The organism is Brotaphodocola sp. (genome assembly GCF_050873065.1).
Lineage (GTDB): Bacteria > Bacillota > Clostridia > Lachnospirales > Lachnospiraceae > Brotaphodocola.
The window spans coordinates 1-56,297 of the sequence record NZ_JBNMIC010000015.1; the positions used below are offsets into that span (position 1 = coordinate 1).

A 56,297-nucleotide genomic window follows, 5' to 3' on the forward strand; every position below is an offset into this window, starting at 1 on the left:
ATCAGAATAACTCCTTTCTTGGATGTAGGTTTATAGTTTTTAGTCAACTCTATTATACCATATCCGGTGAGGAGTTATTTGTTTATAGGTAACAAAAAATGCCGTATTTATGCGGCTTGTGGCGTTTCGCAAACGCCTATAATGTATGATATTGTGAGGAGCGAGAGAATAAGGATATCATTTAGAGTGTGGAAAGCGTGGAGGAGAAGAGACGTGGAGTATGTCGGAGTAAAGAAAAAACAGGGAAGCATCGTGGAAGTGCTCAAGGATGCAATTCTTTCCGGTGACATTCCGAATGGGACTGAGATGACGCAGAATGAACTGGCGCAGAGCCTTGGTGTGTCGCGGATGCCGGTGAGGGAGGCTTTGATTTTGCTCGAGTATCAGGGGTTGATTGACCGCCTGCCGAACAATCATGTGAAAGTGAGTCAGCTGACGGATGACTTTTTTCACCATGTGTTTCGCCATGCGGCAATGCTGGAGACAGAGGCGCTGAAAGGATGGCAGGATTTGGAAGCGCTTCCAGACCAGGAGATGGAATTTCACCGTGAAATCTGGAAAAATCATCGTTACAGTTTCTCGAAGAAAGCGCTGGAGACGCTGATTGAGATTTACACGGCATTTGTTGTAAACAGCGGAAACTGCGTGGGGAGTGCAAGAAAACTCGCTGCTGTAAAGATGCTGTGGAAATCCGGAGAGCAGGAAGAAGGGGAGAAGGCACTTTTCGAGTATTTTGGAATGCTTGCGGATGCAATGGTTGCTATGAGAAGAGAGAGAGGGGATGGAACATGTTAGGATTAAAACCGATTCAGCTTCTTCCGGCGAGGGAGAGAGTGGCTTCTGCACTGAGAAAGGCGATTATTTCAAAACAGATTTCGGAGGGAGAGGTGCTCGCACTCGAGACGACGGCACAGGAACTCGGTGTCTCTGTGACTCCGGTGAGGGAGGCATTTCAGATTCTGTCGAGAGACGGACTCATTGATTTAAAGCAGAATAAGGGGGCTGTTGTGCTTGGGATCAATGAGACGACGATCCGGGAGCATTATCAGGTCCGCGCGGCGCTTGAGAGTGAGGCCTGTGCGCTCTGCTGCGAAAATGATGTGGATCTCGATGCGGTGCGAAACTGTGTGGAGTCCGCGCAGGAAGCGCTCGATCAGAATGATGCGGGAAGTTACTCGAATTATAACCAGTCGTTCCACTATGAGATCTGGAAGGCAGCGGGCAATGAAAAGATGAAAAAAATGCTCTCTGAGCTCTGGAATGGTCTGTCGATGGGCGTCAAGTCGACGGCTGAGGAGTATGCGACAAAATCCTTGAAGGAACACAAGGAGATTCTGGAAGCTCTCGAGAAGAGAGATGCCGATCTGGCGAGAAAACGGATGCATCGCCACATTATCCGAAGCATGGAGGATGTGCTGACGCGTTATCGCTGAGAAATTTTTTTGGATATAGTGCATAAAAATAAAACGTAAAAAATAAACACAATGCTGAAAACATCAATAACCTATTGACAAATTTGGCATTGTGTTTTATTATGAGCATACGAAATGGATACATTATTAAATATAAATAATCAAAGATCACAAAAAGCAGCAAAAACTATCCAGCAGAGCAGCCGGTCAGTCAGGCAAATGAGAACGGCATATCAAAGCCGTTTTGGAGGAAGACGGCAGGGGGAAGACTGATCCGGTGGGAGATCGGAGAGGATGTATTTGATGGGTATCCACGAAAATCGGCGCCGAAATAGCAAAAAGAAACCCAAACATGAAACTGTGCGAGGGGAAAAGCAGGAGGAGTTTATGAGTCCATCAACCATTACTATTTTGTTTCTGCTGTTCGCGATCGTCATGTTCGTGACAGAAAAGATCCCGCTTGGTGTGACCTCGATGATCGTCTGTATCGGTCTTGTCGTCACAAAAGTTTTGGATGTAAAGACAGCTTTTGCAGGATTTATTGACAGCAACGTGATTTTGTTCGTCGCCATGTTTATCGTCGGCGGAGCATTTTTTGAGACCGGAATGGCAAATGAAATCGGCGGAATCGTGACGAAGTTTGCAAAGACCGAGAGAATGCTGATCATTGCGATCATGGTGATTGTGGGTGTGATGAGCGGAGTGCTTTCCAACACCGGTACCGCAGCTGTTCTGATTCCGGTTGTAATCGGAATTGCGGCAAAGTCCGGATATTCCCGTTCCAGACTGCTGATGCCGTTGGTATTTGCGGCAGCGATGGGGGGAAATCTTTCTCTGATCGGTGCGCCGGGCAACCTGATTGCCCAGAGTGCGCTTCAGGAGCAGCTTGGAATGTCGTTTGGATTTTTTGAGTATGCAATTGTCGGCGTTCCGATTCTGGTCTGTGGAATTATTTTCTATGCAACGATCGGATATCGCCTGCTTCCGAACCGTCAGCCGAAGGATGATGGCGCTTTTGATCAGACTCAGGATTTCAGCAACGTTCCGCAGTGGAAGAAAGTTCTCTCCCTCGTGATTCTTGTGCTGACTCTGGCAGCGATGGTTCTTGAGGACAAGATTGGCATCAAGCTGTGCATCTCCGGATGTATCGGTGCGCTGGCTCTGATTCTGACCGGTGTAATCTCAGAGAAGAATGCGCTCAAGTCTATTGACTTAAAGACGATTTTTCTCTTTGGCGGTACCCTTTCCCTGGCATCTGCGCTTTCAAAGACAGGGGCAGGAGAGCAGATCGCAGATCTTGTGATCAATGGCCTTGGCGAGAATCCGTCTCCGTATGTGCTGACATTTGTCGTATTCATGTTGTGCTGCGTGCTGACAAACTTCATGTCCAACACGGCGACGACGGCTCTGATGGTTCCGATTTGTCTGTCGGTTGCCCAGGGAATGGGAGCAGACCCGAGAGCCGTTCTGATGGCATGTGTCATCGGTGGTTCCTGTGCATATGCAACCCCGATCGGAATGCCGGCAAATACGATGGTAATCGGTGCCGGCGGATACACGTTCATGGATTATGTAAAGTCCGGACTTCCGATGATTGTGATCGCGACGATTGTCAGCATGATCATTCTTCCGATTGCATTCCCGTTTTTCCCGTAAAAGGAAAATGGTTTGGAGTGGGATTGCGAAATAAGTAGAACAAAACGTATTTTGTGTACAAAAATATGTGAAAAAATTACAAAAAACTACTTGACAAACGAAACAAAACGATTTATTATGAAACTACGAAATGGATACATTATTAAATATCAAAAACAACAAATCAAAGTAACAAGTCAACAAAGCAGTATGGCAACACCGTAGAGTAACAAGTTTAAACAACACAAAATTACAAAAAATCAAAAAAACATTCACATGAAGAAACAGGAGGTTATGAGATGAGCAAGAAAGAACAGGTTGAGCAGCTTACCACGTATATGGCACATTTCGTGGACCATATCGGCAAGAAGCTGCCGGATGACATCATCGCAAAGCTCGATGAGCTGGCAGAGAAAGAGGACAGCCCGCTGTCAAAGGTTATTTACGCAACGATGAAGAAGAACCAGGATCTTGCGGTTAAGCTGAATCGCCCGAGCTGTCAGGATACCGGAGTTCTTCAGTTCTGGGTAAAGTGCGGTACCCAGTTCCCGCTGATCGGTGAGCTTGAGGGTCTTCTGAAAGAGGCAGTTGTGAAGGCAACGTTCGAGGCTCCGCTGAGACATAACAGCGTTGAGACTTTCGATGAGTACAACACCGGCAAGAACGTAGGAAAAGGAACTCCGACCGTATTCTGGGACATCGTTCCGGACAGCGACAAGTGCGAGATCTACGCATACATGGCAGGCGGCGGCTGCACCCTTCCGGGTAAGGCAATGGTTCTGATGCCGGGTGCAGGATATGAGGGTGTTACCCAGTTCGTTATGGATGTCATGACTTCTTACGGTCTGAATGCCTGCCCGCCGCTTCTGGTTGGCGTGGGTGTTGCAACTTCCGTTGAGACCGCAGCACTGCTCTCCAAGAAGGCGCTGATGCGTCCGTTAGGAAGCCACAATGAGAACGAGCGTGCGGCTTACATGGAGAAGCTGCTCGAGGACGGAATCAACTCCATCGGCCTTGGACCGCAGGGAATGGGCGGAAAGTACTCCGTAATGGGTGTACATATTGAGAATACCGCACGTCATCCTTCTACGATCGGTGTTGCAGTAAACGTTGGATGCTGGTCTCACCGTCGCGGACACATTATTTTCGATAAGGATCTGAACTATACCATTACTACACATTCGGGGGTAACATTATAATGATCGAGATTAGAGATGGAAAGAAAATTCTGGTAACACCGGTAAGTGATGAAGATTTAAAGGATATCCATATTGGAGATATCGTATATCTGACAGGAAGCATGACAACCTGCCGTGACGTAGCACATCGTCGTCTTGTTGAGGAGCATCGTCCGCTTCCGGTAGATGTTCGCAACAATGCAATTTTCCACGCTGGCCCGATCATCCGTCCGCTGGAGAATGACAAGTTCGAGATGGTTTCCGTAGGTCCGACCACTTCCATGCGTATGGAGAAGTTCGAGAAGGAGTTCGTAGAGCAGACCGGTGTAAAGGTGATCATCGGTAAGGGCGGTATGGGTCCGAACACCGAGTACGCCTGCAAGAACTTCAAGGCAATCCACTGTGTATTCCCGGCCGGAAATGCAGTAGTAGCTGCCACCGAGGTTGAGGAGATTGTTCGTGCAGAGTGGCGTGATCTGGGTATGCCGGAGACGCTGTGGAATTGCCGGGTTAAGGAATTCGGTCCGCTGATCGTCTCCATCGATGCAGATGGCCGCAATATGTTCGAGGAGAACAAGGTGATCTTCAACGAGCGCAAGGACAAAGCTGTAGCAGAGATCTGCAAGCATGTCGGATTTATCAAATAAGATGGATTGATCAACCAACCAAACGCACTGCCTGATGAGTGTTAAAAAAATCAACTGAAAACAAACGGAATCGGAACGTGATGAAAGCGAAATCTTCGATTCTGGAATAAAAAGGATTTCTGGCAAGTCTGCCTCCTTCCAATTTCTGCCAAAACTGGGAGGGGACACGCCGGAGGTCCTTTTTTATGTGCCTTATGAAAAAATGCTCCGCAGGGAGATTGATTTTGGCTTGTTCGGGATTGACAGGAGAGAGGAAAACGCGTATAATCTGTTCTAAATAAAATAGTTCTAAAAAGAACTATTTAAAAGAGAAAAATAGAACCGGAAGGAAAGAGATCGAGAGGAGCAGGGCATAGGACAGAATGAGTGTGAATGTGAACAGTTATGGAAATTACTGTATGGTGATGCGCGCAACGTTCAAACTTCAGGAACTTTATCAGGAACCCGTCCGCAGACAGTATGGTCTGTCGAAAGTGGAGATTGTGATTGTCAATTTCCTGTACAACAACCCGGAGCGGGATACGGCGAGTGAGATCGCGCGCATGAGGATGCTTCAGCGCGGAAATGTCTCTCAGGGGGTGGAGGCACTGATTCAAAAGGGGTTTCTTAAGCGGACGGAGGATTCGAGGGACAGAAGGCGCATACACCTGTCGCTGACGGAGAAGGCAGAGCCGCTTGTCGCAGCGGTGGAGCGTCAGCAGGAGAAGATGCTGGCGCAGATTTTTTCCGGGTTTGATGAGGAGGAAAGGAGACGGTATCACGATATGAACCGGAGAATCGAGGAAAATCTCATGGAGGGACTCGGAGTGGGTCTGAGAGAATCTGTGCAGAAGAGTCAGGAGAATGGCGGGCAGAGAGGAGTGCAGAGAGATGCAGAATGATAAAAGTTTTCTTGGAAAAGAGCCGGTCGGAAGACTGCTCTTTCAGCTGGCGATTCCGACGGTGGCGGCCCAGATCATCAATATGCTCTACAATGTGGTCGACCGGATTTATATCGGCCATATTCCGGGGAGCGGGGCGCTTGCCCTGACCGGAGTCGGCGTGTGCATGCCGGTCATTCTGGTTGTGTCCGCATTTGCGTCGATGGTCGGTTCGGGCGGAGCACCGAGGGCAACGATCGCGATGGGAAAAAATGAGGAAGATCAGGCAGAGAAGATTCTCGGAAACTGTGTGACGCTCCAGCTGATCATCTCTGTGATTCTGACGGCGGCTTTGCTGTTGTTTGGACGGCGGATTCTGCTGGCATTCGGAGCGAGTGAGAATACGATTGAGTATGCCTGTGCCTACTTGAATATCTACGCGATCGGAACGATCTTCGTCCAGCTGACGCTCGGCATGAATACGTTTATCACGGCACAGGGTTTTGCAAAGACCGGCATGTTCTCCGTGCTGATCGGTGCAGTCGCGAACATTGTGCTGGATCCGGTTTTTATTTTTGGCTTTGGAATGGGCGTGCGCGGAGCTGCGCTTGCGACGGTAATCTCCCAGGCGATGTCGTGTACCTGGGTGATGTCCTTCCTTCTTGGAAAGAAGACTTATCTCAAGATTCGGAAAGAAAATATGAGGCTGAGAAGAAAGATTGTGGTGCCGACGCTGACGCTTGGACTTGCGGCTTTTATCATGCAGTCGAGTGAAAGTGTGATCGCTGTCTGCTTCAATTCTTCGCTGCTTCGATACGGCGGGGACCTTGCGGTTGGTGCAATGACGATTCTGACGAGTGTGATGCAGTTTGCGATGCTTCCGCTTCAGGGTCTCGGTCAGGGTGCCCAGCCGATCATCAGCTACAATTACGGGGCGCACAATGCAGAGCGCGTGAAGAAAACGTTTGGTCTTCTCGTAAAAGTGAATCTCTGCTACTCCGTTCTGCTCTGGCTCTTTGTCCAGCTGTTTCCGGGAGTCTTTGCATCCATGTTTACCGCAGATGCGCAGCTGCTGGCTTTCACAAAAACGGCACTGCGCATCTATATGGCGGTCATGTTTGTATTTGGAATTCAGGTTGCCTGCCAGCTCACGTTCAGTGCGCTCGGAAATGCGAAAGCATCAATCATGGTGGCAGTCATGCGAAAATTTATCCTGTTAATTCCGCTGATCTATCTGCTTCCGCATCTGTTTGCGAAGAATCCGCTTATGGCGGTTTATCTCGCAGAGCCGGTCGCAGATATGCTCTCTGTGATGTTTGCGTCAACGCTCTTCATCTTCCAGTTTAAGAAAGCAATCCGGGAGATGGAAGGCGGAGAAAGCGTGGGAAAACGCTAATTTCCGGCAGTTACCACAGTGGCTGAGGTAGCAGATCCGCTGCCGGAACCGGGTGCGTTCTGGGTGACGGTTCCCGGAGTCGGGGATACCGCAGCGTTTGTCTGCACACCCGGACCGCCGGTCTGGGAAGAAGTGCCGACCGTAGGAGTCGCGGAGACGGTTGAAGCCTGGGAACCGGACGGTCCGACGGAGCCATTGCCGGTTCCGGCCTGGCCGATGTAATTCTTAAATGCGAGTTCCACGCAGACATTGCCGGAGATTCCGTTTACGGAGGCAGTCTCCGTCGGCTGCCAGATCGTGCGGCCGGCAAACTGGTTGTTGGTTGAACCGTAGCGTGCAAGCCAGATGTCATAAGGAATCTGGGAGGTATCCATCTCGGTGCTCAGCTTGTTAAAGTCGCTGTACACAATCGGGGTGTAGCCGTTTGCTGCGATCACCTGACAGAACGCATTGATGACATCCGTCAGTTCCTGCACAGAGAGGGTGAGGATGTAGGGAGACTCAATGTCGACGGCGATCGGGAAGTTTACGGTGTAATTTTTGGCGGTGTCGACGGCGAACTGAGCTGCCTTTCTTGCCTCCTCGACTGTCTTGGTCTGGAGATAGATGTAGGGGGCAGTCTTGATGCCCTGGGCGCTTGCCTGGCGCATATTCTGGTCGAAAGTCTCATCCATTGTGACCTGTCCCTCGTAGCCGTAGGAAACCATGCGGACGAAAGCGAAGGAGATGTCGTCGCTCGCAACCTTTGCCCAGTCGATGTTTCCCTGCCACTTGGAAACGCTGATTCCGCGCATCAGGACGCCGTCAATCGGGTTCCCCGATGCATCGACATACTGACCGTTGATCTTGTGCCATGCCTGATCTGCGGTGAAGGTTGTGGCAGAGGATCCCGTCGACGGACTGACGTTTGACGGGGATGCGACGGAAGCGCCGCTGCCGGCGACAATGGTTGCCGCATAAGAAGAGAAGACAGGCTGTGCGCACAGACAGAAGCTAAGGCAGACAGCTGCTAATTTTTTTATGTACATGTGAGTTACCACCTTTCGTAAGATGGTAATAGTATACACCTTTTTTACCGGAGCGGCTTTTACAATTCCATTACGTCTATTACAATTTTATGACATCTGTTCCACTCTTAAAGCGAATCTCAGAACGTCTCGCAAGTCTCAAAAATCACGATCCGCTCTCTCGAATGATTCCCCTCAAACAGGTCCCGGCAGTCAATCTCATCATAAAATTCCAGTTCCGTCACCGTCATCAGGTAGGCGAGATACTCGTCCTGCGGGTAGTAGAAAAAGAGCTTGATATTTCTTGGATTCTCGTAGTAGGAGTCGAGGACCCGCGCGAGAACGCGCTTTAAGATTTCGACGGAAAACGGATTGAAAAAGAAAATCCGGTCAATCCCGGCGCTGACCGGATACTGCTCGGCATTTGCGAGCATGAATTCTGTCCGGGCACCAGAGATCGCGCTTTCCCTGTTTTTTTGTGCCTCCGCATAGATCCGCTCATCGCATTCGATGCCGATTGCCCGGCATCTGGTCTGGTAGGCGAGAAAGAAGTCAACCCGCCCTTTGCCGCACCCGTAGTCGAGAAGAACGTGGTTTTTGCGGATTTCTCCGCTGTTTGCGAGCCGTTCGAGGACGGAGTAGGGAGTAGGTTCATAGGGATAGCAGTACTGGTCTGCGTTTGAGTCATCCCGCCCGGAAGTGCGGATTTTTAAAAGTTTGTCCCATTTGTTTTCCTGATCTTGTGTCTGAGCCATAAATAAAAAATCCTCATATTTCTGTAAATTTTTTTAATGTCGATCTGATTCGTGTCTGTTTTATCATAAGGGAAATCTTCCCGATTTTCAAATCTTATCCAGCACAAAGCTGTATAAATTCGCCGGAAAATGCCCATCCTTACATTCAGAGTTGCTGTTTGGATTCGGGATTCACACTCCCTATCAAATCTGCGGAGGTAAAGAATATGCCTGTCTATAAGGTGGAAATTTGCGGCGTGAATACATCAAAGCTCCCTTTGCTCACGAATGAGGAGAAGGATGCTCTTTTTGTGCGGATCGGAAAAGGAGATAAGGGCGCCAGAGAGCAGTATATCAAAGGAAATCTTCGTCTGGTGCTGAGTGTCATCCAGCGTTTTGCCGGCAGTCAGGAGAATATTGACGATCTGTTCCAGATCGGCTGCATTGGATTAATCAAGGCGATTGACAATTTTGATCTCTCCCAGAATGTAAAATTTTCGACGTATGCGGTACCGATGATTCTCGGGGAAGTGCGCCGCTATCTGAGGGACAACAATTCAATCCGTGTCAGCCGTTCTTTGCGGGACATTGCCTATAAGGCGATCTATGCCAGAGAGAATCTGACGCGCAGTCTCTCAAGGGAGCCTTCCGTCTCGGAGATTGCAGAGGAGATCGGACTGAGCAAGGAGGAGGTCACCTATGCGCTTGATGCGATTCAGAGTCCGGTCAGTCTCTATGAACCGATTTACACGGACGGCGGGGATCCGCTTTATGTGATGGATCAGATCAGTGACAAGAAACATTTGGAGGAAAACTGGGTCGAGGATATTTCGCTTCGCGAGGCGATGAAACATCTGCCGGGGCGCGAGCGCCACATCATCGACATGCGGTTTTTTGAGGGAAAGACACAGACAGAGGTTGCGGAGGAAATTCACATCAGTCAGGCGCAGGTGTCGAGGCTGGAAAAGAGTGCACTGAAGACGATGAAAAATTATCTCAGCTGATCAGCTGAATGGAAATTTGGCAGAAAAGTGCATAAATCGTTTACAAATGATTTTTCCTGCGTTATACTAAATGAAAATGAACAATTTCATACATTAAAGTGCTAGAGCAAGTGAACTTGAAATGGGATGAGAAAGGCAGGAAAAGAGTATGTTAAAACAGGTATCTGTTTTTGGAGAGAATTCAAAAGGAACCTTACAGAAAATCACCAGCATTCTGGCGGAGGCTGAAATTAATATCTGGGGATCTGTCACGAATGACAGTGCGGAGTTTGGAATCATCCGCATGGTTGTCTCTGAGCCGGAGAAGGCAGAGGAGAAACTTTCTGAGGCCGGTTATATGTGCCGCTTGAGCAATGTGCTCGGCGTTGAGGTCGCAGATGAGGTTGGAAACTTAAATCGTCTTCTGCTTGCGCTCTCTGAGAGCAACATCAGCATCAACTACATGTACCTCTCGTTCAACAGAGATTCCGGAAAACCGGTTATGGTCTTCAACACGGACGGAATCTGGGAAGTTCAGGAATGCCTGAAATCTAAGGGATATAAGCTGATTTAAGAATCAAAAATTCACTTTAAAATAAATAAGAAGCTCTCATATCTGTGTCAATAGATAACCGGAAGTCACAGAGATGAGAGCTTTTATTTTTTGTATGAATGTGTCGTAAAACCCCCAGATTCAGCTATGGGGAGTGTCAAATAAAATGGATCAGCAGCATATAGCAGATCGTCCCGCCCGCAATCGAGAGAAGCATCTGGCGTTTCCACAGGTGAATGAGAGTGGTCGCGAGGATTGCGAGAAATTCCGGCGCTCCGTGTGTTCCGTGAAGAAGATCTACATTTTTCAGGCAGTAGATGACGAGCATCCCGAATACCGCTGAGGGAAGATATTTTCCGATATACTGGATAAATGCGGGAGTCTCCCTCTTCTCAGAGAAGATGAAAAAGGGGAGAAAGCGGGTGGTCATCGTTGCGAGAACGCATAAGCCGATTGTGATGATTTGCTGTGGAATGGTCATGGGACAAGCCTCCTGTTCGATTTATTGTGATGGTCTGGTCTGTTTTCTTCCGTGGCTTTCTCCATGCGCTCAAGCGGTCTGCGGAATGCGGCGAGCAGGGCGATGATGAGGATCATCGTCGGAATCATGAAGGCATTCGGACCGAAGCCAGACAGGCAGAGTGCGGAGACGCCAAGACCGATGAGAGCGGAGATATGATTTTTTTCTTTCAGCCACTGCTCCAAGAAGATGACAACGAACATGGAAGTCATAACGAAATTGATTCCTGCGGTATCAAACGTGAGCAGGGAACCGATCAGTCCGCCGAGAGTGGCACCAAAAACCCAGTAAATCTGATTCAGGAGGGTGACGAAAAAGTAAAACCATCCGCGGTCGACTCCCTCCGGAATCTCTGCGCTGCAGTTGATGGAAAAGGATTCATCGCACATTCCAAAAATCAGATAAAATTTTTTCCATCCGAGCCCCTTGTATTTTTCGAGCATGGAGAGACCGTAAAAGAGGTGCCTTGCCTGAATCAGAAGTGCCATGATGAAGACCTGAACGGGGGCGAATGGACTTAAAAGCATCTCCACGGCGACAAATTCCAGGGAACCTCCATAGATCAGCATGCTCATCATCAGGGGATAGAGAAAAGAAAAACCGGACGCGTTCATATAGATTCCGTATGCCATTCCGAGAAAACAGAAACCGGTAAAAATCGGAATCGTGTGGGGGAACGCTGCCCTCAAAGCCTGTCGTTTCATAAAGATGAGTACTCCTTTGTTTTGTATGATTTTGTGTGGAAACTTTCAGAGACTTATTATACTACCAGTGAAATTTATTTGTAAACTGGAATAAAAACGGAAATAAAATCCATTACTGTCCAAGCAACGCGTGAACAGTAACGGTTACAAAATAGTGCCCTCTGTACATTCTCAATGGGATGATTTAAGATGAGAAGAGAGAACAGAAAAAAGAGGGAGGGAAAAATGCGATGAATCAGAGTGAGCGACGGCAGTATCTGATCAGAGAACTTTTGAAGGAGGATGGTTCCTATCGGGGAATCCGGGTGCCAGATGATGCAGGTGGACAGAGAGAACTTCTTCGCGGTCTGATGAATGTCCGGCTGCCGAAGAGCTGTGAGAAAGAATTTTTGCGCATTCAGGATGAATATCTTCAGGAGGAAGCGAGACAAAAGGGGATTGTGGAACTTGAGGAGATGGAAGAGCTTGAGCCGGGGATTCGTCTGTGGAAGGGCGACATCACCCGCATTCACTGTGATGCGATCGTAAATGCGGCAAACAGCGGAATGACGGGCTGCTATGTCCCGAATCATGCGTGCATTGATAACTGTATCCACACGTTTGCGGGAATTCAGCTCCGCCTTGCCTGTGAGGAACTTATGCAAAAGCAGGGACATGAAGAGCCGACGGGGCAGGCAAAGATTACTCCGGCTTACAACCTGCCGTGCCGGTATGTGATTCACACAGTTGGCCCGATTGTGCAGGCGGAAGTGACGGAGCGGGACAGAAAACTTCTCGCGGGATGTTACCGCTCTTGTCTTGAGATGGCAGAGAAATACCATCTTGAGAGCCTTGCCTTCTGCTGCATTTCCACGGGAGTTTTCCGCTTTCCGAATGCGCAGGCCGCCGGTATTGCCGTCGACACGGTAAGAACGTTCCTTAGAGGGAAGCATTCTGGATTAAAGACCATCATTTTCAATGTGTTTAAGGACAGAGACGAGGAGATTTACAGAGAACTTTTGCACCGCGGGTGAATGGCAACGGCAAAATCCGTTGCTGTTTGCGCAAGGTGAGAGCAGTAACAATTCATGGTTTTTGTGGCTGGCAGAATTGACAGAATCCTTGGAAAAGCGTATAATTATTCATATATTTATATTGGGCAAAGCAATCGAAAGGTTGTGACGCAAAGCTATAGGGCCTGTGAAATGGTAGCCAGTTGCACAAAAATCAGAGAATGCAGGGGACACTATAGATTTTTCTATGGTGTTTTTTTGATTCATGGTTCGTAAAATTTGTAAAATGCTGTAAAGAATTGCGTTCTATGAAGCATGAATGAAAAAATATAAGGATAGATTTTTGTTTTCACAGGTCCAAACGATATTAGGGAAAAGGGAGTATGTGAAAGTGGGCAGAGACTATCCAAGACAATCCCGTTTTGAAAAATTATATGGAATTGCTCTGAGCAGACAGATGAAGACGGAGATTCTCCTGATGCTGATGTCGATCGAGCTGATTTTGGCGTTTTCCTATCTGGGATATATCATCATTCCGCCAATATCGCTCACAACGATGCACATTCTTGTGATTGTTGCGGCAATGATCCTTGGAACGGCGGAGGGGGTTGCGATGGCGCTGATCTTTGCGCTGACATCGATGTGGCAGGCGACAGTCACGGGAGTTCAGTATGGCGATCTCATCTTCTCGCCATTTCGCAGCGGGGATCCTGTGCGCTCCATGGTTCTGACGACGGCAAGACCGCTGTTTGCACTGATTACCGGATGGATGTTTTCGCTCTACTTTCGAAGAGAGAGGAGGCATCTCTACTTTGGGATTGCGCTGATCACGGTCGTTGCAACCTGGCTTCACGGCAGTGTCGCGATGTTATTCATAGCATGGCTTTTTCCGGACAGCGGGGTGACGGCGAGACAGATTCTGATCAACTGGCTTTCTGTTGAAAAAATGATTTTGTATATAAGCACAACACTGATTGTCTGCCTGATTCATTATCAGTTGTCCCATGAGGCATGGCGGGAGAAGCTGGAAGTTTTGAGCCGGACCACGGAAGTCGTAAAGACAAAGCTCCATATGAGATATTATTACGGGGCAATGATCGGCGGGATCCTGGTCTGCGGAATGCTTCTGTCTCATCTGATGTCGCGGATGAAGATTGTGCTGGGGCAGAGAGCTTATTTTGCGACGTTTAGCTGGAATTCGCAGGAGACTCAGGTTATTCTCCAGTTTTTCTGTGCCTTTCTCGGTGTGCTGACTCTGATTTACATAACGGTGCGCTGGATCGGGGAGTACCGCGCTTTGCAGGGAATCCGCGTTCAGAAAGAGACGGACATGGAGGAACTGCTGAAGGCGGAGAAAGAGCTGAACCAGCGCCTGTATGAGCAGAATACGATTCTGGAACATCAGAAAACACTCTTAAAAGAGGCGGTGGAGAGGGCAGAGCGGGCAAATGAGGAGAGCCGGAAATCAGCTGAGGAGGCGAGGGCCGCAAATGCGGCAAAGACGAACTTCCTGTCGAGAATGACGCATGATATCCGGACTCCGTTAAATGGAATCATTGGTCTTCTGCGGATTGCAGAGCGCCATCCGGATGATACCGCGCTGCTCCGGACAAACCGCGAGAAGATGATGATCTCGGCAAATCATCTGCTCTCCCTGATCAACGATATGCTCCAGATGAGCAAACTTGAGGATGGAGATGTCATTCTCGCACATGAGGTGATCAATCTCAGGAAACTTTCATCGGATATTTTGGCGATCATCAGCCAGAGAGCGGCTGAGGAGGGAATCACGATTCGCTTAGACCACCCGGATGAAAGCATCCGGGTGCCATATGTCTACGGAAGTTCGCTTCACATCCGCCAGCTTTTCCTGAACATTTACGGAAACTGCATCAAATACAACCGCGTTGGGGGAAGTGTGTCGACTTCGATTGAGTGTCTGGGAGTCCTGAGAAATACCGTGACGTATCGATGGGTGATTTCCGACACGGGAATCGGCATGAGCGAGAACTTTCTCAAGCATATTTTTGAACCATTCTCTCAGGAACGTGCGGATGCAAGGAGTGTGTACAATGGAACGGGTCTTGGGATGTCGATTGTGAAGGCGCTCGTCGACAAGATGGACGGCACGATTGCGGTCAAGAGTAAAGTCGGAGAGGGAACTGTATTTACAATCACCCTTCCGTTTGAACTCGCACAGGAGGGCGAGAGCGTTGGAAGAGACGAGAAGGTGGAGGAGGAACCTGCCGAGACGGAGGCAAGTATCCGGGGGCTTCATCTTCTGCTGGCGGAAGACAATGCGCTCAATGCAGAGATTGCAGAGGCACTTCTCGGGGATGCCGGGGCGACGATCAAGATCGTGCAGAATGGAAAGCAGGCGATCGAGGAATTTGCCGAGCAGCCGAAGGGAACGTATGATGCAATCTTGATGGATATTATGATGCCTGTGGTTGATGGAATCTCTGCGACGAGGGAGATCCGGAAGATGGCACGTGAGGATGCAAAACAGATTCCGATCATTGCGATGACGGCGAATGCATTTGAGGAAGATGCGAAAAAGTGCATGGAGGCGGATATGAATGCCCATCTCTCCAAGCCGCTTCAGATGGACAAGGTCATTGCGACAATCGCCAAATATTGCGGAAGAGAAGTATCTGCGTAACAGAATACAATAAAAAAGAAGTGAAGGCATGCCCGTTTTGCATGTTGTCTGAGCGGACTTGGGACGTTTGGACAGGTGCAAGGCGGGCATGTTTTGTATGGTGAGGAGGAAAAGAAAGATATGGATCGAACAGAACTTTTTTCGCTTGTGGAACGAAAGTATCACACGGTACCGGATTATCCGTGGAAGGACACCAATGCCGTTCTTCGCCACTCAGACACGAAGAAGTGGTATGGAGTTGTCCTGCGCGTGGAGAGAGCGAAGATTGGCCTTCCCGGAGAGGGAATCGCAGAGCTTTTGAATATCAAGTGCGATCCAGTTTTGATCGGATCCCTGATCACGCAGGATGGTTTTTTCCCGGCGTATCACATGAACAAAGAAAACTGGATCAGCGTTCTTTTGAGCGGGGAATCCGAGGAAGCCTTTGACCGGCAGATGGAAAATCTTCTGGATCTGAGCTATTCCCTGACGGAGAATAAGAAGAAAAAAACCCGCTTTTAAAATTTGCAAAGAAGTGTATAATGGAATCAGCGCTGAAGTTTCCGGACATAATTTCCGAACCGAATTTCCGTACAGAACAGCCGGACGGAATGGAAAGGATAAAATAGGATTTTATGAAAAGAACGTATTTGATTGACAGTGAAAATATCAATGATGTATGGGTGGAAATCCTGGATGCCCTGGGAATCGGGGACTGTATCATGGTATTTTTCACAGATAAGAGCGCACACATGGGATACGACCGAATTGTTCGTCTGATGGAGCTGGAGAAGGGAACTGTGAAATGGATTCGCTGCTTTGGCGGACAGAATGCACTGGATTTCCAGCTTGTCACAGAGCTTGGACACCAGATCTGTCAGGATCAGGAACGCGAATATGTGATTGTTTCCAATGATACCGGATATGACGCAGCGGTTCGCTACTGGCAGCAGAGAGGGTGCAGCGTCAGCCGGATCAAGGGAATTGAGTGCACGAAACTTGCCGCCAGGGCAAAGAAACAGCGCCAGGAAGAAGCGCGTCAGGAGCAGTTTAAGGACCAGTGTGATGAGCAGTGTCAGAACGAGCAGTATCCGAAAGAACTGGATAGGGAAAAATCTTGTCAGATCGATCAGGAAGACAGCTGTCTGAGAAGTGCAGCTGATACGGATTCCGTTGATGCGGATGCAGCCGCAGCGGTGGCGGACACTTCAAAGCAGGAGAGTGACCAGTCATCCGATGATTTCGTTCATACAGAACAGGAAGAGCAAGCAGAGCAGATGAAAGCGCGAAAACCAGCTCAGAAAAAGCGCAAAAAGACCAAGTCGTCCGCAGTTCTTGCGAAAACACTTTTTGACAAAGTGGCGACGCCTGAGCGAAAAGCACAGATGGAGTCCCTGACAGACACGGCAAAGACGGCGCTCGGAGCAGTGCTTGAGACGGCGACAGAGATGATTGCAGAGCAGATCGCAGAGAAAAAAGCAGAGCCCAAGCGGCAGGAGAATCAGACGCGTGAGACTCGGACACCGGATCCTCAGACACCGGAGACTCAGGAAGAGGAGTATCCGGAACTTGAGGATGAGAGAGATCTGAATTACGACCCTGAAAATCCGGATGAGGAAGACGATTCTGAAACTGCAAAATCCCCGAAGGCTGAAGACAGAGATGTCGAAGACACAGACTCTGAAAAGAAAACTTCTGAGGAGAAGACTCCTGAGAAGAAAACTTCTGAAAAGAGAAGCTCTGAATCCGGACATGAAAATTCCGGGAACGGGGAAATCGAAGCTGAGAAGAAGTCTGAGACGATAAAAGAACAGTTATCCGCTGCGAAGCTGAGCGAGGAAGAGGAAGCCGAGAGAATGATTGCATACACACCGTGCCAGAGATCGATTCTGAGGATTTTCCGCGCGAGTGGAAGTGCCGATCCACATCAGGATCTCGAATTTTTCATGGAACTTTGCAGCACGGTGAAACTCTCTGATATGTCAATGGTTCACAATGTGCTGGAGTATCAGTTTGGCCAGGCAGTTGGCAACAGTCTGTATCGCTATCTCAAGGAGAATCCGAAATGCCGCGAGGAACTTTCTGCCGGTTACAACAGCCGGAAAAAGCAGAGGGAGAGAGCGTATCTGGACCTGATTTTAAAGAGAAATCAGATTGAATTTCAGGAGGACATGACGGAGACAGTCTGGAAGATTCTGACAGCACTTCCCCGCAAAAATCTGAGTGGAATTCACACTGCTCTGGTGAAAAAGTTCGGTCAGGAAGCGGGAAGCAGCTGCTATGCGGTGCTCCGCAACCATGTGAAAATCATTCGCGATCTGTAAGAGATAAGACAGGGCAGGAAGCGAGAGACGAAAGACGGAAGGATCAAAGACCAGAAATTAGGAATCAAAAATCGAAAATCGAAGATCAGGAATCGAAAGAAAACGAAAACAGTGAAATGGGAAATATAAGAGCCCTAAAGCCCTAAAACCGGAAAACTGGAAATGAGGAAATGTCATGGAGATGCAGCAGGCGAGACTGATGGATGCAATGATCGCTTATGATCATGGGGATGTGAAACGAATTCAGCACTTTGTGAAAGTGCATGATTTTGCAGCGGCAATCGGAAGGCTCGAAAAGCTTGACGAGGAGACGCAGTTTATTCTGGAGAGTGCGGCGATTCTGCATGATATTGGCATTCATGTCAGTGAACAGAAATATGGTTCAAGCAACGGGAAATATCAGGAACTGGAGGGTCCGGCAGAGGCCGAGAAACTCATGCGGGAAGTGGACGGTTACACGGAGCGTCAGATTGACCGGATCAAGTATCTGATCGGTCATCACCACACTTACCATGAGATTGACGGGATGGACTACCAGATTCTGATTGAAGCAGATTTCCTTGTGAATCTTTATGAAGACGGGGAATCAAAGGAGACGGCAGAGGCGGTACGCAGTCGGATTTTCCGCACAAAAGCGGGAATTCGTTTTCTGTCGCAGATGTTCGGAATTTGATGGGATTTTGGTTCGGATGAAAAAGAAAAGATGTCCGCTTTAGCGCAAGACGGGTGGCTGGCATGGTGAATGGAAATTCACATGCCGGCTGCCTGTTTTTTTGCTTTTTTAAACCACAGGTTCAATGACAACATGTCCGTTTTGCAGTATAATAAAAGAACAATGAACGAAGAAAGTAAGGGTGGATTGTCCGAGAAAAAAATGATAAAATAGAGTCGTGTTTATTTGTGGGTGGGAAGAGAAAAACGGAGGAAAAGGTATGAAACCGATTTACATGTCGATTCAGCAGGCAGAGACAGGAAACCGGATTAAGGCTCTTCTGGAAAAGAATGGCTATACGGTAAAGGACATCCAGGGTGCCATGGGATTTGAGAATCCGCAGGCGATTTATAAATGGCTGTCCGGAAAAACACTGCCGAGTCTTGACAATCTCTTGATTTTGAGCCGAGTACTGCACACCACTATGGAAGATATCCTCGTCATTGACGGGGGTATTTCTTTTTGCTCTGCAAATGGATATCATGCATATCATGGAGGTGTCTATGAGATGCCTATTGGTTTATTGGCTTCTAAGAGTGCATCAATCAGGCGTTCGTTAATTTATTTCGGATATCTTCAGACATAACATCGGGAAGAGAGGAGACTGGCATGAGAGTAGAAAAGAAAAAGTATGTCGCGCTGGACAAGAGAAGCAAGCGTGAGCAGAGAGAATACTATTCGAGTATGAGATGCGGGTGGAACGGTTTGAATCCGGCGACGAGAACGATGCCGAATGGCAAGGCATACAGACGAAACAAGGCAAAACAGGAAGAGAAAAGACTCAGCAGGGAATTCCGGGAAGGAGGTCTGCTGAGTCATTTTTTGTATGATAGGAAATTGCGTCCTATCATACAAAAAATGCTCCGCAAGGATGCGCACTCGGCGCAGGGGAAGATGGTTGCCAAAGCAACCGCGCCTCGGCGCGAGAATGTGCCAAGGCACATTCTTTTTTATAAGACAGTGATGGGGAAAGTATGTTTTTCAACACACCCCAATATTCAGTATAAAACCCAACACACCAGCGCCATAAGCCTCATATCTGAGGTTTAGCTGTTCAGCGCGGTGAGAATTTCCTGACAGATCTCCTTTGCACTTTTTCCGTCTGTCGCAACGGTGATGTCGGCGACAGATTCATAGCGGCTGCGCCGTTTTTCCATCAGACTGCGGATATATTCCACATTCATGTTGTTGTTTAAAATCGGCCGGTCCGTGTTGTCTTTCACACGCTCATAGACAGTTTCAGGAGTTGCGGTCAGAAGCACGATGCGTCCACACTGTTTCATGATCTGCGTATTTTCCTCACGCATGACAGCGCCGCCACCGCAGGAGACGATCATCGGTGAGCAGCCGGAGAGATTTTTGAGAAGAGTGGTCTCAAGGTCGCGAAAATAAGCTTCTCCATGTGTCGCAAAGATATCCGGGATCGACATTCCCTCTTCTCTTGCGATGGTCTCATCCATCTCCATCTGGTCTGCCGGAAGCATTTTTTTGAGCTGGGCGGCGACAGTGCTCTTTCCAGCCCCCATAAATCCGATGAGAAAGATATGGGAATTTAAGGAGAATGTCTGAACCTGATTTTCATTTGAATGGTTTGTGTATTCCATAATTGAGATAAGTCCTTTCAATCTGTATTTATGAAAAATTATAGCAGGCGTCAGGGCGAATGACAATAAGCGTTTCTGTCTGCGTGATGCGTGAACGGTGACAAGGAATGGTTAAGATACAGGTTCAGATACAGAGGAAAACTCGAAAAATCCGCGAAGAGAAAAGAGTAGCAATATAAATAACAATATGTTATAATAAGTAGTATTGAAAACCAGATATTGGGGTAAAAATGTTTCGGAAGGAGAATTTTGAGACTATGAGTTATAAAGTGACAGGAGACAGCTGCCTGGATTTGACAAAGGAGATGAAGCAGGATCCGCACTTTCAGATGGTTCCGCTGACACTTCAGGTGGATGATCATATGGTGATAGATGACGAGACGTTCGATCAGAAAGCGTTTATTAAGATGGTGAAGGAGAGTCCGAACTGCCCGAAGACGGCATGTCCGTCGCCGGAAGCATTTAAGAATTCTTATGAGGGAGATGCGCAGGATGTCTATGCGATTCTTCTGTCCAGTCATCTGAGCGGATGTTACAACAGTGCAGCGGTCGGAAAAGACATGTATGAGGAAGAGCATGGGGCAGACCACAAGAATATTCTCGTGCTGGATTCTGAGTCCGCATCTGCGGGAGAGTTAAATCTGGCGCTTTATGTCCGTGATATGTATGAGCAGGGAATGAAGTTTCCGGAGATTTCAAAGAGACTTGTGGAGCTTCGCGACCGCCAGAAGACGTATTTCGTGATTGACTCCTTAGAGCCGCTGCGAAAGAATGGCCGCCTGACAGGGCTTCAGGCATTTTTTGCGACAGCGCTGAACATCAAGCCGGTGATGGGTGCCGACCATGGAACGATCATCAAGCTTGAGCAGGCAAGAGGCATCAACAAGGCATTGTCGAGAATGTGTGAGATCGCTGTGCGCGAGGCAGAGAATCCGTCCGAGCGCCGTGCAGTGATTGCCCACTGTAACTGCCCGGATCGCGCGGAGTATGTAAAAAATGAGCTGATGAAGCGTGCAGAATTTAAAGAGATTGTGGTCACGGAGACAGCCGGAGTGGCGACCGTCTATGCCGGAGATGGCGGCATCGTACTTGCCGTGGTATAACTCAGAGTGGATGTCCGGAGTGGCTGTGCACGTCAGTGTGGGCGTGCACAACCCTGATAAATATTTCGTTCTTTAAAGCGTCTGGTGAGCGTGTTGAGCACCAGGCGCTTATTTGCGCTCCAGAGAGGGGCGACGAGGAGACTCTTAGGGCCATCGCCGGTGAGCCGGTGAATCACAATCTCGGGCGGAAGGATGCTGACGCAGTCGATGACGAGATCGAGGTATTCTTCCATGGAAAAAACGGAAAAAGGGTGATTCTCGTAATAGGTGCACAGATCGGTACCGCGCAGGATATGAAGAAGCTGAAGTTTGATGCCCTGAATATCCCGGGAGCCGAGCCAGGAGACCGTTTTTAGCATATCCTCCCGGCTTTCTCCGGGAAGTCCGAGGATCACATGGACAATCGTCTCAAGATTGTGGGCACGAAGCCGCTCAAGTGCGTCCTCAAAGCAGGACAGCGGGTAGCCGCGCCGGATAAAGCGGGCGCTCTCCTCATGGATCGTCTGAAGCCCGAGTTCGATCCATACGGGCTTGATCTGGTTTAATTCCTCGCAGAGATCGAGAACCTCGTCGGAAAGACAGTCGGGACGGGTTCCGATTGCGAGTGCCCGGACGGACGGGTGGGCAATTGCCGAGGAGAAGAGAGTGCGCAGGTAGGGGACAGGCGCGTAGGTGTTGGTGTAGGACTGAAAATAGGCGAGATAACTTTCGGGAGATTTGCCCATCTTGTGGCGGATGCGCAAGCCTGCCTCCTCAATCTGCATCTGCACAGCCAGGGAGAGATCCGGGGAAGCCGTGCCATTTGCAGACAGAGCAGACAGATTCTGCTTTGCGGCGAAGTCGCCGGATCCGCCTTCACTGCAGAAGATGCATCCGCGCCTTCCGAGCGTGCCGTCGCGGTTCGGGCAGGTCATGCCGCCGTCGAGGGCAACTTTATATACTTTTGTTCCAAAGCGTTTCTTTAATTCCCAGTCGAGGGAGTGATATGGTTTTCCGTTCCAGTCCATAGTGCCTCATTTCTTTGCGAAAATTTATGTTTCTTTTTCTTTTGTGGATTCTTGATTCTTCTGGTAAGTGTCCTGTTTTGGGTTAAATGCGTGCGCAAGTTATTTTACACGAATGGGGGTTATCGTTGGGTGTTATTATAATGCAGAAAAAATTTTTCTTCAAGATGCCGGGGAAATGTGTGAATTGCAGCATGGCAACACAAAAATGTAACAATTTCAAAGAATATCATATTGTTACCACTCTGAAAAATGTGATATACTCTTAGCGTCTTCCAGAATAAGTCTGCCTCATTTTTGATGTCTTTGGGCTGTTCTTTATGCTCTTTGGAAAATGTGGCAGAAAACAAGGGACCAGATCAGAAAACGGGGATTTTAAATGCAGGACTTGCATGGAAATTGGAGGAGAAGGATATGAGATCAGAAGAAACACTGCAGTTACTCGAGACCGAGGGAGCAAAACGTCTGATGAGACAGCTTTATGGGGAGAAAGCAGCAGAGAACACCGACCGATATCGCCATGTTGCGCGGAAATTTCAGGATACATACGGAGATCAGGACCTGATGCTGTTCAGCTCTCCGGGCAGAACCGAGATCAGCGGCAACCACACGGACCACAACCATGGAAAAGTGCTTGCGGGAAGTATCAACCTTGACTGTGTGGCAGCGGCAGCAGTGAATCATTCCTCGAAAGTGAATATCATCAGCGAGACGTTCAATCAGAACTTTACGATTGATTTAAACGATCTTGAGCCGAGCCCGAAAAAGGCAGGAACAGTTGATCTGATCAAGGGACTGCTTAAGGGATTTGAGGAGAGCGGATACAAGATCGGCGGTTTTGATGCCTACATCACGAGCAATGTCATCAGTTCCGCAGGTGTGAGCTCATCTGCATCTTTCGAGATGCTGTTATGTTCCATGATCAATCGTTTCTTCAATGAGGGACGCATGGACACGGTTGCATACGCACACATCGGAAAATATGCAGAAAATGTATACTGGGATAAGGCTTCCGGACTGCTTGACCAGATGGCATGCGCAGTTGGCGGCCTGATCACGATCGATTTCTTAAATCCGAATGAGCCGAAGGTCGAAAAGATTGATTTTGACTTTGCATCCCGCAATCACAGCCTGATTATCGTTCAGACCGGACGCGGACATGCCGATCTGAGTGCGGATTATTCGGCGGTTCCGGCAGAGATGAAGAAAGTTGCCGAGTATTTTGGAAAAGAGGTTTGCGCACAGATTACGGAGGAGCAGCTGATTGAGCATTTAAAGGGAGTACGCGAGTATGCGGGAGACCGCTCTGTCCTCAGAGCCCTTCATTTCTTTGAGGAGAACAAGCGTGTCGAGGCGGAAGTCAAGGCACTGAAAGAGGGACGCTTTGACGATTTCCTGAAGAACGTGACGGCTTCCGGAAATTCTTCCTGGAAATGGCTTCAGAACTGCTATACCAACACCAACTATCAGGAGCAGGGAATTTCGATTGCTCTCGCCCTGACAGAATTGTTTATAGAGGAGAAAAAGCGGGGAGCCTGCCGAATTCACGGCGGCGGATTCGCGGGAGTCATTATGGCAATGCTGCCGAATGATCTTGTGGACGAGTATGTGGCTTTCATTGAAAAAGCACTCGGTGAGGGAAGTGCATACCGGATGACAATCCGTCCTTACGGGGCAATCTGCGTCAATGACGAGATTTGATGAAACTGAAAAAATATTTACACCTTTTATGTTACGTGGTTCTGATTCTGGTCTGTGCAGGAGTGGTCTGGCTGTTAGGGGAACTTGGCGGCAGTCACTCCGGGACAGGAAAGGAGACAGAACACTCTGCACAGGAGCCTGGGGAGTCGGAAGAGGGCACCGGTGCGGGGGAGACTTCACAGCCGGAGGCGGGAGAATCTTCCGATGAGTCAGACGTCTCCGGGACAGAAAATCAGGAAAATGGGGAAGCCGGGCAGGAGGAATCCTACGAAGCCTGGCTTTCTGATGTTTTGAAACGCAACCCGCACAAGGGCAGAAAAAATAACGGTGGGAAAAAACATTCTTCATCAGGAAAAGGCGGGGAGGAGAGCGAAGAGCAGGAGGAATATGTTCCGCCGACGATCATGGTTGTCTCGGATCTTCACTATATGAGCCAGACGACGCATGATGACGGAAAAGCTTTCTGGAGCATGGTTGCAAACGATGACGGAAAGACGGACCAGTACAGCGACTTTCTGATGGATGCGCTTGAGGACACCGTCCTTGAGAAGATGCCGTCGGCCCTTGTTCTGACCGGTGACATCACGCTGAACGGAGAGCGGGAGAATCACGAGAAGCTTGCAGAGCGCCTTCGGGCGATTCAGGATGCGGGCGTTCCCGTCGTCGTGATTCCAGGCAACCATGACATCAGCAACAAGAATGCCGCGACGTATTTCGGGGAGGAGAAAGAAGAGGCAGAATATCTGCACTCGGGAGAAGAATTCTATGAGATCTATCATGAATTCGGTTTTGACCAGTCTCCAAACCGCGATGAAAATTCGCTGAGCTATGTGTATCCGGTTGATGCCGGACATTGGCTTTTAATGCTGGATTCCTGCCAGTATGAAAACGGAAATAAGGTGGGAGGGCGGATCCGGCCGGAGACGTTAACCTGGCTTGGGGTTCACCTTCGCGTCGCGCAGGAACACGGAATCGAGGTGCTTCCGATGGCGCATCACAACCTGCTTTCAGAAAGCCGGATGTACACGTCCGAATGTACGCTTGAGAATACTTATGATACCGTAAATCTGCTGGAATCCTATCAGGTTCCGCTCTATATCAGTGGCCACCTCCATGTAGAGCGAATCAAGAAACACAAGTCTGAGCCGGGAAAGACGGAATCGGACTATGGCATTTCGGAGATTGTGATGCCGCCGTTCTCGATCCCGGCCTGCCAGTACGGAGTCCTCTCGTGGGACACGGAGGGCGGCATGCATTTTCAGACGGAAAAGCTCGACGTCGAGGCGTATGCGAGAAAGGTCGGCAGCACGGATGAGCATCTTTTGCATTTTTCAACCTGGGCGCCGGAGTTTGTGAAGGAGATTATCAAGAATCAGGTGGCAAAGAGCATTACGCTTGTGCCGGATGATCTGAAAGAGGAGATGGCATCACTCTATGCAGAACTCTACTATGATTACTGCTGTGGAAACAAGATGAGCTGGGAACCGGTCCGTACGACGGCGGGATATAAGCTGTGGCAGAGAGTCCTTCCGGATGGCGTGTACACAAAGCGAATCGCCCAGATGATTGAGGATGTGCGGGAGGATCTGCACACCTGGGATTCCACGAAATATCAATAGAAATCCTGTACCCCGCCCAATCAGAAGAATGTTTGCTATTTTCATGCAAATGCGATATATTGTGCACGGAACCGCTGTGAAGCGATACGTGCACGTTGCGGGCGCAGGCAAAAAGGCAGTTCCATTATCAGACAGAAAAAATAAGAGCAGCAAAGGCGCTGCAAAAATTCACAGACAGAATGTATGAAAATCGTTTTGTATGTGTTTTTTTGTGCCTTTCAAGGAGAGATTATGGCAACACAGGATATTCAAAACATCAAAAACCCAGTTTTAAAAAAGTGTGCGGAATATGGAATGATCACGGTCAGCATCTGGATCATGGTGATCGGAATCTATTTTTTCAAATTTCCGAACAACTTCGCGTTTGGCGGAGTGACCGGTTTTTCCTCGATTGTGGGAAAGGTCACGCCGATCAGCGCGAGTGACTTTACGTTTGCGGCAAACACCGCGCTTCTGATTCTGGGATTTCTCTTTCTCGGAACGGATGTCGGGATCAAGACGGTCTATTCGAGCATGCTGATGTCGTTCAGCCTCTCGGCACTTGAGCGGATCTGTCCGCTCAGTGCACCGCTTACCGATCAGCCGATGCTGGAGCTTGTCTTTGCGATCTTTCTTCCGGCAGTCGGATCCGCGATTTTGTTCAACATCGGAGCATCGAGCGGAGGAACAGACATCATCGCGATGATCCTGAAAGCGCATTCGAGCTTAAATATCGGCACAGCACTATTGTGCGTCGATGTGGCTTCCGTCCTGATGTCATTTTTTGTGTTCGGACCGACGACGGGACTTTACTCCTCCCTCGGTCTGATGGCGAAATCGCTGGTCATCGATGAAGTGATTGAGAACATCAACCTCTGCAAATGTTTTACGATCATCTGTGATGATCCCGAGCCGATCTGCCATTACATCATCCACGATCTGAACCGGAGTGCGACGACGTACAAGGCGCAGGGAGCATTCACGCATCACAACAAGACCGTGATTCTGACGACGGTCAAGCGCGCACAGGCCGTGTGGCTGCGCAACTACATCCGCAAGCAAGAGCCGGATGCATTTATTCTGATCTCGAATTCGAGCGAGATCATCGGAAAGGGATTTCTTCAGAGCTGATCATTCTGTAATGATACAATGATACAGTTGTTTTCTTCCTGCATATAGTGAAGGTATCAGGATTGGACTTTATCTGACCGGGAGGAAACTATGGATCAGTTTCAGGAAGAATATAGAAGACAGGAAGAATTGCACAGAAGAAGGGTGAAAGTGGTTCGGCAGATGCTGCTCGTTCTGCTTCTCGCCCTGTGGGAACTCTGCACGAGACTGAAAATCATTGATGGATTTATTTTCAGCTCTCCGTCCAGAGTTCTTTTTTGTCTCGCGAAGATGGTGCGGGACGGAAGTATCTGGGAGCATCTGGGAATCACGATTTTTGAGACGATAGTGAGTTTTTTGCTCGTGACGGGAATCGGGATTTTTGTGGCGGTGATTCTTTGGTCAAGCCGGACGGCGGCGGAGATACTCGAGCCGTATCTTGTCATGCTCAACAGCCTGCCAAAATCAGCTCTGGCGCCGATGCTGATTGTATGGCTTGGGAGTCATGTCCGCACGATTATCGTGGCGGCTGTCTCCGTCGCCGTGTTTGGGTCGATCATGACGCTCCACGCGGGATTTGAGGAGACGGACCCGGATAAGATCCGTCTGGTCCACTCACTTGGCGGAGGGAAAAAGGAGGTGCTCACGAAGGTCCTGCTTCCGGGAGCAGTTCCTCTGATTGTCAGCAACATGAAAGTCAATGTGGGTCTCTGCCTCGTCGGAGTGATTATCGGGGAGTTTCTTGCGGCAAAGAGAGGCCTCGGTTATCTGATTATTTACAGCAGCCAGACATTTCAGCTTGACATTCTGATGATGAGCATTCTGATTCTCTGCGTGGTCTGTGCCCTGCTCTACACAGGAATCTCCCTCTTAAAACATCTCGCAGAGTTCGACAGGAATTCCAAAAAAGAAAAATTGTTATAAAGAAATCGCCGGAGCGTATAAAAAACTTTGTAGGTTCTTGTAGATATTTGTCGAATGCCGCGCCGAAAAGAATTTGCATTGAGACAAAGGCAGAGGCTATAATACATTTTATTACAGGAAATGATTACAGGAAAAGGAAGAGGAGGAATGAAAAATGACAGATTTTCGCGTGGTAATTGCAGAAGATAATCCGCAGATGATGGCCCTGATTCAGCAGATGCTGGAGGATGAAAAAGGATTTTGTGTTGTGGGAAAAGCGGACAACGGAGAAGACGCATGTGAGACAATTCGAAAGACCGACCCTGACCTGGTGTTGCTGGATGTAATCATGCCAAAACTTGACGGAATTTCCGTGATGGAAAAAATTCGCAAAGAGCGGGCAGGCAAGCAGCTCCCGGCCTTTATCATGGTGACGGCCGCCGGAAGTGAGCGCGTTGCGCAGGAGGCTTTTCAGCTCGGAGCAAGTTACTATATCATGAAGCCATTTGAGAAGAGTATTTTGATGGATAAAATCAAGCGTGTCTGCCGGAGCGTGTCGGCGGAATCCCAGCAGGAACCAAAGCGGGTTGTCCCGTACTCAGATCCGGGAGAGTATATCAAGCAGAATCTGGAGAACGATGTGACACAGCTTCTCCACGAGATCGGAATTCCGGCGCATATCAAGGGATACCAGTACCTGCGCGATGCGATCTCAATCTCAGTCGAGGAGAAAGATATGCTCGTGTCAGTGACGAAAGTTCTGTATCCGACAATTGCAAAGCGCCACAACACAACCTCGAGCCGTGTCGAGCGCGCAATCCGCCATGCGATTGAGGTTGCATGGAGCCGGGGAAGACTCGATACGCTGCACAAATTGTTCGGATATACGGTGAGCACGGGAAAAGGAAAACCGACAAACTCCGAATTTATCGCACTGGTCTCCGACAAGATTCGTCTGGACTACAAACGACTGGCATAAATCTGGAAAGAAAAGCAACTTATTTGTGTTTTTTGAAGATTTTACTTTCTAAATTGCCGCAAATATTGTATACTTGAAGATACGAGATCACGGTTCCCGGACGGGGATTTCTGGGAGGAAAGGAAAGCCAGAAAGTTATGCTTCCGGGGACGGTGACGAGATGAGAATCCGCGCGGGGAGCGGGTGACGGTAGAGGAGGGGATTCGATGAAAAACATTTTATTTGTGGCATCGGAAGCAGTTCCATTTATTAAGACAGGAGGACTGGCAGACGTTGTCGGCTCACTGCCAAAATGTTTTGACAAACAGTATTACGATGTGCGTGTGATGATTCCGAAGTACATGTGCATTCCGGAAAAATGGCGCAACAACATGACCTATGTAAACCATTTCTACATGGATTATCTCGGTCAGAGCCGCTATGTCGGAATTCTGCAGTATGTGTATGATGGAATCACTTATTATTTTATTGACAATGAATCTTATTTCAGCGGTCCGAAACCTTATGGAGACTGGCTTTACGATGATGAGAAGTTCTGCTTCTTCTGCAATGCGGCACTCTCTGCACTGCCGGTGATCGGATTCAAGCCGGATGTTGTCCACTGCCACGACTGGCAGACCGGTCTGATTCCTGTTTACTTAAAGGACCGTTTCCGCGGCGGAGAATTCTTCCAGAATATCAAGTCCGTGATCACAATCCACAACCTGAAGTTCCAGGGTGTCTGGGATGTGAAGACGATTCAGCGTTTCTCAATGCTTCCGGATTATTACTTCACGCCGGATAAGCTTGAGGCATACAAGGATGGAAACCTCTTAAAGGGCGGAATTGTGTTTGCAGATGCGATCACGACCGTGAGCCCGACGTATGCGGAGGAGATCAAGATGCCGTTCTACGGCGAGGGCCTTGACGGCCTGATGCGTGCCCGCGCGAATGATCTGCGCGGAATCTTAAACGGCATTGACTACGATGAGTTCAATCCGGAGACAGATAACCTGATTGCCCAGAGCTACAATGCAAAGAATTTCCGTAAGGAGAAGGTAAAGAACAAGCGTGCCCTTCAGGAGCAGTTAGGACTTCCGGTTGATGAGAAGAAATTTACCGTCGGAATCGTTTCCCGTCTGACAGACCAGAAGGGTCTTGACCTGATTCAGTGCGTGATGGATGAGCTGTGCAGCGATGATATGCAGCTGATCGTTCTCGGAACCGGAGATGAGCAGTACGAGAACATGTTCCGTCACTATGACTGGAAGTACCACGATCGCGTTTCTGCGCAGATCTATTACTCCAATGAGCTGTCTCACAAGATCTACGCGGGCTGTGATGCATTCCTGATGCCGTCCCTGTTTGAGCCGTGCGGACTCAGCCAGCTGATGGCACTGCGCTATGGTACCGTTCCGATTGTGCGTGAGACCGGCGGACTCAAGGATACCGTAGAGCCGTACAACGAGTATGAGAGCAGAGGAACCGGTTTCTCCTTCTCGAACTACAATGCACATGAGATGCTCGACACAGTTCGCTATGCGAAACATATCTACTACGACAAAAAGCGGGAGTGGAACAAGATCATTGACCGGGCGATGGCAGCAGACTTCTCCTGGCATGCTTCGGCAATGAAATATCAGGAGCTCTACGACTGGCTGATTGGATATTAAAAAATCAGATATTGAGAGATAAGGTGAGTTGTTTGATCAGAGAACAGAACCGGCTGACCGCCAAGGAGCGGCTTCAGCTGAGGGAATGGCTGGAAGATACCAGCTGGGCCGCACTCGGGCGGTATGCGGGGGATGAGGAGTATTTGAGCTGTGTGATGGACATTCTGGAACATCCGGTGTTTCAGTCGATGGAACGTTACATTCAGCACGGACAGACAACGTGCCGGGATCACTGCATCCGGGTATCGTATCTGACTTACCGCATCTGCAGACGGATGGGATGGAACAGCAGGGAGGCGGCGAGAGCCGCTCTTCTCCATGATCTGTTTCTCTATGACTGGCATACTCATGGAAAGCTGACGGGAGAGCGTTTTCACGGCTTCACCCATCCGAGAACGGCAATGAACAATGCAGAGAAATATTTCCATGTGACGGAGGATCAGAAAAATATGATCCTTCGCCATATGTGGCCGCTGACTCCAATTCCGCCTGCGACAAAGGAGGGCATGGCGCTGTGTCTTGCAGACAAGGCGTGCAGTCTTGCGGAGGTCGGAGCCGGAGTCAGAGAGGCGCAGTGGTTTGGTAAGCTGTCCCATACTCTGCGATGAGCGGATACCGGGACGGAGATGACAGATTCCACAGAACCACAGGATAAAAATGGAATGAAAGCGAACAATAGCGAAGTCCGGATGGGAGTAAGAGAGACATGACATTCTGGGAAAGTTTATGCAGCAATGAGGTGCTGGTCAGTGCGCTGACCGGCTGGGTGGTCGCGCAGGTCCTGAAAACGATCATTGACTTTTCGATCAATAAGAGTTTTACGCCAGAGCGGTTGGTGGGATCGGGCGGAATGCCGAGTTCCCATTCTGCGACTGTGTGCGGGCTGACGACTTCCGCGGGATTGTGCTACGGAGTGAGCTCGTTTGAGTTTGCGATCTCCTTTGTGCTGGCAGCGGTTGTGATGTACGATGCGATCGGAGTGCGCCAGGAGACCGGAAAACAGGCAAAACTTCTGAATCTGATTATGGAGCAGGATTTCTTCAAGCTCGACAATGAGCATATCCAGAAACGGCTCAAAGAGTTTGTGGGACACACCCCGCTTCAGGTTGCGGCGGGAGCCGTGCTTGGTATTCTGCTTGCGCTCTGGATCCATTCCTTGTATTGATCCCTGAATTCCTGAATTTATGTAAGTTTGTGAGTATGGAGTCTGAAAGTCGAACGGGAACCCGATACAGACATAAAGAAATAAAAAAGAAAGAGAATAATAAAAGAAAGAGAGGGCGCTTGCCCGGCAGGATATAGGAATATGATTTTGCCGGACAGGCAGCCCTCTCTTTATGCTTATGCGTTCTGCTTTGCGCTGTTGTTCTTCTCGTAGAGAATCAGAAGTCCCTTTAAGAGCAGGGCGTCATCGTAGACAATCTTGTGACGGCAGAGCGGGACAACGAAGCGGGAGAGGCCGCCGGTTGCCACGATAGACGGGGTGGTTCCAAGCTCTTCTTCCATGCGGTCGAGAATTCCGTCGATCATGCCGGCATTGCCGTACATGATTCCACTTCTCATGCAGTCGATCGTGTTTTTGCCGATGACACTCTTTGGAATGTCGAGGCTGATTGACGGGAGCTGTGCGGTCTTGCTGCTCAAAGAGTCGAGGGAGACGCGAAGACCCGGGAGAATCACACCGCCGATGTAATTTCCAGAGTGATCGACAACGGAGAGGGTTGTCGCGGTTCCCATGTCAATGACAATGATCGGGCACGGATAGTCGTGGATTGCAGCAACCGCATCAACGATCATATCGCTGCCGACGGTTTTCGGGTTGTCCATCAGAATGTTCATTCCGGTCTTGATGCCTGCGCCGACGAGCATCGGGTGATAACCGAGGATTTTCTTGACGGCGGAGGAGATCACGGCATTGAGCGGCGGAACAACAGAGGAGAGGATCGCTCCCTCGATCTGTGCCGGTTCAATGTGGTGGATTTCCAAAATATTTTTGATGTTGATGGCATACTCCGTGCCGGTCTTATCGTGGCTCGTGGTCACGCGCTCCACAAAGTATGTCTGTTTGTCATCGATACAGCCGATGACAATGTTTGTATTACCCATATCGATTGCTAATATCATACAAAACTCCTTTAAAATAAATTTGATGTATTTTCTTTTTCAGTCCAGAAAATTCTTATCTGTGTATATGAATACCTTAGCATATAATGGAACGAAACTCAAATGGAATCCCTTTTAATGCAAAGAAAATTGTGATATACTGAGTTGAAAAAGACTCATTTGACACAGAGATAGCAGGGAGGATAGAAATGCTACAGGGAAAGACCGTGGTAATTGGCGTGACGGGCGGAATCGCTGCCTATAAGATCGCAAGTCTTGTCAGCATGCTGAAGAAACAGCACGCAGATGTGCGCGTGATCATGACGAAAAATGCGACGAATTTTATTACACCGGTGACATTTGAATCGTTGACCGGAACAAAATGTCTGGTCGACACGTTTGACCGGAATTTTGAGTTTCAGGTGGAGCACGTTTCGCTTGCAAAGCAGGCGGATGTCTTTATGATTGCTCCGGCGACGGCAAATGTGATTGCAAAGGTGGCGCATGGTCTTGCGGATGATATGCTGACGACGACCTTCCTTGCCTGCAAAAAGCCGAAATACATCGTTCCGGCGATGAACACGCAGATGTACGAGAATCCGATCACTCAGGATAATTTAGAGATCTGCCGCAGATACGGAATGCACGTGATCGAGCCGGCGAGCGGTTACCTCGCGTGCGGGGATACCGGAGCCGGAAAGATGCCGGAGCCGGAATTGCTGTTTCAGTATCTGGTTCAGGAGGTTGCCTTCCCGAAGGATCTTGTCGGAAAGAAGATTCTTGTGACTGCGGGGCCGACGAGAGAGGCGATCGATCCGGTCCGCTACATCACGAACCACTCGACCGGAAAGATGGGCTATGCGATCGCGCGCGCGGCAGCACGCCGTGGTGCCGAGGTGACGCTCGTCTCCGGACCGGTCGATCAGGAAGTTCCGCTCGGTGTGAAACTCGTCCCGGTTGTGAGTGCGCGCGATATGTTTGAAGCCGTGACTTCTGCAAGCGCTGAGCAGGATGCGATCATCAAGGCTGCGGCTGTCGCGGATTACCGCCCGGCGGTTGTCGGCACGGAGAAGACAAAAAAGACGGACGGGGATATGAGCATTGCGCTTGAGCGGACGGATGACATTCTCTCCTGGCTTGGAAATCACCGCAGAGAGGGACAATTCCTGTGTGGATTCTCGATGGAGACCCAGAATATGCTTGAAAACTCCAGGGCGAAGCTTGACAAGAAGCATGTCGACATGATTGTCGCAAACAATTTAAAGACGGCTGGTGCCGGATTCGGGACGGACACGAACGTTGTGACGCTGATCACGCGTGACGGGGTCGAAGAACTTGAAAAAATGTCGAAAGATCAGGTTGCACATGTGCTTCTCGACCGGATTTTCGGTTGTCAAAACTGAATTTCTCTGATAAGATTAAAGGTTGAGACAAAAAACTAAAACTTGGAATGGCCGAGGCAGAAAATAACAGAGAACCGAGAGGCCATTCTGCAAAGAGAGTAAAGAGTAAAATAAAATTACAGCAAGAGTAATGAAAGTAAGAGTAATTGGAGGAAAGACGCTTGTCAAATATAGCAGAAGAAATTAAGAAACGAAGAACCTTTGCGATTATTTCCCACCCGGATGCAGGTAAGACGACCCTGACCGAGAAATTCCTGCTCTACGGAGGAGCCATCAATCTGGCAGGTACCGTAAAGGGAAGAAAGGCTGCAAAACATGCGGTTTCTGACTGGATGGAGATCGAGAAGGAGAGAGGAATTTCTGTCACCTCGTCCGTCATGCAGTTTGAGTACGACGGATACTGCATCAACATTCTGGATACGCCGGGACATCAGGACTTCTCGGAGGATACCTACCGTACCCTGATGGCAGCGGACAGTGCAGTCATGGTCATCGACGGATCAAAGGGTGTCGAGGCACAGACAATCAAGCTGTTTAAAGTCTGTGTGATGAGAAAAATCCCGATCTTCACATTCATCAACAAGATGGACCGTGAGGCGAGAGATCCGTTTGAGCTGATGGACGAGATCGAGAACGTGCTCGGCATCCGCACCTGCCCGATCAACTGGCCGATCGGCTGCGGAAAGAACTTCAAGGGTGTGTATGACCGCCACGACAAGACGATCACGACATTCACTGCGGCGATGGGCGGACAGAAGGAAGTTGCAACCCAGACGTTCGATGTCGACGGAACGGATGTGGAGTCTGTGATCGGAGCGGATTATCACCAGCAGCTTCTCGACGAGATTGAGCTTCTCGACGGAGCCGCAGATGAGTTCGATATGGACCGTGTCAGCCGAGGAAACCTCTCACCGGTCTTCTTTGGATCGGCGCTGACCAACTTCGGTGTGGAGACCTTCTTAAAGCATTTCCTGAAGATGACAAGCTCCCCGCTTCCGAGAAGAACGACGACCGGAATCATTGATCCGTTTACGGAGAAGTTCTCCGCTTTCGTCTTCAAGATTCAGGCGAACATGAACAAGGCACACCGCGACCGTATCGCTTTCATGAGAATCGTGTCCGGCAAGTTTGAGGCCGGAATGGAAGTCAATCATGTTCAGGGCGGAAAGAAGCTGAGACTGACCCAGCCGCAGCAGATGATGGCGCAGGACAGAAAGATTGTCGATGAGGCTTATGCGGGAGATATCATCGGTGTCTTCGATCCGGGTATCTTCTCGATCGGCGATACGCTCTGCCTGTCGAATGAGAAGTTTGAGTTTGAGGGTATCCCGACTTTCGCACCGGAGCACTTTGCACGTGTGCGCCAGATCGACACAATGAAGAGAAAGCAGTTCTTAAAGGGCGTTTCCCAGATTGCACAGGAAGGTGCGATCCAGATCTTCCAGGAGTTCAATACCGGTATGGAGGAGATCATCGTCGGCGTAGTCGGAGAGCTTCAGTTTGAGGTTCTGACCTACCGTCTGGAGAATGAGTACAATGTAGAAGTAAAACTCGAGAAACTGCCGTATGAGTACATCCGCTGGATTGAGAATAAGGATGAGGTGGATGTCGCACGCATTCAGGGTACATCCGATATGAAGCGCATCAAGGACCTCAAGGACAACCCGCTTCTGCTGTTTGTAAACAGCTGGAGTGTCGGCATGGTTGAGGAGAGAAACCCGGGTCTCAAGCTCAGCGAGTTTGGACGCAGTTAAGTTAATCGATAGGATTTAGAATCCATATCAGAAATATCAAAAATATCAGAATCAGATTAGAGAGGAGAACATGTCATGAGTAAGATCAATGTAGTAAGAGCAGCAATGGTTGAGGCAATGAAGGCAAAGGATAAGGCGAGAAAGGATTCCCTTTCCATGCTTCTGTCCGCTCTGAAGAATGCAGAGATTGACAAGCGCGAGCCGCTGACCGAAGAGGAAGAGAATGCGATCGTAAAGAAAGAGATCCGTCAGACACAGGAGACGTATGATCTTGCTCCGGCAGACCGCACAGACATCAAGGAAGAGGCTGCTGCAAGAATGGCTGTTTACAAGGAGTTTGCTCCGGAAGACATGAGTGCAGAGCAGATTGCCGAGGTCATTAAAGGCGTGCTTGCAGAGCTTGGAATTGAGAAGCCTACCGGTGCAGATAAGGGCAAGATCATGAAGGTCCTGATGCCGAAGGTAAAGGGCAAGGCAGACGGCAAGCTGGTCAACCAGACTCTGTCTGATATGATGAAATAAGATCTGCCAGGAAATCCCGGCGGAAAAATTGCAGAAGCGAACTGCAAAAAGAAATTGCAGAAAGAAATAAATTGCAGAAATGAATTGCAGAAATGGAATCTGCAGAAAGCGAGTGACACCATGTACAAGGACAAAATTGACGCATATATTGAAGCACACAAACAGGAGATGATCGAGGATATCTTCGAACTTTGCCGAATCAACAGTGAAAAGATGCCGGCAGAGGAGGATATGCCGTTTGGACCGGGCGCAGCAGAGTGTCTGGACACCGCTCTGGATATGGCAGAGGGATACGGATTTGAGACTCTTGATTATGACGGTTATGTCGGCTGCATCGATATAAGTGAGGAACTGCCGAGACATCTCGACATTCTGGCTCATCTCGACGTTGTTCCGGCAGGCGAGGGATGGACCGTGACCCAGCCGTTTGATCCGATTGAGAAGGACGGACGTCTGTACGGACGTGGAACTGCGGACGATAAGGGACCGGCAGTTGCAGCACTCTACGCGATGCGTGCAGTCAAGGAACTTGGAATTCCGTTAAAGAAGAATGTCCGCCTGATCCTCGGAACGGATGAGGAGTGTGGAAGCTCCGACATCAAGCATTATTACAGCACGGAGAAGGAAGCTCCGATGACGTTTTCTCCGGATGCCTCCTATCCGCTTGTAAATGTGGAGAAGGGACGTTTCCCGGGGCATTTCACAAAGGAATTTGAGGCATCTTCTGCACTGCCGAAGATCGTGAAGATCAATGCGGGAACAAAGATCAATGTCGTTCCGGGCAAGGCAAAGGCAGTCGTAAAAGGAATTGAGAAGGCAGTTCTTGAGCGTGCAGAGGCAGAGACCACTCAGGCAATCGGCGTGAAGTTTGAAAATGACTGGAACGGCGATGAGGCAGAGATCACTGCTGTTGGAGCAGGCGCTCATGCTTCCACCCCGGAGGATGGAAATAACGCGCTGACCGGACTTGTCAACCTGTTGTGCCGTCTGCCGTTTGCGCAGAGTGCCCAGTTTGACTCTCTGAAGGCAGTTGCCGAGCTTTTCCCGCACGGCGATATGAACGGAACGACGATCGGTGTTGACATGCAGGATGAGATTTCCGGACGCATCACGCTCTCCCTCAACATGCTGACTGTGACCGATACGACGTTTGACGCTGAGGTTGACGGAAGAATCCCGGTCTGCGGAACAGATGAGAACGTGCTGGAAGTTGTGAGAAAGAGACTTGGCGAGCATGGATTTACACTGCACAACAAGGCACTGATCGCTCCGCATCATGTGAGTGAGGATTCCGACTTTGTGCGTACTCTGCTCAAGGCGTATGAGGCGTATACCGGCGAGAAGGGCACCTGCCAGTCCATGGGCGGCGGCACCTATGTTCACCACTTAAAGAACGGAGTCGCTTTCGGAGCTTCGATGCCGGGCGTGGACAACCGCATGCATGGGGCAGACGAGTTCGCAAATGTTTATGATCTTGTGACCAGTGCAAAGATCTTTGCTTTAGCGATTGCAGAGCTTTGCGGCTGATTGGAAGACGGATTTGCATCGGATCACGAATCACTCTGAGTGACATGGAGAAGGACAGATTCCCGCAGACTGTGTATTTTCTGTTTGATTGTCTGCGGGAATTGTTTTCAGAAAGGGGAAACGATGATTCGCAGGATTTGTCCGATCTGTGATCAGGTCATGGCGGGAAAACATTACTGCCGGACGTGTCACAGCTGGGTGCGCCATCCGCGGATTCAGGATGTGACGTACTATCTGAATGAGCGCCATCCGCAGAAGGAATCTTCCTGTGCCTATCACAGTGAGGATTTCGATTCGGTACATAAAAAGAGTCAGAAGAAGGCTGAAAAGAAAAAGTCAAAGGCTGACAAGGCGCAGAGAGACGACCAGATTCAAAAGGTCGAATCGGTCTGGCAGAGCGGGGATGCTTCAAAGACCGGCAAGAATGAGAAGAAGAATAAGAGTGGGAAAGATACCAAAGCTGTAAAGAAAAATGAGATGGATCCGAACAGGGACTGGGAGGAGACATTCGGAAGAAAGAAGGATAAGTCTGATCGGGAAGGCGGCGGAAAGACAATCGGGGCATTTTCCGCGTTTCTGATTATGGTTGTGATCTGGAAAATCCTGCTTTCGATCTGGGATATCATCCAGACATTTTTCTGACAGAGCAAAACTCACAGGAGGGATGACATGAAAATCAGAGATATTCTGGCAGAGGGAAAACCAACTCTGTCATTTGAGGTATTTCCGCCGAAGACGGAAGATAAATTTGAGTCTGTAGAGAAGGCAGCGCTGGAGATTGCAGGGTTGAATCCGGCATTCATGAGTGTCACTTACGGAGCTGGCGGCGGAACGAGCGATTACACCGTTGAGATTGCATCTGCCATTCAGGCGCATGGAGTCACTCCTCTCGCACATCTGACCTGCGTTTCTTCTACGCGGGAAAAGGTTCATTCCGTCCTCGGAAAACTCAAGGATCACGGAATTGAGAATGTGCTTGCGCTTCGCGGTGACATCCCGAAGGACGGAAAAGTAGAGCACGATTATCAGTATGCTTCCCAGCTGATCCGTGAGATCAAGGAAGCCGGAGATTTCTGCATCGGTGCGGCCTGCTATCCGGAGGGTCATGTGGAGTCCGCAAACAAATCCGAGGATATCCAGCACCTGAAAGAGAAGGTGGAGGCAGGCTGTGACTTTGTGACGACCCAGATGTTCTTCGACAACAACATTCTCTACAACTATCTCTACCGCATCCGCGAGAAGGGAATCACGGTTCCGGTGATCGCAGGCATCATGCCGGTGACGAATGCGGCTCAGATCAAGAGAATTCTCTCCATGTCCGGAACGTATATGCCGACCCGCTTCAAGGCGATTGTGGACCGCTTTGGCGACAATCCGGCTGCGATGAAACAGGCTGGTATCGCCTACGCGACGGAGCAGATCATTGACCTTCTTGCAAACCATGTGAATGGCATTCACGTATACTCGATGAATAAGCCGGATGTGGCGCAGCAGATCCAGGCAAGTCTGTCCGAGATCCTGAAATAGGATCGGGCAGGATGGAGTGGAATGAGCGGGAGATTCTGCGGTATTTAGGGCACCGGGGGCAGGAAATTCCGGAAAATGTAGAAGAATTAATCAAAGACTGTGAGCGGGAACTTGAGCAGGCGGCAACTCCCCGGGCGATGTGGAAAGAGTATCCGCTCTCAATCCGTGATCACATTCTGGATATGGGATTTTTGCAGACGAGAAGCAAAAGTCTGGAGAGAAATCTGAAAGACTGTGAGAGAGTCATTCTGTTTGCGGCGACACTCGGAAGTCAGGTGGATGTCCTTCTGCACCGCTACAACATGATTCAGATGAGCAAGGCAGTTGTGATGCAGGCAGCATCGGTTGCGATGCTTGAGACATTCTGCGATGAGAAAAATCAGGAACTCAAGGATTCTTATGAGGCGGACGGGTGGTACCTTCGCCCGCGTTTCAGCCCGGGTTACGGGGACTTTCCGCTCGAGTGCCAGCGCGAGATTGCGCCGGCGCTCGAGATGGGCAAGAGAATCGGAATCAATCTGACGGATACGCTTCTGATGATGCCGTCAAAGTCCGTGACGGCAGTGATCGGAGCGAGCCGTCTGCCAAGAAACTGTACCGTGCAGGGCTGTGAGGTCTGTGCAAAGCGGGATTGTGCATATCGCAGATAGAAAAAATCCGCGAGTGTCGACTTGAACTTAAGGAGAGAAGGGAAAACAGAGCGCATGGATATTTTACAGGAGATACAGAAGCGGATTTGCTTCTTTGATGGTGGAATGGGAAGTCTGCTTCAGGCAGCCGGCTTGAGACCGGGAGAACTTCCGGGAATCTGGAATATCACACATCCGGAGGAGCTGGTGAAGATTCACCGCGCTTATCTGGATGCCGGTGCTGACATCATGACGACAAACACGTTTGGTGTGGATGCACTGAAGTACAATGAGCATACCGAGTACCAGCTCGATCCGGTCATCACCGCAGCTGTCCGCAATGCGAAGAAGGCAGTGGAGATGAGCGGAAAGGATGCCTGTGTCGCCCTCGATATGGGACCTACGGGAAAACTGCTCAAGCCGCTTGGAGATCTCACGTTTGAGGATGCCTACGAGCTTTACAGCGAGGTTGTCCGGATCGGTGTCCGCGAGGGTGTGGATCTTGTGATCATTGAGACGATGAGCGACAGCTATGAGACGAAGGCAGCCGTCCTTGCGGCAAAGGAAAATTGTGATCTTCCGGTCTTTGTGACTGTGACCTTCGATGAGAAGGGAAAACTTCTGACGGGAGGAACCCCGGCGTCGATCGTTGCGATGCTTGAGGGTCTCGGAGTCGATGCGATCGGTATGAACTGTGGACTCGGCCCGGTTCAGATGAAAAAGATTCTGGGCGATATGCTTGCAGTTACCTCGGTGCCGGTCATCGTAAACCCGAATGCAGGTCTTCCGAGAAGTGAGAACGGTGAGACGGTCTACGACATCAATGCGGAGCAGTTTGCGGATGCGCTCGCAGAGATCGTCGACATGGGAGCACGCGTTGTCGGAGGCTGCTGCGGTACGACCCCGGATCACATCCGCCGTGTTGTGGAGCTGTGCAGGGACAAGACCCCGGTTCCGGTCGTGAAGAAGCACCGCAGTGTGATTTCTTCGTTCTGCAAGGCAGTTGAGATCGGAAAGAGCCCGGTTCTGATCGGAGAGCGCATCAACCCGACCGGAAAATCGAAGTTCAAGCAGGCACTTCGCGACCACAATCTCGAGTACATTCTCAGAGAGGGAGTGACCCAGCAGGATCACGGAGCGCATGTGCTCGATGTCAACGTGGGACTGCCGGAGATCGATGAGAAGGCAATGCTTGTCGAGGTAGTCCGTGAACTTCAGAGCATTGTGGAGCTTCCGCTCCAGATGGACACGACGGATGTCGATGCGATGGAGGCAGCACTTCGCGTCTACAACGGCAAGGCACTGATCAACTCCGTAAACGGAAAACAGGAATCGATGCATGCGATCTTCCCGCTTGTGAAGAAGTACGGCGGTGTGGTTGTCGCCCTCGCCCTCGATGAGAGCGGAATCCCGGAGACTGCGGAGGGACGAATCCAGGTCGCAAAGAAGATTTACCAGACTGCGGCAGAGTATGGAATCGAGCCGGAAAACATCATCATTGATGCGCTGTGTCTGACCGTCAGCTCAGACAGCCAGGGAGCAATCACGACACTTGAGACTCTGCGCCGTGTCCGCGATGAGCTTCATGGCTACACGGTTCTCGGTGTGTCCAACATCTCGTTCGGTCTTCCGCAGAGAGAAATCATCAATGCGGCATTCTTCACGATGGCGATGCAGAACGGACTTTCCGCAGCGATCATCAACCCGAATTCCGAGGCGATGATGCGCGCTTATTACAGCTTCAAGGCACTGATGGATCTCGATCCGCAGTGCGGAGAGTACATCAGTATTTACGGTGGTCAGCCGACGGTGAGTCTCGGTCAGAGTGTCGTTCGCTCCTCGGACGGAAAGACGGCAAAGAGCGGGGCAGGTGCAGCGGGCGATGCCGGCGGTGCAAGTCTTGAGGATGTGCTCGGAAACAGCATTATCCGCGGACTCAAGGATCAGGCGGGTGCAGCGGTAAGGGATCTCCTTGAGACAAAGGATCCGCTTGACGTGATCAACGGATGTATGATTCCGGCGCTCGATGTTGTCGGAAAAGGATTTGAGAAGGGAACTCTCTTCCTGCCACAGCTTCTGATGAGTGCGGAGGCGGCAAAGGCGGCCTTTGAGGTCATCAAGGATAAGATGGCAAAGAGCGGCCAGCAGCAGGAAAAGAAGGGAACGATCATCCTTGCAACCGTCAAGGGTGATATTCATGACATCGGAAAAAATATCGTAAAGGTTCTGCTCGAGAATTACAGTTACGATGTGCTTGATCTCGGAAAAGATGTTCCGCCGGAGCTGATCGTGGAGACAGCTGTGGAAAAGCATGTCATGCTCGTCGGTCTCAGTGCCCTGATGACGACGACGGTTCCGAGCATGGAGGAGACGATCCGTCAGCTCCGCGTTGCGGCACCGTGGGCAAAAGTTATGGTCGGCGGAGCAGTTCTTACGCAGGAGTATGCGGATACGATGGGCGCAGACCAGTACTGCCGGGATGCGATGGCTTCCGTCAATTATGCGGAGAGCGTGTTTGGAATCAGCTAGAATCGATGGATGAAAAAAAATCATGGAAAGGCGAACAGATTTGTTTGTGAAGAATCCATGAGGTGAGAGTGAGAGACGGAAAGGCAGAGGAGAGAAATCGAATTTGTTTTTCTGTCTCTTTTTCATTTTGTGGAAAACAGATTTATTTCCGGAAAGAACGCAAGAATTTCTTCAGGAATTCCCGCTTGTAATTCCTGATTTCTTTCGGTAGAATAGAGCTAGGCTGAATCTGGAATTCTCTCGGAAAAGGAGAGAATTTTTATGAATACAAAAGAGTCGGGACTGATTGGAAAATCTGGCATTTTGAGATGGGTGATTCTGGCAGTGTTTCTGTTAGCCGCAGGCTGCCTCTTCAGCTGTGGGGCGTCAGAGGTGTCGATGGAGATTGCATTGTCCTCGACGGATGCATCGGATGAAGCGCCGGCGGAGACTGCGCAAAATGCGAAAGACGAGATGCTCACGGAATCCGGGACAGAAACGGAAAGTGAAACTTTCGCGGAAAAAGAAACCACAAAAAAAACCGCGACAGAAAGCACAGTAGAAAACACGGCAGAAAACACAGAAAATGTGACGGAGCCGAAAGCGGACTGTTTTGTCTATGTGTGTGGCGAGGTAAAAAGCCCGGGAGTCTACTGCATGGAGAATGGAAAGCGGATTTTTGAGGCAGTTGAGCAGGCGGGAGGTTTTACCGATGAGGCGGTGCGCGAATATCTGAATCTGGCAGATGAAATCTGTGATGGAATGAAGATTTTTGTCCCAGGCAGGGAGCAGGTACAGTCCGGCCAGATTCCGGCGGATGGGTTTGTCTCCTTCTCTGGCGGTGATGGAAGCAGAACAAATGCCGGAGGCAGGACAGGTGCCGGAAACGCAGGAACGGTGTCGGAGAAGATCAATCTTAACACGGCATCGAAGGAGGAACTGATGACGCTAAGCGGAATCGGATCGGCGAGGGCGGAGGATATCATTCAGTACCGCGAGCAGCATGGAAGATTCCAGCGGATTGAGGACATCAAGAAGATATCCGGAATCAAGGATGCGGCCTTTGAGAAGATCAAAGACCGGATCACTGTTTAGAAAAATAAAAACAGAAAACTGTAAAAAGATAAGGATAAATAGATAAAGATAAAAACAGAGATAAAGACAGGGAAGTCTGGTATCTTAGAAAGTGAATGGAGAGCAAAAGCAGAGGAAATTATTATGGCAAAGATCTTGGTAGTTGACGATGAAAAACTGATTGTGAAAGGAATCCGCTTCAGTCTGGAACACGAGGGCTGGGAAGTGGATTGTGCTTACGATGGAGAAGAGGCGATCAGCCTGGCAAAGCAGACGGAGTACGATGTGGTACTGCTTGACGTGATGCTTCCCAAGTTTGACGGATTTGAGGTGTGTCAGGCGATTCGGGAATTTTCGGAGATGCCGATTATCATGTTGACTGCCAAGGGCGGAGACATGGATAAGATCCTTGGTCTGGAGTACGGGGCGGATGATTATATCACAAAGCCGTTCAATATTCTTGAGGTGAAGGCGCGAATCAAGGCGATCATGCGCCGAAATGCGAAGAAGACGCGTGCGGCAGCCGAGCCGGAGAATAAGATGATCAGCGCAGGCGATCTGAAGCTTGACCGGGAGGGACGAAGAGTCTTCATCGGAGAGAAGGAGATCAATCTGACTGCGAAAGAGTTTGATCTTCTCGAGCTTCTCGTCTGCAATCCGAACAAGGTATACAGCAGAGAGAATTTGCTTGCGCTCGTGTGGGGAAACAAGGCCTCCGAGTCGGGGGATGTGAGAACGGTGGATGTCCATGTGCGCCGTCTGAGAGAGAAGATTGAGCCGAGCCCGAGTGATCCGAGATATGTACACACGAAATGGGGCGTGGGATATTATTTCCGCGCCTAGAGAGAGATCCGATCAAAAAAGATGGTTCCCGTCAAACTTTGACTGTGGGCATGCATGGAAAGCAATTCAAAAAACTGAGAAAGAAGGCTCTGGAGATGGCAGAGAAAGAGCATAGATGGAGAAGATTAGATAATACAGCGAAGATTTTTCCTGTGATTGCAAATGAGGGAATGAGCCAGGTGTTCCGAATCTCCGCAGTTTTGAAGGAGGATGTCAAGCCGGAACTTTTGCAGAAGGCGCTGGAGGATATTTTGCCTCATATTCGGGAGTTCCGCGTAAAATTGCGCCGGGGACTTTTCTGGTACTATTTTGAGGAGAATGACCGGATTCCGCAGGTACAGAGAGAGAGCACCTATCCCTGCCGCTATCTGGATCCTCACGGAAGCCAGAAGTTTTTGTTCCGCGTGACTTACTTTAAGCGGAGAATCAATCTGGAGGTCTTTCATGCGCTGACGGACGGACTTGGCGCGGCGAGATTTTTGAAGAATCTGACAGCACGCTATCTCGAGCTTGCCAAGGAGGAGCCGGGAGTCTGGATGCCGGAGGATGAGGAAAAGCCGGATGAGCAGATTTTTGAGACAGTGGACAGCTATCTGGAAAACTATCGGGAGATGGAGCACAGAAGTTACAGTTCCAGACCGGCATTCCGGATGGAGGGGCATTTCCTTCCGCTCGGAACCGGTCAGGTACTTCACGGGTATCTGAAGGTTGCGGATGTCAAGGCGGTGTCGAAGAAGCACGGGGTTACTGTGACAAAATATCTCGCTGCGGCGCTGATCTGGTCAATCTGGCAGGAGTATCTGGACGGAAAAGCGGCGAAGAGGCCGGTGGTCCTGAATATTCCGATCAATCTGAGAGCTTTTTTCAAGTCGGATACGATGGCAAACTTTTTTGCTGTCAGCAGCATCGGATGGCTGTTTAAGGATCCGGACATAACGTTTGATGCGCTTGTACAGAAAATCAGCCGTCAGATGGACCGGAAGATCACGAAGGAGCGTCTGGAGGAGAGTATTTCCTACAACGTGTCAAATGAGAAAAAGTGGTATCTGCGCATCATTCCGCTCGTGATCAAGCGTCTCACACTGGGATTTATTTTCAGTCTCAAAGACAAGGCGTATACGATGACGCTCTCAAATATCGGACCGATCCGGATGGATCCGGAATTTGGAGAGTTTGCAGAGGATGTGGAGCGTTTTCAGGTCATGATCGGAGTCTCGAGAAAACAGCCGTGCAAATGCAGTGTCTGTGCATACGGGGATGAGATGGCAGTGACGTTTACTTCCGTATTTGCAGACAGCCGGATTCAGAAACGGTTTTTCCGGAAGATGAAGGAAGACGGGATTGCCGTGCGTCTGGAGGGAAATGAGCTCAGTGCGGCGAGAAAGAGGGACAATTATCCGAGAATCCGCAGAGTCTGGGTGATCCAGAAAGGCGGTGAGAAGCGTGCGGCCCGGATGGCAAAGAAAGTCGGCCACACAGGGGAGCATGCGGCAAGAGGACTCTGGGATTACCTCAGAGGAAAAGAAAACTGGAAGGAAGAGCTTCGCCGCAGATTCCATGTGTAAACTGTCTGGTATAACTCAGAGAGGATGTCCCCCTCCTCTATAGGTGGGGGTATCACAAACTTTTTCAGGAGGGAAGACAATACGCTCCGTGAGGATACGCAGGCGGCGGATTTTGCAGATTGGAAACACGATTTGGATTTGAGAGCAGGGAAGAGGGACAGCATGAGAGAAGAACGAGTGAGCCTGCGCGGGAAACTGGTGCGGGATATGATGAAAAATATGATGGATTCCGCAATGGGGCACAAATTTCAGACCGGGGAATATCGAATGAATCCTGTGGAGCCGGCGTGGATCTGCCCGCCGGAATATGAGTATGAGATAGTGGAGATGGAAAATTTTCAGATGGAATATCTGCGACCGTCGGGAGTCTGTACCGGGCGGGTCGTGCTCCAGCTTCACGGAGGCGGTTATATTGGACCGATGAAAAATATTTATCGGGATTTTGCCGTTCAGTATTCCCAGCGGAGCATGGGAGCCGATGTGCTGACGATCGATTACCGTGTTGCGCCGAAATACCCGTTTCCTGCGGCTCTCGAGGACGCCGTGACAGCGTACCAGTGGCTGATAAAAGAGAAAAATTACAGGGCGAGGGATATTGTCATCGCCGGTGATTCGGCTGGGGGAGGACTTGCGCTTGCGCTTGTGATGTATCTGAGAGATCATGCCCTGTCTCTGCCTGCGGGAGTTCTCGTGATGTCGCCGTGGGCGGATCTGACCTGCAGTGGGGAGAGTCACCAGACGAATTTCCACAGGGATCCGCAGTTTGGCGGAACGACAGACAATATGCTGCATAACAGCCCTTATATCGGGGAGGCGGATCCTCGCGATCCCTATCTCTCTCCGATGTTTGGAGATTTCTCGGATTTTCCGCCGACACTGATTCAGGTGGGAAGCGAGGAGGTGCTGCTGAGTGATTCGCTGACAGTTGCCGGGAAACTCAGGGCGGCACACAGAAAACTCCGCATTTCTGTTTATGATGGAATGTTTCATGTATTCCAGATGGCGCTTCGCCTGATCCCGGAGAGCCGTGAGGCGTGGGAGGAGGCAGGGCGTTTTCTGGAGATTGTTTATGGAGTTGAGAGAACGGAAGATGGACGAAAGGTGCGGCTGGTGCGTTCTGGCCGCAGACGGAAAAAAAGATGAAAATTACAGTGATTGCAGTTGGAAAAATCAAGGAGAAGTTCTTCTCGGATGCGATTGCAGAATACCAGAAGCGTCTGAGCCGCTACTGCAAACTTGAGATTGTTCAGGTAGCAGATGAGAAGACGCCGGACAAGGCGAGTGATCTTCAGAATGAGCAGATCAAAAAGAAAGAGGGCGAGCGGATTCTGGCGCACATCAAGGATGGCGCCTATGTGATTGCACTTGCAATCAACGGAAAAATGCTAAGCTCCGAACAGCTTTCTGCGGAGCTTGAGCGTCTTGGAAATCAGGGGCAGAGCCAGGTTGTGATGATCATCGGCGGTTCTCTTGGACTTTCCAAGGAGGTGCTTGACCGCGCGGACTACAAGCTGAGTTTTTCGCCGATGACGTTTCCGCACCAGCTGATGCGCGTGGTACTTTTGGAGCAGGTATACCGCGGATTTAAGATCATGGCGGGAGAGCCGTACCACAAGTAACCGTATCACAAGTGAGAAATGGTTGCTGTATATAGGTGAAACTTTTCTGAACATTAACAAAAACTGAAAATGTCAGAAAAATGAAAGATTTTTATCACAGATATTTTGCAGTTTTATGGTAAGATAAAATAAATACAAAAGTAGAATCATAAAACTAGATCGAGGATGCGTAAAACCAGAAGTGGAACCCAAAATAAACGCGAAAAGGAAACCGGAACAAGTGGACGGGATTTGCGTATAAAGGGAGGTGCGCAGACGGAGATGAGGAGGGATTTGTGATGATGAAAATGAAAGATTTAGGAAGACGACTGGTGAGGGCTGCGGCAGTTGGAATCTTGTCCGTAGCGATGGGGGTGAGTGCATTTGCAGCGACGCGTCTCGACAAGGTGAGTGATGCGTACTGGGATGACACGAACATCACTGTGGCGCGCTGGGATGAAGTCGAGGATGCCACCCAGTATGAGATTTATCTGTACCGCAACGAGAGCAAGGTCGGCGAGGCAAAGACAAAGAAGACGTACCTGAATCTGGAGAAAAAGATGACGACCGCCGGGGAGTACACGTTTAAGGTCCGCGCACTCGGAAAGGGAAGATCGACCGCAAACGGATACTGGTCAGCTGAGTCAGATGCGACTTACATCAGCGAAGACTATGCAGAGCTGATCAAGAATGGCGGACATATTGACACGGAACATTCCGGTCCGGGAGCAAAGACTGATGGAACCGCAAACCAGACGTCCAGCCAGACGGGAGTTGTGCTCAGTGCAGGCTGGCAGAAGAGTGAGAATGGCTGGTGGTACCGCAACGCAGATGGAACTTATCCGTCAAATGGCTGGTGGCAGGATCCGTCCACAAAGATCTGGTATTATCTGGATGCACAGGGATATATGAAGACGGGATGGATTGACGATAACGGCAAGAGGTATTACTGTGATCCATCGTCCGGTGCGATGCTGACCGGTGAGCAGACGATCGATGGAACGATCTTTGTGTTCGACAATTCCGGTGTGCTTCTTGCAGAGTAGCAGTAATATGTAGGATGGCAGCGGATGTGGACTTGGTGATTGTTCGACGATAAACAAGATACCGCATAGGAAGCATGACAGGTGCAATGTGTAACGAGAGATCTTTACGCAGTGCACCTGTTTTCTAGTTACAATTAAAATACAGCTTTTGTATCCTGCGTGATGCTGACGCTTTCTCTTGAATAAAGATCATCATCCAGAATGATTTTTACTGCGAATTTCACCAGTGCAGGGATAGGGGTGATATATCCCTTTGCCGCTTCTCCTTTGAGTGTAAGAACAAAATCATCTTCATTACCATCACATAAATAACCGGGACGAAGAATCGTGTAATTCAAAGTGCTGACTTCAACAATATCCACTGCCTTGCGGTTTGGAATCTGTGCAGACTCATTGTCGAGATTGTCTTCCCCATCGATTTCGTCAGGGATTTCGTTGTAAATACCTACGGCACCCATGAAAATCAGTCGGTTTACGTTGCTTTCTGTCATGGCAGAAACAATATTCTCTGCAATTTTGGGTAGGGTATCACCAGAGATGGCACAGTACACGACATCCTGCTCCGGCATGATTGCTTTTAACTCTGCTATGTTTTCCGCATCGCCGTTAATTACAGAGATACGATCAGTATCCGTATATACTTCTCTTGCATGGCGAGCAAATAAAGTAAGGTGACAATTCGTTTCTGAAAGCAGTTTCTTTGTGAGTGCACTGCCGGCTGTGCCAGTTGCCCCTAACAGTAGTATATTTTTCATCGCTTTGCCTCCTTTACCATGTTAATGAAAACTCTACCAGTTCCGGTGTTTCTGGTCTGCCGATCAACGGTTCTTTTTTATCCAGTGCAGAAAGCTGTGATATTTCAGCTGTGGTCAGTTCAAAATCAAACAAATTAAAATTCTCTTTGATATGCTCTGATTTGGTGCTTCTCGGGATAACGCTTATGCCTTTTTGTGTCAGAAAACGAAGCAATACCTGTGCAGGAGTTTTTCTGTATTTTTCGGCAAGTGAAAGTATCATAGGCTCCTGAAACATTTCGTTACGGTTGCCTTGACCAAGCGGTGCATAAGCCATGTGCGAAACCTGTTTTTTGTCCATCCAGCTACGTTCTGTGCTGCGCTGGCAGTAAAGGTTGGTTTCAATCTGATTGATTGCCGGGATGATTTTATTGTAAGCGATCAAATCAAGAAGCTGGTCTGGTTCAAAGTTGGAAACTCCGATTGCCCGAATCTTTCCTTCGGCATACAGTTTTTCAAGAGTGCGCCATGCCCCATAATAGTTGGCAAACGGCCAGTGCAGGAGCAACAGGTCGATATAGTCTGTCTGCAGATTTGCAAGTGACTGCATGACTGTCTGCTCGGCATTTTCATAGGACTTGAAATTCACCTTGGTGACAAGAAAAAGCTCCTTGCGGTCAATACCGCTCTGTCTGATTCCTTCGCCTACTTCTTTTTCGTTGCCATAGGCTTCTGCAGTGTCAATCATTCGATAGCCATTTTTAATTGCTTCCGTAACTGCATTTTTGCAGGTTTCTCCAACAAGCATGAATGTACCAAAGCCGATAAGCGGCATCTGAATGCCATTATTCAAAGTCAAATATTCCATGTTCAATCCTCCGTCCTTATATTTACTTAGAGCAATTCTCTATGCTATAATTATTCTAACAAGTTCGTGTAACACGAAGTCAAGAACAATTTATGGGGGAGGCTTACGAGGGAAGATTATGTACTATACGATGAAACAAATGGCGGAGATGTTTGACGTAACAGAGCATACGCTACGTTTCTATACCGATAAAGGATTGTTGCCTTGTGAGCGTGACGGTGGAAATCGTCGGGTGTTCAATGAAGAATCTGTCAACTGGATGCAAGGCATTAAGTGTTTGAAAGGCTGTGGAGCATCTATTGATGATATTCAGGAATATTGTCGGCTATGTCTGTTGGAAGAGTCAGAAGAAAATCTGAAAGCAAGGTATGAGATTATCCTAAAACAGCGTGATGCAGCGTATCAGAGGCTGGAAGAAGCGAAAGTCACCGTTAAATATATGGACGATAAAGTGGCACATTATGAAAGCATTCTTTCGGGTATTGCCCCGGATGACACGAATCCTAAAAACTGGACGGCAGAGAACAGACCGAAACATTGAAGTGGCAACGCACAGATTGTCGTTCTTTAGTCTCTTGAAGGAAGTACTGAAACGGTTAAAACGAGATGTTTTTTGAAAGTGAAAGGAATGAGAAAACGATGATATATACTTGTACTTATTTGTCACCATTGGGAGATATTTTGCTGGCTGCTGACGAGATCGGACTTACGGGACTGTGGTTTGAAGGGCAGAAATATTTTGCCAATACACTTCCAGATGAGAGAGTTTCACAGGAGACGCCGATTCTTAAAGAGGCAAAGCGCTGGCTGGATATCTACTTTTCCGGGAAGAAACCAGAATTTACACCGCCGCTTCATCCCACCGGGTCAGAATTCCGACAGCAGATATGGCAGATCTTACTGCAGATTCCATATGGCCAGACCATTACCTATGGGGAGATTGCAAGGCGGTTGGAAGAAAAGCAAAATACCTCCCACATGTCTGCACAGGCGGTGGGCGGTGCAGTGGGGCATAACGAAGTGTCTATTATCATTCCCTGCCACCGGGTCGTGGGTACAAATGGCAGTCTGACAGGATATGCAGGAGGTATTGATAAAAAAATTGCACTGTTGCAGATGGAACATACAGATATGAGTCATTTTTTTGTCCCGAAGAAAGGAACTGCATTGTAGGAGTTTCGCAATGCAGTTCCTGATCACAGGTGTAACAGCCGACATAAATTTCCGTTTGCTTTAATCCCAGTTTTCACCCGGATATTTCATTCCCCAGTCTTTTCTGAGTCTGGTCATGATCGCCATGACATCCCTCGTGTATGCGAGGTGCATTTCATCCTGGCTGTCATTCTTATCCGCGTGCATTCTGTTTTTGACTGTTTTTTCCATATCCGTCATCTCGTAGTACAGGGCATTGGCGGTGTCTCCACAGGCAAGTTCTGTCTGCTTTCCAGTCTCGGCGTCGACGAGGACAGCCTTGCTTGCGCGCGGATATTCCATGATCTCGATATAACCCTTTTCACAGCTGATCATCGCGCGCTTCGGCTGTTTGGAGTGCATTGAGAGGGCGACCGTTGCCATCTGTCCGAGACTGTTCTTTAAAAGGACAGTTGCCTGCTCATCCGATCCGGTCGGAGACGCCTTCCACTGGCTTGCGATCTCATCCGGTGTCTCGTCCATGAAACTTCTGACAATCGACAGTGCGTAGACTCCGATGTCGAGCATTGCACCGCCGGCGAGATTCATGTTGAAGAAACGGTTGCTCATGTTGTATTCTTTGAAACTTCCGAAATTCATCGTGATGATCTGAACTTTTCCGAGCTCTCCGCTTTTTACGATTTCCCAGAGTTTTTTGTAGATGGGCATGTGCCAGATTGTCATCGCCTCCGCGAGAACCAGGTTTTTCTCTTTTGCAAGATCAATCATCTCTTCAAGTTCCCGGCTGTTTAATGTGATGGATTTTTCGACGAGGAGATGTTTGCCGTGTTCGAGAGCTTTTTTCATAAATTCGTAGTGGGTATTGTGCGGTGTTGTGAGGTAGATGATGTCCACATTTTCATCCTCAAACATCTCATCGATCTGGTCATAAACTTTTTTAATCTGATATTTTTCTGCAAAGTCAACAGCCTTCTGATGTGTCCGGTTTGCGACCGAATATAAAGACTTTCCCATTTTCTGTAGTCCCTGCGCCATCTCGTTTGCGATGACACCGGTGCCGAGCACCGCCCAGTTTAAATCGTCATGCATAAAAATTCCCTCCGTCCTGAATCAAATTTTCTAGCCTGTGATTCCTATCCATTTTTATTATAAAAATTCCCGAATTTTTCGTCAATACGGGATCTTTCTGTGTTTACGCATAATTCAGGATTGTTATCTCATATATTCTAGCAGGAGGAGATGGACATGGTAAGGCGGGAGGAGACGTTGCTGAAAATGTTTCCGGAAGAAATTCGGAAATTGCTTGTGCCGATTCCGCGCTGGTTTGAACAGACGCAGGAAATCCGCCTCAGAGCAGGTGGCCCGCTTCTGCTTCAGTATGGAGGCAAAGAGTATGTGGTGTGCTCGGATGGAAGCGGGCTTGGAATGGAGTTAAAATGCGCTTATCAGGTTTCCGCGAAACAGATCAGGGAGACGCTCGAGCACATGGCGTCCTACTCGCTTTACGCGTTTGAGGAGGAGATCCGTCAGGGATTTTTGACGCTTCCCGGGGGACACCGCATCGGAATTGCTGGAAAGACGATTGTCCAGAGTGGAGAGATCCGGAGCATGAAGTTTCTCTCATTTCTCAACATTCGTCTTGCCCATGAAGTGTTAGGGTGTGCCGATCAGGTTTTTCCGCAGCTGTTTGAGCGGGGGCAGCTGTGCAGCGTTCTGATTCTGTCCCCACCCCGATGTGGAAAGACGACACTTTTGCGGGACATCGTGCGGCAGATTTCAGATGGAAGTTTGCAGGTGAATGGGATGACAGTCGGGCTTGTGGATGAGCGATCTGAGATCGCTGCCTGTTATCAGGGAGTTCCGCAGAATGATGTCGGGATACGCACCGATGTCCTAGATGCGTGCCCGAAGGCGCACGGGATGATGATGCTGATCCGGACGATGGCGCCGCAGGTCGTGGCGGTGGATGAGATTGGAAGCCGGATGGATATGGAAGCTGTGGAGTATGCGATGAACTGCGGCTGCCGGGTGATTGCAACTGTTCACGGAAATGGGATGGAGGATATCCGCAAAAAGCCGGTGCTCGATCGGATGCTTCGGGAAAAATGGTTTGACCGTTATCTGATTCTCCACCGTTCGATGACGGAGAAAATGACGGCAGAGGTGTGTGATGCACAGGGAAATCCGATCGGTGTGGCATCTCTATCAGCTAGAGAGGTATCTGGCACAGCCGAAACTGTTTCGGGGAAAAATTCACGGAGCAGGCAAATAGAAAAATAGAGAGTTTCTTTTCGGAGAGGAAGGTAGGGGGCAGATGGGCAGTAAAACCATTTTTCTGGGGCTTCGGTGTCTCGGCGCTGTGTTTGTGATTCTCGGTGCATCCGGATTTGGAATCAGTATGGCAGTCCAGTATATGAAGCGTCTTTCGCAGTTGGAACAGCTTCGCAGAATGATTTTTTTGCTCAAGGGTCAGATTGTATATGCAAATGCCTCGCTTCCGGAAGCCTTTGAAGCCGTCGGAAAACGCGAAAAGGGTCCTCTCGGCACATTGTTTCAGCAGGTGGCAGAACAGGCTGAGACTCTGGAAGAAGCAAATTTTTCTGCGGTCTGGGAGCAGGAGATCGGGAAAATGGGAGAGAAAAATGGAAAAGAACAAAGCGCGCTTAGCAGCTCGGACAGGCAGTCGCTTGCCGGACTTGGGCGTCATCTGGGATTTCTTGACCGCGAGATGCAGGAGAGAAATCTTCTTTTGTATCTGGAAGAACTTGATGAGCAGATCGTCCAGCTGAGAGGACATCGGCAGGAGACCTGCCGCCTGTATACAAGTCTCGGTGTGATGGGCGGAATCTTTCTTGCAGTAATTCTGATCTAAGGTTTGAAATTTGATCTGAGACCTGAAATCAGAAGTTTGGACAGAAGTTTGGAATTTAATTGGAAATTTGAAATCTGCAACTGGAAGAGTTCAAAAATTTATTTGATTTGCAGAGAATAAATATTTTATCTGGGGATGGGAGGCGGGAAGCCGGATGGGGGTAAATCTGATTTTTAAAATTGCAGCGGTCGGGATTCTTGTCTCCGTCGTCTGTCAGGTCTTAAAGCACAGCGGTCGGGAAGAGCAGGCATTTCTGACGAGTCTTGCTGGGCTGATTCTGGTGCTGTTCTGGATGGTGCCTTATATCTATGAACTGTTTGAGACGATCAAGGATCTGTTTGCCCTGTAATTTGGTGCGGCTTTGTGGTTCAAAGTGTCATTTTCTTGTGGTTTTATTTTGGGTTACACGTCAGAAATTACGGGAGAATGGTAAGTATAAGATTTCTTGGGAGGGGATCAGGGAGATGACAATCGTGACAATCGGAATTGCCGGAATCACGGCGGTCCTGCTTGCAGTGCAGATGAAAGGAGTACGGGGTGAATATGCGACGTATCTGTCCATTGCAGCCGGGTGTTTTTTGTTTTTCTATGGAATTACAAAACTTCAGACCGTTCTCGATGCCCTGCGCCGGGTGCAGGATTTCATCCAGATCAGCCCGCTTTATCTGGCGACTCTGCTCAAGATGACGGGAATCAGCTATGTGGCAGAGTTCTCTTCGGGGATTTGTCGGGATGCCGGGTACGGAGCGATCGGAAAACAGATAGAGATCTTTGGAAAACTCTCGATTCTGGCGGTCAGCATGCCGATTGTCCTCGCCCTTCTTGAGACTTTGGAGCGGTTTCAGCCATGAGCGTGCAAATGGCATTGACGACGACATTGCGGAAGTTGGTTTTCTTTTTAGGCGGTTGCGTTTTGTTTGGTTTCTCGGTAGGAAGCGTCTCGGCGCGGGCAGATTGTTATGGGGTGGAAGCGTATGGGGTGGAGCGTGTCTGTGAAAATATAAGTCGGAACACAAATGAAGGGGTTGCAGTTTCTGCCGGGCAAAACGCCCGTTTTGCTGAAGGACAAATCGACCAGAATGAGGGTCTGGCAGAGCAGTGGCAGGAGATTGATCAGTTTCTAAGGCGAGAAAAGCTGTCAGGGTCAGGAAAGGGGGAATTCAGCTTTTCGGAGCTGATGAAAACGATTCTTGCAGGGGATGGCAGGGCGGCGGGCAGACTGCTGATCGATGCCTTGAAGCGGGGAATTGTCGGAAATATCGATGAGGACTGGAAACTGGCAGGTCAGCTTCTCGGACTTGGAATTGTCGGAGCAGTATTTGTCACATTTTCCAATATTTTTTCGGAAAATCAGATTTCCGATACCGGATTTTTCATGACATACCTGCTGATGTTTGCGCTGCTTGTGACGTCTTTTCTTGAGAGCGTGCGCTTTACTGGTCAGGTCTTGGAACAGCAGATTGAATTTATGAAGGTATTAATGCCGGCATGCCTGATGGCGACGGCATGGGCAGGGAGTGGGCTTACGGCAGTCGCCTGGTATGAGGTGGTATTTTTTTTGATTGCAGTGGTTTCGTGGCTGTATCAGCGCTTCTTTCTGCCTCTTGTGCAGATGTATCTGTTGATCAGACTGGCAGGAAATCTGGGAAAGGAAGCGATGGTTTCCAAACTGACAGATTTGATGAAGTCAGGAGTCCATCTTGGAGTGACATCTCTGTTTGCGATGGTCATTGGATTTCAGCTGATTCAGGGCATGGTCCTGCCCTATGCGGATGCGGTGAAAACTGCCGGTGTGTGGAAGATGATTCAGGTGATTCCGGGGATCGGAAATGGAGTGGAAGCGACGGCAAAACTTGTGCTGGGATCAGGAGTTCTGATCAAAAATACGATGGGAGCAGTTGCGATTTTTCTGCTGATTTTATTTAGTCTGGGTCCGATCCTCCGCCTTGGAATTCTGCTTGTTTCTTATCGCCTGATCGCGGCAGTTTTGGAACCGATAGCGGATCACCGTCTGACCGGCTGCATAGGTACAGCGGGGGATGCACAGAAAATGTTACTGGAAATTCTCTTATCCGCAGTAGTCCTCTTTATTCTCACGATTGCTCTGATCTGCGCCGGGACAAACGCGACGTATCTCGCATAGCAATTTTGGAATGGACAGGAAAAAGGGGGGGATGAACACGGAAGGGCTGATGCAGGCAGTTTTTGAGTGGATACGCAATCTGACCGGATTTTTTCTGTTTATGTCTGTGATGGATCACCTGATGCCGGAAAAGACATATCGGGTGTACATAAGACTTTTTGCGGGACTTGTTTTCATCCTTCTGGTTTTGCAGCCATTTACGGGAAACCGCAGGTTGGAAGAGCGCATTGCGCAGTATTATGAGAGCAATCTTTTTCGATATGAGACGGGAGAGTTGAAGGAAAATCTTCTCGGGATAGAAGAAAAGCGGAGAGCCCAGATTGCAAGTCAGTATGAGGCAGTGATTGGACAGGAAATCTCGAGAATGGCTCAGATCGATGGATTTGAGGTAGCAGGATGTTGGGTGGAGATCAATCAGGATGTGGACTCAGAGCAGTTTGGGGAGATAATGGGAGTCCGGGTAGAGGTTTGTTCTGC

The 56,297-nt window shown here is 49.3% G+C and carries 57 protein-coding genes and 1 riboswitch (1 of these 58 running past the window's edge); of the genes, 47 read left to right on the forward strand and 10 right to left on the reverse strand.

All coding sequences use genetic code 11. The features are described from left to right. Nucleotides 1-213 precede the first annotated feature (213 nt). The 7 genes from ACR0QE_RS05780 to ACR0QE_RS05810 all read left to right on the forward strand — a co-directional run bounded on the left by ACR0QE_RS05780 (nt 214) and on the right by ACR0QE_RS05810 (nt 7,128). Nucleotides 214-795 carry a GntR family transcriptional regulator gene (locus ACR0QE_RS05780; RefSeq protein ID WP_432627415.1) on the forward strand — a complete coding sequence of 194 codons (582 nt, stop codon included), beginning with the start codon at nt 214-216 and terminating at the stop codon, nt 793-795. Next, a complete protein-coding gene (locus tag ACR0QE_RS05785) occupies nt 789-1,433 on the forward strand; it encodes a GntR family transcriptional regulator (protein ID WP_432627416.1) in 645 nt (214 codons plus the stop codon). Before ACR0QE_RS05780 ends, ACR0QE_RS05785 begins: the two co-directional genes overlap by 7 nt. 366 nt (nt 1,434-1,799) lie before the next feature. Next, nucleotides 1,800-3,068: an SLC13 family permease gene (locus ACR0QE_RS05790; RefSeq protein WP_432627417.1), complete on the forward strand. Its 1,269-nt coding sequence runs from the start codon at nt 1,800-1,802 to the stop codon at nt 3,066-3,068. 278 nt (nt 3,069-3,346) lie between these two features. Then, complete coding sequence (gene ttdA / locus ACR0QE_RS05795; RefSeq protein WP_177977622.1) at nt 3,347-4,246, forward strand: L(+)-tartrate dehydratase subunit alpha; 900 nt, start codon at nt 3,347-3,349, stop codon at nt 4,244-4,246. Then, complete coding sequence (gene ttdB, locus ACR0QE_RS05800; RefSeq protein ID WP_432627418.1) at nt 4,246-4,872, forward strand: L(+)-tartrate dehydratase subunit beta; 627 nt, start codon at nt 4,246-4,248, stop codon at nt 4,870-4,872. Before ttdA ends, ttdB begins: the two co-directional genes overlap by 1 nt. Before the next feature lie 362 nt (nt 4,873-5,234). Beyond that, nucleotides 5,235-5,753 (forward strand): MarR family winged helix-turn-helix transcriptional regulator, encoded by a 519-nt coding sequence (locus ACR0QE_RS05805; protein WP_432627419.1) that lies wholly within the window; start codon nt 5,235-5,237, stop codon nt 5,751-5,753. After that, nucleotides 5,743-7,128 (forward strand): MATE family efflux transporter, encoded by a 1,386-nt coding sequence (locus tag ACR0QE_RS05810; RefSeq protein ID WP_432627420.1) that lies wholly within the window; start codon nt 5,743-5,745, stop codon nt 7,126-7,128. Before ACR0QE_RS05805 ends, ACR0QE_RS05810 begins: the two co-directional genes overlap by 11 nt. On the opposite strand, the gene ACR0QE_RS05815 is transcribed toward ACR0QE_RS05810, so the two are convergent. Together ACR0QE_RS05815 and ACR0QE_RS05820 are read right to left on the reverse strand one after the other, a co-directional pair. Further along, nucleotides 7,125-8,156 (reverse strand): GH25 family lysozyme, encoded by a 1,032-nt coding sequence (locus ACR0QE_RS05815; RefSeq protein ID WP_432627421.1) that lies wholly within the window; start codon nt 8,154-8,156, stop codon nt 7,125-7,127. The two genes, ACR0QE_RS05810 and ACR0QE_RS05815, sit on opposite strands and share 4 nt — an antisense overlap. A 119-nt stretch (nt 8,157-8,275) precedes the next feature. Next, nucleotides 8,276-8,890, reverse strand: coding sequence for a class I SAM-dependent methyltransferase (locus ACR0QE_RS05820; RefSeq protein WP_432627422.1), 615 nt, complete (start codon nt 8,888-8,890; stop codon nt 8,276-8,278). A gap of 206 nt (nt 8,891-9,096) precedes the next feature. On the opposite strand from ACR0QE_RS05820, the gene sigG reads away from it, so the two are divergent. Together sigG and ACR0QE_RS05830 are read left to right on the forward strand one after the other, a co-directional pair. Further along, nucleotides 9,097-9,873 carry an RNA polymerase sporulation sigma factor SigG gene (sigG, locus tag ACR0QE_RS05825; protein WP_432627423.1) on the forward strand — a complete coding sequence of 259 codons (777 nt, stop codon included), beginning with the start codon at nt 9,097-9,099 and terminating at the stop codon, nt 9,871-9,873. Between the two features lie 148 nt (nt 9,874-10,021). Beyond that, a complete protein-coding gene (locus ACR0QE_RS05830) occupies nt 10,022-10,426 on the forward strand; it encodes an amino acid-binding protein (protein WP_432627424.1) in 405 nt (134 codons plus the stop codon). A gap of 136 nt (nt 10,427-10,562) precedes the next feature. Here ACR0QE_RS05830 and ACR0QE_RS05835 read toward each other — a convergent pair whose 3' ends face one another. Further along, nucleotides 10,563-10,886 (reverse strand): branched-chain amino acid transporter permease, encoded by a 324-nt coding sequence (locus ACR0QE_RS05835; RefSeq protein ID WP_432627425.1) that lies wholly within the window; start codon nt 10,884-10,886, stop codon nt 10,563-10,565. Further along, the gene (locus ACR0QE_RS05840; protein WP_432627426.1) at nt 10,883-11,629 is read right to left on the reverse strand and encodes an AzlC family ABC transporter permease; all 747 of its coding nucleotides are present in this window, start codon (nt 11,627-11,629) and stop codon (nt 10,883-10,885) included. The genes ACR0QE_RS05835 and ACR0QE_RS05840 overlap by 4 nt, the downstream gene beginning before the upstream one ends. A 230-nt stretch (nt 11,630-11,859) precedes the next feature. On the opposite strand from ACR0QE_RS05840, the gene ACR0QE_RS05845 reads away from it, so the two are divergent. The 7 genes from ACR0QE_RS05845 to ACR0QE_RS05875 all read left to right on the forward strand — a co-directional run bounded on the left by ACR0QE_RS05845 (nt 11,860) and on the right by ACR0QE_RS05875 (nt 19,348). Next, the gene (locus tag ACR0QE_RS05845; RefSeq protein WP_432627427.1) at nt 11,860-12,642 is read left to right on the forward strand and encodes a protein-ADP-ribose hydrolase; all 783 of its coding nucleotides are present in this window, start codon (nt 11,860-11,862) and stop codon (nt 12,640-12,642) included. 114 nt (nt 12,643-12,756) lie between these two features. Beyond that, a riboswitch (cyclic di-GMP riboswitch) is annotated at nt 12,757-12,832 on the forward strand. A gap of 174 nt (nt 12,833-13,006) precedes the next feature. Next, nucleotides 13,007-15,283 carry an ECF transporter S component gene (locus ACR0QE_RS05850; RefSeq protein ID WP_432627428.1) on the forward strand — a complete coding sequence of 759 codons (2,277 nt, stop codon included), beginning with the start codon at nt 13,007-13,009 and terminating at the stop codon, nt 15,281-15,283. Nucleotides 15,284-15,403: 120 nt separating this feature from the next. Further along, nucleotides 15,404-15,784, forward strand: coding sequence for an MmcQ/YjbR family DNA-binding protein (locus ACR0QE_RS05855; RefSeq protein ID WP_432627429.1), 381 nt, complete (start codon nt 15,404-15,406; stop codon nt 15,782-15,784). A gap of 113 nt (nt 15,785-15,897) precedes the next feature. Continuing rightward, a complete protein-coding gene (locus ACR0QE_RS05860; RefSeq protein ID WP_432627430.1) occupies nt 15,898-17,586 on the forward strand; it encodes a PIN domain-containing protein in 1,689 nt (562 codons plus the stop codon). A gap of 181 nt (nt 17,587-17,767) precedes the next feature. Next, entirely contained in the window at nt 17,768-18,259 is a 492-nt protein-coding gene (locus ACR0QE_RS05865; RefSeq protein WP_432627467.1) for an HD domain-containing protein, read from the forward strand. A gap of 259 nt (nt 18,260-18,518) precedes the next feature. Further along, a complete protein-coding gene (locus ACR0QE_RS05870; protein WP_432627431.1) occupies nt 18,519-18,884 on the forward strand; it encodes a helix-turn-helix domain-containing protein in 366 nt (121 codons plus the stop codon). 23 nt (nt 18,885-18,907) lie between these two features. Then, nucleotides 18,908-19,348 carry a hypothetical protein gene (locus tag ACR0QE_RS05875; protein WP_432627432.1) on the forward strand — a complete coding sequence of 147 codons (441 nt, stop codon included), beginning with the start codon at nt 18,908-18,910 and terminating at the stop codon, nt 19,346-19,348. Here ACR0QE_RS05875 and ACR0QE_RS05880 read toward each other — a convergent pair. Beyond that, complete coding sequence (locus ACR0QE_RS05880) at nt 19,345-19,902, reverse strand: shikimate kinase (RefSeq protein ID WP_432627433.1); 558 nt, start codon at nt 19,900-19,902, stop codon at nt 19,345-19,347. The two genes, ACR0QE_RS05875 and ACR0QE_RS05880, sit on opposite strands and share 4 nt — an antisense overlap. A gap of 257 nt (nt 19,903-20,159) precedes the next feature. Between ACR0QE_RS05880 and ACR0QE_RS05885 the strand changes: the two genes are divergently transcribed. Continuing rightward, nucleotides 20,160-21,005: a DegV family protein gene (locus ACR0QE_RS05885; protein ID WP_432627434.1), complete on the forward strand. Its 846-nt coding sequence runs from the start codon at nt 20,160-20,162 to the stop codon at nt 21,003-21,005. Between the two features lie 32 nt (nt 21,006-21,037). Here the strand turns inward: ACR0QE_RS05885 and ACR0QE_RS05890 are convergent, their stop codons facing one another. Further along, nucleotides 21,038-22,012: a TIGR01212 family radical SAM protein gene (locus ACR0QE_RS05890; RefSeq protein WP_432627435.1), complete on the reverse strand. Its 975-nt coding sequence runs from the start codon at nt 22,010-22,012 to the stop codon at nt 21,038-21,040. Between the two features lie 411 nt (nt 22,013-22,423). On the opposite strand from ACR0QE_RS05890, the gene ACR0QE_RS05895 reads away from it, so the two are divergent. The 8 genes from ACR0QE_RS05895 to ACR0QE_RS05930 all read left to right on the forward strand — a co-directional run bounded on the left by ACR0QE_RS05895 (nt 22,424) and on the right by ACR0QE_RS05930 (nt 31,117). Further along, nucleotides 22,424-23,710 carry a galactokinase gene (locus tag ACR0QE_RS05895; RefSeq protein WP_432627436.1) on the forward strand — a complete coding sequence of 429 codons (1,287 nt, stop codon included), beginning with the start codon at nt 22,424-22,426 and terminating at the stop codon, nt 23,708-23,710. Continuing rightward, nucleotides 23,710-25,329, forward strand: a complete 1,620-nt coding sequence (locus ACR0QE_RS05900; protein ID WP_432627437.1) for a metallophosphoesterase — start codon at nt 23,710-23,712, stop codon at nt 25,327-25,329. Before ACR0QE_RS05895 ends, ACR0QE_RS05900 begins: the two co-directional genes overlap by 1 nt. A 246-nt stretch (nt 25,330-25,575) precedes the next feature. Continuing rightward, complete coding sequence (locus tag ACR0QE_RS05905; protein WP_432627468.1) at nt 25,576-26,439, forward strand: YitT family protein; 864 nt, start codon at nt 25,576-25,578, stop codon at nt 26,437-26,439. Between the two features lie 90 nt (nt 26,440-26,529). Further along, nucleotides 26,530-27,342 (forward strand): ABC transporter permease, encoded by an 813-nt coding sequence (locus ACR0QE_RS05910; RefSeq protein ID WP_432627438.1) that lies wholly within the window; start codon nt 26,530-26,532, stop codon nt 27,340-27,342. A 154-nt stretch (nt 27,343-27,496) separates the two neighbouring features. Beyond that, nucleotides 27,497-28,300, forward strand: a complete 804-nt coding sequence (gene spo0A / locus ACR0QE_RS05915) for a sporulation transcription factor Spo0A (RefSeq protein WP_432627439.1) — start codon at nt 27,497-27,499, stop codon at nt 28,298-28,300. Between the two features lie 206 nt (nt 28,301-28,506). After that, nucleotides 28,507-29,952 (forward strand): glycogen synthase GlgA, encoded by a 1,446-nt coding sequence (gene glgA / locus ACR0QE_RS05920; RefSeq protein ID WP_432627440.1) that lies wholly within the window; start codon nt 28,507-28,509, stop codon nt 29,950-29,952. A 155-nt stretch (nt 29,953-30,107) separates the two neighbouring features. Further along, the gene (locus ACR0QE_RS05925) at nt 30,108-30,560 is read left to right on the forward strand and encodes an HD domain-containing protein (RefSeq protein ID WP_432627469.1); all 453 of its coding nucleotides are present in this window, start codon (nt 30,108-30,110) and stop codon (nt 30,558-30,560) included. Between the two features lie 98 nt (nt 30,561-30,658). Continuing rightward, entirely contained in the window at nt 30,659-31,117 is a 459-nt protein-coding gene (locus tag ACR0QE_RS05930) for a divergent PAP2 family protein (protein ID WP_432627441.1), read from the forward strand. A 176-nt stretch (nt 31,118-31,293) separates the two neighbouring features. Here ACR0QE_RS05930 and ACR0QE_RS05935 read toward each other — a convergent pair whose 3' ends face one another. Then, the gene (locus tag ACR0QE_RS05935; RefSeq protein WP_432627442.1) at nt 31,294-32,076 is read right to left on the reverse strand and encodes a type III pantothenate kinase; all 783 of its coding nucleotides are present in this window, start codon (nt 32,074-32,076) and stop codon (nt 31,294-31,296) included. Nucleotides 32,077-32,264: 188 nt separating this feature from the next. On the opposite strand from ACR0QE_RS05935, the gene coaBC reads away from it, so the two are divergent. From coaBC to ACR0QE_RS06005, 14 genes are all read left to right on the forward strand, one after another. Next, nucleotides 32,265-33,458 carry a bifunctional phosphopantothenoylcysteine decarboxylase/phosphopantothenate--cysteine ligase CoaBC gene (gene coaBC, locus ACR0QE_RS05940; protein WP_432627443.1) on the forward strand — a complete coding sequence of 398 codons (1,194 nt, stop codon included), beginning with the start codon at nt 32,265-32,267 and terminating at the stop codon, nt 33,456-33,458. 161 nt (nt 33,459-33,619) lie between these two features. Beyond that, nucleotides 33,620-35,212 (forward strand): peptide chain release factor 3, encoded by a 1,593-nt coding sequence (locus tag ACR0QE_RS05945; RefSeq protein ID WP_432627444.1) that lies wholly within the window; start codon nt 33,620-33,622, stop codon nt 35,210-35,212. A gap of 75 nt (nt 35,213-35,287) precedes the next feature. After that, a complete protein-coding gene (locus ACR0QE_RS05950; protein WP_432627445.1) occupies nt 35,288-35,734 on the forward strand; it encodes a GatB/YqeY domain-containing protein in 447 nt (148 codons plus the stop codon). A 120-nt stretch (nt 35,735-35,854) separates the two neighbouring features. Continuing rightward, nucleotides 35,855-37,261 (forward strand): Sapep family Mn(2+)-dependent dipeptidase, encoded by a 1,407-nt coding sequence (locus ACR0QE_RS05955; protein WP_432627446.1) that lies wholly within the window; start codon nt 35,855-35,857, stop codon nt 37,259-37,261. A gap of 123 nt (nt 37,262-37,384) precedes the next feature. After that, nucleotides 37,385-37,903 (forward strand): hypothetical protein, encoded by a 519-nt coding sequence (locus ACR0QE_RS05960; protein WP_432627447.1) that lies wholly within the window; start codon nt 37,385-37,387, stop codon nt 37,901-37,903. 27 nt (nt 37,904-37,930) lie between these two features. Further along, on the forward strand, nt 37,931-38,788 hold the full coding sequence (metF, locus tag ACR0QE_RS05965; protein WP_432627448.1) for a methylenetetrahydrofolate reductase [NAD(P)H]: 858 nt from the start codon (nt 37,931-37,933) through the stop codon (nt 38,786-38,788). Between the two features lie 11 nt (nt 38,789-38,799). Further along, nucleotides 38,800-39,438 (forward strand): vitamin B12 dependent-methionine synthase activation domain-containing protein, encoded by a 639-nt coding sequence (locus ACR0QE_RS05970; protein ID WP_432627449.1) that lies wholly within the window; start codon nt 38,800-38,802, stop codon nt 39,436-39,438. Between the two features lie 54 nt (nt 39,439-39,492). Then, nucleotides 39,493-41,946 (forward strand): homocysteine S-methyltransferase family protein, encoded by a 2,454-nt coding sequence (locus tag ACR0QE_RS05975; protein ID WP_432627450.1) that lies wholly within the window; start codon nt 39,493-39,495, stop codon nt 41,944-41,946. Between the two features lie 261 nt (nt 41,947-42,207). After that, nucleotides 42,208-43,020, forward strand: a complete 813-nt coding sequence (locus ACR0QE_RS05980) for a helix-hairpin-helix domain-containing protein (RefSeq protein ID WP_432627451.1) — start codon at nt 42,208-42,210, stop codon at nt 43,018-43,020. 123 nt (nt 43,021-43,143) lie between these two features. Next, entirely contained in the window at nt 43,144-43,842 is a 699-nt protein-coding gene (locus tag ACR0QE_RS05985) for a response regulator transcription factor (protein WP_432627452.1), read from the forward strand. A 95-nt stretch (nt 43,843-43,937) separates the two neighbouring features. Further along, on the forward strand, nt 43,938-45,407 hold the full coding sequence (locus tag ACR0QE_RS05990) for a hypothetical protein (RefSeq protein WP_432627453.1): 1,470 nt from the start codon (nt 43,938-43,940) through the stop codon (nt 45,405-45,407). A 162-nt stretch (nt 45,408-45,569) separates the two neighbouring features. Continuing rightward, nucleotides 45,570-46,550, forward strand: a complete 981-nt coding sequence (locus tag ACR0QE_RS05995) for an alpha/beta hydrolase (protein ID WP_432627454.1) — start codon at nt 45,570-45,572, stop codon at nt 46,548-46,550. Continuing rightward, nucleotides 46,547-47,026 carry a 23S rRNA (pseudouridine(1915)-N(3))-methyltransferase RlmH gene (rlmH, locus tag ACR0QE_RS06000; RefSeq protein ID WP_432627455.1) on the forward strand — a complete coding sequence of 160 codons (480 nt, stop codon included), beginning with the start codon at nt 46,547-46,549 and terminating at the stop codon, nt 47,024-47,026. The genes ACR0QE_RS05995 and rlmH overlap by 4 nt, the downstream gene beginning before the upstream one ends. A 278-nt stretch (nt 47,027-47,304) precedes the next feature. Continuing rightward, nucleotides 47,305-48,051 (forward strand): hypothetical protein, encoded by a 747-nt coding sequence (locus ACR0QE_RS06005; protein WP_432627456.1) that lies wholly within the window; start codon nt 47,305-47,307, stop codon nt 48,049-48,051. A gap of 134 nt (nt 48,052-48,185) precedes the next feature. Here the strand turns inward: ACR0QE_RS06005 and ACR0QE_RS06010 are convergent, their stop codons facing one another. Together ACR0QE_RS06010 and ACR0QE_RS06015 are read right to left on the reverse strand one after the other, a co-directional pair. Further along, a complete protein-coding gene (locus tag ACR0QE_RS06010; protein WP_432627457.1) occupies nt 48,186-48,806 on the reverse strand; it encodes an NAD(P)H-binding protein in 621 nt (206 codons plus the stop codon). A 13-nt stretch (nt 48,807-48,819) separates the two neighbouring features. Next, complete coding sequence (locus ACR0QE_RS06015; RefSeq protein ID WP_432627458.1) at nt 48,820-49,653, reverse strand: aldo/keto reductase; 834 nt, start codon at nt 49,651-49,653, stop codon at nt 48,820-48,822. Between the two features lie 118 nt (nt 49,654-49,771). Here ACR0QE_RS06015 and ACR0QE_RS06020 point away from each other — a divergent pair, with 118 nt between their 5' ends. Both ACR0QE_RS06020 and ACR0QE_RS06025 read left to right on the forward strand, forming a co-directional pair. Further along, nucleotides 49,772-50,194, forward strand: a complete 423-nt coding sequence (locus tag ACR0QE_RS06020; protein WP_432627459.1) for a MerR family transcriptional regulator — start codon at nt 49,772-49,774, stop codon at nt 50,192-50,194. A 98-nt stretch (nt 50,195-50,292) separates the two neighbouring features. Further along, entirely contained in the window at nt 50,293-50,826 is a 534-nt protein-coding gene (locus ACR0QE_RS06025) for a methylated-DNA--[protein]-cysteine S-methyltransferase (protein WP_432627470.1), read from the forward strand. A gap of 60 nt (nt 50,827-50,886) precedes the next feature. Here the strand turns inward: ACR0QE_RS06025 and ACR0QE_RS06030 are convergent, their stop codons facing one another. Further along, nucleotides 50,887-51,894, reverse strand: a complete 1,008-nt coding sequence (locus ACR0QE_RS06030) for a Gfo/Idh/MocA family protein (RefSeq protein ID WP_432627460.1) — start codon at nt 51,892-51,894, stop codon at nt 50,887-50,889. 156 nt (nt 51,895-52,050) lie between these two features. Between ACR0QE_RS06030 and spoIIIAA the strand changes: the two genes are divergently transcribed. The 6 genes from spoIIIAA to ACR0QE_RS06060 form a co-directional block, all read left to right on the forward strand. Further along, entirely contained in the window at nt 52,051-53,085 is a 1,035-nt protein-coding gene (spoIIIAA, locus tag ACR0QE_RS06035; RefSeq protein ID WP_432627461.1) for a stage III sporulation protein AA, read from the forward strand. Nucleotides 53,086-53,119: 34 nt separating this feature from the next. After that, nucleotides 53,120-53,677 carry a stage III sporulation protein AB gene (locus ACR0QE_RS06040; RefSeq protein ID WP_432627462.1) on the forward strand — a complete coding sequence of 186 codons (558 nt, stop codon included), beginning with the start codon at nt 53,120-53,122 and terminating at the stop codon, nt 53,675-53,677. A gap of 154 nt (nt 53,678-53,831) precedes the next feature. Continuing rightward, nucleotides 53,832-54,026, forward strand: coding sequence for a stage III sporulation protein AC (gene spoIIIAC, locus ACR0QE_RS06045; protein ID WP_177977664.1), 195 nt, complete (start codon nt 53,832-53,834; stop codon nt 54,024-54,026). 115 nt (nt 54,027-54,141) lie between these two features. Beyond that, a complete protein-coding gene (locus ACR0QE_RS06050; RefSeq protein WP_432627463.1) occupies nt 54,142-54,528 on the forward strand; it encodes a SpoIIIAC/SpoIIIAD family protein in 387 nt (128 codons plus the stop codon). Between the two features lie 62 nt (nt 54,529-54,590). Then, nucleotides 54,591-55,820: a stage III sporulation protein AE gene (locus tag ACR0QE_RS06055; RefSeq protein ID WP_432627464.1), complete on the forward strand. Its 1,230-nt coding sequence runs from the start codon at nt 54,591-54,593 to the stop codon at nt 55,818-55,820. 31 nt (nt 55,821-55,851) lie between these two features. Then, nucleotides 55,852-56,297: the 5' portion of a stage III sporulation protein AF gene (locus ACR0QE_RS06060; protein ID WP_432627465.1), read on the forward strand. Its footprint extends 421 nt past the window's final position; 446 of the gene's 867 nt are visible here — the first part of the coding sequence; it begins with the start codon at nt 55,852-55,854; its stop codon lies off the right edge, out of view.

What these genes read in the sequence shown, in the direction of transcription:
- ACR0QE_RS05785 (WP_432627416.1), top strand. Translation starts at nt 789, where the DNA reads ATGTTAGGATTAAAACCGATTCAGCTTCTTCCGGCGAGGGAGAGAGTG.
- ACR0QE_RS05790 (WP_432627417.1), top strand. Translation starts at nt 1,800, where the DNA reads ATGAGTCCATCAACCATTACTATTTTGTTTCTGCTGTTCGCGATCGTC.
- ttdA (WP_177977622.1), top strand. Translation starts at nt 3,347, where the DNA reads ATGAGCAAGAAAGAACAGGTTGAGCAGCTTACCACGTATATGGCACAT.
- ttdB (WP_432627418.1), top strand. Translation starts at nt 4,246, where the DNA reads ATGATCGAGATTAGAGATGGAAAGAAAATTCTGGTAACACCGGTAAGT.
- ACR0QE_RS05805 (WP_432627419.1), top strand. Translation starts at nt 5,235, where the DNA reads ATGAGTGTGAATGTGAACAGTTATGGAAATTACTGTATGGTGATGCGC.
- ACR0QE_RS05810 (WP_432627420.1), top strand. Translation starts at nt 5,743, where the DNA reads ATGCAGAATGATAAAAGTTTTCTTGGAAAAGAGCCGGTCGGAAGACTG.
- ACR0QE_RS05815 (WP_432627421.1), bottom strand. Translation starts at nt 8,156, where the DNA reads ATGTACATAAAAAAATTAGCAGCTGTCTGCCTTAGCTTCTGTCTGTGC.
- ACR0QE_RS05820 (WP_432627422.1), bottom strand. Translation starts at nt 8,890, where the DNA reads ATGGCTCAGACACAAGATCAGGAAAACAAATGGGACAAACTTTTAAAA.
- sigG (WP_432627423.1), top strand. Translation starts at nt 9,097, where the DNA reads ATGCCTGTCTATAAGGTGGAAATTTGCGGCGTGAATACATCAAAGCTC.
- ACR0QE_RS05830 (WP_432627424.1), top strand. Translation starts at nt 10,022, where the DNA reads ATGTTAAAACAGGTATCTGTTTTTGGAGAGAATTCAAAAGGAACCTTA.
- ACR0QE_RS05835 (WP_432627425.1), bottom strand. Translation starts at nt 10,886, where the DNA reads ATGACCATTCCACAGCAAATCATCACAATCGGCTTATGCGTTCTCGCA.
- ACR0QE_RS05840 (WP_432627426.1), bottom strand. Translation starts at nt 11,629, where the DNA reads ATGAAACGACAGGCTTTGAGGGCAGCGTTCCCCCACACGATTCCGATT.
- ACR0QE_RS05845 (WP_432627427.1), top strand. Translation starts at nt 11,860, where the DNA reads ATGAATCAGAGTGAGCGACGGCAGTATCTGATCAGAGAACTTTTGAAG.
- ACR0QE_RS05855 (WP_432627429.1), top strand. Translation starts at nt 15,404, where the DNA reads ATGGATCGAACAGAACTTTTTTCGCTTGTGGAACGAAAGTATCACACG.
- ACR0QE_RS05860 (WP_432627430.1), top strand. Translation starts at nt 15,898, where the DNA reads ATGAAAAGAACGTATTTGATTGACAGTGAAAATATCAATGATGTATGG.
- ACR0QE_RS05865 (WP_432627467.1), top strand. Translation starts at nt 17,768, where the DNA reads ATGCAGCAGGCGAGACTGATGGATGCAATGATCGCTTATGATCATGGG.
- ACR0QE_RS05870 (WP_432627431.1), top strand. Translation starts at nt 18,519, where the DNA reads ATGAAACCGATTTACATGTCGATTCAGCAGGCAGAGACAGGAAACCGG.
- ACR0QE_RS05875 (WP_432627432.1), top strand. Translation starts at nt 18,908, where the DNA reads ATGAGAGTAGAAAAGAAAAAGTATGTCGCGCTGGACAAGAGAAGCAAG.
- ACR0QE_RS05880 (WP_432627433.1), bottom strand. Translation starts at nt 19,902, where the DNA reads ATGGAATACACAAACCATTCAAATGAAAATCAGGTTCAGACATTCTCC.
- ACR0QE_RS05885 (WP_432627434.1), top strand. Translation starts at nt 20,160, where the DNA reads ATGAGTTATAAAGTGACAGGAGACAGCTGCCTGGATTTGACAAAGGAG.
- ACR0QE_RS05890 (WP_432627435.1), bottom strand. Translation starts at nt 22,012, where the DNA reads ATGGACTGGAACGGAAAACCATATCACTCCCTCGACTGGGAATTAAAG.
- ACR0QE_RS05895 (WP_432627436.1), top strand. Translation starts at nt 22,424, where the DNA reads ATGAGATCAGAAGAAACACTGCAGTTACTCGAGACCGAGGGAGCAAAA.
- ACR0QE_RS05900 (WP_432627437.1), top strand. Translation starts at nt 23,710, where the DNA reads ATGAAACTGAAAAAATATTTACACCTTTTATGTTACGTGGTTCTGATT.
- ACR0QE_RS05910 (WP_432627438.1), top strand. Translation starts at nt 26,530, where the DNA reads ATGGATCAGTTTCAGGAAGAATATAGAAGACAGGAAGAATTGCACAGA.
- spo0A (WP_432627439.1), top strand. Translation starts at nt 27,497, where the DNA reads ATGACAGATTTTCGCGTGGTAATTGCAGAAGATAATCCGCAGATGATG.
- glgA (WP_432627440.1), top strand. Translation starts at nt 28,507, where the DNA reads ATGAAAAACATTTTATTTGTGGCATCGGAAGCAGTTCCATTTATTAAG.
- ACR0QE_RS05925 (WP_432627469.1), top strand. Translation starts at nt 30,108, where the DNA reads ATGGACATTCTGGAACATCCGGTGTTTCAGTCGATGGAACGTTACATT.
- ACR0QE_RS05930 (WP_432627441.1), top strand. Translation starts at nt 30,659, where the DNA reads ATGACATTCTGGGAAAGTTTATGCAGCAATGAGGTGCTGGTCAGTGCG.
- ACR0QE_RS05935 (WP_432627442.1), bottom strand. Translation starts at nt 32,076, where the DNA reads ATGATATTAGCAATCGATATGGGTAATACAAACATTGTCATCGGCTGT.
- coaBC (WP_432627443.1), top strand. Translation starts at nt 32,265, where the DNA reads ATGCTACAGGGAAAGACCGTGGTAATTGGCGTGACGGGCGGAATCGCT.
- ACR0QE_RS05950 (WP_432627445.1), top strand. Translation starts at nt 35,288, where the DNA reads ATGAGTAAGATCAATGTAGTAAGAGCAGCAATGGTTGAGGCAATGAAG.
- ACR0QE_RS05955 (WP_432627446.1), top strand. Translation starts at nt 35,855, where the DNA reads ATGTACAAGGACAAAATTGACGCATATATTGAAGCACACAAACAGGAG.
- ACR0QE_RS05960 (WP_432627447.1), top strand. Translation starts at nt 37,385, where the DNA reads ATGATTCGCAGGATTTGTCCGATCTGTGATCAGGTCATGGCGGGAAAA.
- metF (WP_432627448.1), top strand. Translation starts at nt 37,931, where the DNA reads ATGAAAATCAGAGATATTCTGGCAGAGGGAAAACCAACTCTGTCATTT.
- ACR0QE_RS05970 (WP_432627449.1), top strand. Translation starts at nt 38,800, where the DNA reads ATGGAGTGGAATGAGCGGGAGATTCTGCGGTATTTAGGGCACCGGGGG.
- ACR0QE_RS05975 (WP_432627450.1), top strand. Translation starts at nt 39,493, where the DNA reads ATGGATATTTTACAGGAGATACAGAAGCGGATTTGCTTCTTTGATGGT.
- ACR0QE_RS05980 (WP_432627451.1), top strand. Translation starts at nt 42,208, where the DNA reads ATGAATACAAAAGAGTCGGGACTGATTGGAAAATCTGGCATTTTGAGA.
- ACR0QE_RS05985 (WP_432627452.1), top strand. Translation starts at nt 43,144, where the DNA reads ATGGCAAAGATCTTGGTAGTTGACGATGAAAAACTGATTGTGAAAGGA.
- ACR0QE_RS05990 (WP_432627453.1), top strand. Translation starts at nt 43,938, where the DNA reads ATGGCAGAGAAAGAGCATAGATGGAGAAGATTAGATAATACAGCGAAG.
- ACR0QE_RS05995 (WP_432627454.1), top strand. Translation starts at nt 45,570, where the DNA reads ATGAGAGAAGAACGAGTGAGCCTGCGCGGGAAACTGGTGCGGGATATG.
- rlmH (WP_432627455.1), top strand. Translation starts at nt 46,547, where the DNA reads ATGAAAATTACAGTGATTGCAGTTGGAAAAATCAAGGAGAAGTTCTTC.
- ACR0QE_RS06005 (WP_432627456.1), top strand. Translation starts at nt 47,305, where the DNA reads ATGATGAAAATGAAAGATTTAGGAAGACGACTGGTGAGGGCTGCGGCA.
- ACR0QE_RS06010 (WP_432627457.1), bottom strand. Translation starts at nt 48,806, where the DNA reads ATGAAAAATATACTACTGTTAGGGGCAACTGGCACAGCCGGCAGTGCA.
- ACR0QE_RS06015 (WP_432627458.1), bottom strand. Translation starts at nt 49,653, where the DNA reads ATGGAATATTTGACTTTGAATAATGGCATTCAGATGCCGCTTATCGGC.
- ACR0QE_RS06020 (WP_432627459.1), top strand. Translation starts at nt 49,772, where the DNA reads ATGTACTATACGATGAAACAAATGGCGGAGATGTTTGACGTAACAGAG.
- ACR0QE_RS06025 (WP_432627470.1), top strand. Translation starts at nt 50,293, where the DNA reads ATGATATATACTTGTACTTATTTGTCACCATTGGGAGATATTTTGCTG.
- ACR0QE_RS06030 (WP_432627460.1), bottom strand. Translation starts at nt 51,894, where the DNA reads ATGCATGACGATTTAAACTGGGCGGTGCTCGGCACCGGTGTCATCGCA.
- spoIIIAA (WP_432627461.1), top strand. Translation starts at nt 52,051, where the DNA reads ATGGTAAGGCGGGAGGAGACGTTGCTGAAAATGTTTCCGGAAGAAATT.
- ACR0QE_RS06040 (WP_432627462.1), top strand. Translation starts at nt 53,120, where the DNA reads ATGGGCAGTAAAACCATTTTTCTGGGGCTTCGGTGTCTCGGCGCTGTG.
- spoIIIAC (WP_177977664.1), top strand. Translation starts at nt 53,832, where the DNA reads ATGGGGGTAAATCTGATTTTTAAAATTGCAGCGGTCGGGATTCTTGTC.
- ACR0QE_RS06050 (WP_432627463.1), top strand. Translation starts at nt 54,142, where the DNA reads ATGACAATCGTGACAATCGGAATTGCCGGAATCACGGCGGTCCTGCTT.